This window comes from Paeniglutamicibacter sp. ORCA_105, assembly GCF_045798545.1.
GTDB lineage: Bacteria > Actinomycetota > Actinomycetes > Actinomycetales > Micrococcaceae > Paeniglutamicibacter > Paeniglutamicibacter sulfureus.
This window is the reverse complement of sequence record NZ_JBIXLM010000012.1, coordinates 55975-108843: the sequence shown is the minus strand read 5'-3', so window position 1 is coordinate 108843 and position 52869 is coordinate 55975. Positions and strand designations below refer to the sequence as shown.

48 protein-coding genes and 1 tRNA gene are annotated in these 52869 nt (G+C 64.8%); 35 read left to right on the top strand and 14 right to left on the bottom strand.

What is annotated here, in order from left to right:
• Positions 1-308 precede the first annotated feature (308 nt).
• From ACIPUB_RS08295 to ACIPUB_RS08270, 6 genes are all read left to right on the top strand, one after another.
• A complete protein-coding gene (locus tag ACIPUB_RS08295; RefSeq protein WP_407606957.1) occupies positions 309-2312 on the top strand; it encodes a M13 family metallopeptidase in 2004 nt (667 codons plus the stop codon).
• A 967-nt stretch (positions 2313-3279) separates the two neighbouring features.
• The gene (gene lysS, locus ACIPUB_RS08290) at positions 3280-4803 is read left to right on the top strand and encodes a lysine--tRNA ligase (RefSeq protein WP_372342931.1); all 1524 of its coding nucleotides are present in this window, start codon (positions 3280-3282) and stop codon (positions 4801-4803) included.
• A 1-nt stretch (position 4804) separates the two neighbouring features.
• Positions 4805-4981 (top strand): hypothetical protein, encoded by a 177-nt coding sequence (locus ACIPUB_RS08285; protein ID WP_407606956.1) that lies wholly within the window; start codon positions 4805-4807, stop codon positions 4979-4981.
• A gap of 120 nt (positions 4982-5101) precedes the next feature.
• Complete coding sequence (locus tag ACIPUB_RS08280; protein ID WP_264270584.1) at positions 5102-5422, top strand: Lsr2 family protein; 321 nt, start codon at positions 5102-5104, stop codon at positions 5420-5422.
• 227 nt (positions 5423-5649) lie between these two features.
• Positions 5650-8163, top strand: a complete 2514-nt coding sequence (locus ACIPUB_RS08275; protein ID WP_407606955.1) for an ATP-dependent Clp protease ATP-binding subunit — start codon at positions 5650-5652, stop codon at positions 8161-8163.
• Between the two features lie 127 nt (positions 8164-8290).
• A complete protein-coding gene (locus ACIPUB_RS08270) occupies positions 8291-8797 on the top strand; it encodes an amino-acid N-acetyltransferase (RefSeq protein ID WP_407606954.1) in 507 nt (168 codons plus the stop codon).
• Positions 8798-8825: 28 nt separating this feature from the next.
• Here the strand turns inward: ACIPUB_RS08270 and ACIPUB_RS08265 are convergent, their stop codons facing one another.
• A complete protein-coding gene (locus ACIPUB_RS08265) occupies positions 8826-9821 on the bottom strand; it encodes an A/G-specific adenine glycosylase (protein ID WP_407606953.1) in 996 nt (331 codons plus the stop codon).
• A 103-nt stretch (positions 9822-9924) separates the two neighbouring features.
• Here ACIPUB_RS08265 and ACIPUB_RS08260 point away from each other — a divergent pair, with 103 nt between their 5' ends.
• Positions 9925-10551, top strand: coding sequence for a hypothetical protein (locus ACIPUB_RS08260; protein ID WP_407606952.1), 627 nt, complete (start codon positions 9925-9927; stop codon positions 10549-10551).
• 32 nt (positions 10552-10583) lie between these two features.
• On the opposite strand, the gene disA is transcribed toward ACIPUB_RS08260, so the two are convergent.
• The 3 genes from disA to ACIPUB_RS08245 form a co-directional block, all read right to left on the bottom strand.
• Positions 10584-11660 carry a DNA integrity scanning diadenylate cyclase DisA gene (gene disA / locus ACIPUB_RS08255; RefSeq protein ID WP_407606951.1) on the bottom strand — a complete coding sequence of 359 codons (1077 nt, stop codon included), beginning with the start codon at positions 11658-11660 and terminating at the stop codon, positions 10584-10586.
• A gap of 121 nt (positions 11661-11781) precedes the next feature.
• The gene (gene radA, locus ACIPUB_RS08250; RefSeq protein ID WP_264270488.1) at positions 11782-13170 is read right to left on the bottom strand and encodes a DNA repair protein RadA; all 1389 of its coding nucleotides are present in this window, start codon (positions 13168-13170) and stop codon (positions 11782-11784) included.
• Positions 13171-13226: 56 nt separating this feature from the next.
• Positions 13227-14354 (bottom strand): FUSC family protein, encoded by a 1128-nt coding sequence (locus ACIPUB_RS08245; RefSeq protein ID WP_407606950.1) that lies wholly within the window; start codon positions 14352-14354, stop codon positions 13227-13229.
• A 225-nt stretch (positions 14355-14579) separates the two neighbouring features.
• Between ACIPUB_RS08245 and pstS the strand changes: the two genes are divergently transcribed.
• The 4 genes from pstS (at position 14580) to pstB (ending at position 18758) form a co-directional block, all read left to right on the top strand.
• Positions 14580-15692: a phosphate ABC transporter substrate-binding protein PstS gene (gene pstS / locus ACIPUB_RS08240; RefSeq protein WP_407606949.1), complete on the top strand. Its 1113-nt coding sequence runs from the start codon at positions 14580-14582 to the stop codon at positions 15690-15692.
• Positions 15693-15846: 154 nt separating this feature from the next.
• Positions 15847-16779, top strand: a complete 933-nt coding sequence (gene pstC / locus ACIPUB_RS08235) for a phosphate ABC transporter permease subunit PstC (RefSeq protein ID WP_407606948.1) — start codon at positions 15847-15849, stop codon at positions 16777-16779.
• Complete coding sequence (pstA, locus tag ACIPUB_RS08230) at positions 16779-17930, top strand: phosphate ABC transporter permease PstA (RefSeq protein WP_407606947.1); 1152 nt, start codon at positions 16779-16781, stop codon at positions 17928-17930. Before pstC ends, pstA begins: the two co-directional genes overlap by 1 nt.
• Before the next feature lie 48 nt (positions 17931-17978).
• Complete coding sequence (gene pstB, locus ACIPUB_RS08225; protein ID WP_264270493.1) at positions 17979-18758, top strand: phosphate ABC transporter ATP-binding protein PstB; 780 nt, start codon at positions 17979-17981, stop codon at positions 18756-18758.
• A 409-nt stretch (positions 18759-19167) separates the two neighbouring features.
• On the opposite strand, the gene ACIPUB_RS08220 is transcribed toward pstB, so the two are convergent.
• The 3 genes from ACIPUB_RS08220 to ACIPUB_RS08210 all read right to left on the bottom strand — a co-directional run bounded on the left by ACIPUB_RS08220 (position 19168) and on the right by ACIPUB_RS08210 (position 21760).
• On the bottom strand, positions 19168-20193 hold the full coding sequence (locus ACIPUB_RS08220; protein WP_407606946.1) for an inorganic phosphate transporter: 1026 nt from the start codon (positions 20191-20193) through the stop codon (positions 19168-19170).
• A gap of 7 nt (positions 20194-20200) precedes the next feature.
• On the bottom strand, positions 20201-20815 hold the full coding sequence (locus ACIPUB_RS08215; RefSeq protein WP_407606945.1) for a hypothetical protein: 615 nt from the start codon (positions 20813-20815) through the stop codon (positions 20201-20203).
• Between the two features lie 285 nt (positions 20816-21100).
• On the bottom strand, positions 21101-21760 hold the full coding sequence (locus tag ACIPUB_RS08210; protein ID WP_407606944.1) for a hypothetical protein: 660 nt from the start codon (positions 21758-21760) through the stop codon (positions 21101-21103).
• Between the two features lie 218 nt (positions 21761-21978).
• Here ACIPUB_RS08210 and ACIPUB_RS08205 point away from each other — a divergent pair.
• The 7 genes from ACIPUB_RS08205 to ACIPUB_RS08175 all read left to right on the top strand — a co-directional run bounded on the left by ACIPUB_RS08205 (position 21979) and on the right by ACIPUB_RS08175 (position 28246).
• A tRNA-Lys gene (locus ACIPUB_RS08205) sits at positions 21979-22051 on the top strand.
• 491 nt (positions 22052-22542) lie between these two features.
• Entirely contained in the window at positions 22543-22893 is a 351-nt protein-coding gene (locus tag ACIPUB_RS08200; protein WP_407606943.1) for a PadR family transcriptional regulator, read from the top strand.
• Positions 22894-22895: 2 nt separating this feature from the next.
• Positions 22896-23258, top strand: a complete 363-nt coding sequence (locus ACIPUB_RS08195; protein WP_407606942.1) for a DUF1048 domain-containing protein — start codon at positions 22896-22898, stop codon at positions 23256-23258.
• 26 nt (positions 23259-23284) lie between these two features.
• Positions 23285-24118, top strand: coding sequence for an ABC transporter ATP-binding protein (locus ACIPUB_RS08190; RefSeq protein ID WP_407606941.1), 834 nt, complete (start codon positions 23285-23287; stop codon positions 24116-24118).
• Positions 24115-24879 (top strand): ABC transporter permease, encoded by a 765-nt coding sequence (locus ACIPUB_RS08185; RefSeq protein ID WP_407606940.1) that lies wholly within the window; start codon positions 24115-24117, stop codon positions 24877-24879. Before ACIPUB_RS08190 ends, ACIPUB_RS08185 begins: the two co-directional genes overlap by 4 nt.
• Before the next feature lie 335 nt (positions 24880-25214).
• On the top strand, positions 25215-26876 hold the full coding sequence (locus ACIPUB_RS08180; RefSeq protein ID WP_407606939.1) for a thiamine pyrophosphate-binding protein: 1662 nt from the start codon (positions 25215-25217) through the stop codon (positions 26874-26876).
• A 104-nt stretch (positions 26877-26980) separates the two neighbouring features.
• The gene (locus ACIPUB_RS08175; protein ID WP_407606938.1) at positions 26981-28246 is read left to right on the top strand and encodes an endonuclease/exonuclease/phosphatase family protein; all 1266 of its coding nucleotides are present in this window, start codon (positions 26981-26983) and stop codon (positions 28244-28246) included.
• 102 nt (positions 28247-28348) lie between these two features.
• Here the strand turns inward: ACIPUB_RS08175 and ACIPUB_RS08170 are convergent, their stop codons facing one another.
• The 3 genes from ACIPUB_RS08170 to ACIPUB_RS08160 form a co-directional block, all read right to left on the bottom strand.
• A complete protein-coding gene (locus ACIPUB_RS08170; protein ID WP_407606937.1) occupies positions 28349-29788 on the bottom strand; it encodes an amino acid permease in 1440 nt (479 codons plus the stop codon).
• Positions 29781-30860 (bottom strand): histidinol-phosphate transaminase, encoded by a 1080-nt coding sequence (gene hisC, locus ACIPUB_RS08165; protein ID WP_407606936.1) that lies wholly within the window; start codon positions 30858-30860, stop codon positions 29781-29783. The genes ACIPUB_RS08170 and hisC overlap by 8 nt, the downstream gene beginning before the upstream one ends.
• Positions 30861-31002: 142 nt before the next feature.
• Positions 31003-31578, bottom strand: a complete 576-nt coding sequence (locus ACIPUB_RS08160) for an Lrp/AsnC family transcriptional regulator (protein ID WP_407606935.1) — start codon at positions 31576-31578, stop codon at positions 31003-31005.
• Between the two features lie 69 nt (positions 31579-31647).
• Here ACIPUB_RS08160 and ACIPUB_RS08155 point away from each other — a divergent pair, with 69 nt between their 5' ends.
• The 7 genes from ACIPUB_RS08155 (at position 31648) to ACIPUB_RS08125 (ending at position 39695) form a co-directional block, all read left to right on the top strand.
• Positions 31648-32286 carry an alpha/beta hydrolase gene (locus ACIPUB_RS08155; protein WP_407606934.1) on the top strand — a complete coding sequence of 213 codons (639 nt, stop codon included), beginning with the start codon at positions 31648-31650 and terminating at the stop codon, positions 32284-32286.
• A gap of 157 nt (positions 32287-32443) precedes the next feature.
• Positions 32444-32902 carry a DUF2871 family protein gene (locus ACIPUB_RS08150; RefSeq protein ID WP_407606933.1) on the top strand — a complete coding sequence of 153 codons (459 nt, stop codon included), beginning with the start codon at positions 32444-32446 and terminating at the stop codon, positions 32900-32902.
• 395 nt (positions 32903-33297) lie between these two features.
• Positions 33298-34860 carry an SLC13 family permease gene (locus ACIPUB_RS08145; protein ID WP_407606932.1) on the top strand — a complete coding sequence of 521 codons (1563 nt, stop codon included), beginning with the start codon at positions 33298-33300 and terminating at the stop codon, positions 34858-34860.
• 210 nt (positions 34861-35070) lie between these two features.
• On the top strand, positions 35071-35892 hold the full coding sequence (locus tag ACIPUB_RS08140) for a hypothetical protein (protein WP_407606931.1): 822 nt from the start codon (positions 35071-35073) through the stop codon (positions 35890-35892).
• Positions 35893-36737: 845 nt separating this feature from the next.
• On the top strand, positions 36738-37466 hold the full coding sequence (locus tag ACIPUB_RS08135; RefSeq protein WP_407606930.1) for an IclR family transcriptional regulator: 729 nt from the start codon (positions 36738-36740) through the stop codon (positions 37464-37466).
• Complete coding sequence (hutG, locus tag ACIPUB_RS08130; RefSeq protein WP_407606929.1) at positions 37463-38401, top strand: formimidoylglutamase; 939 nt, start codon at positions 37463-37465, stop codon at positions 38399-38401. Before ACIPUB_RS08135 ends, hutG begins: the two co-directional genes overlap by 4 nt.
• A gap of 7 nt (positions 38402-38408) precedes the next feature.
• Positions 38409-39695: a sodium/glutamate symporter gene (locus ACIPUB_RS08125; protein ID WP_407606928.1), complete on the top strand. Its 1287-nt coding sequence runs from the start codon at positions 38409-38411 to the stop codon at positions 39693-39695.
• A gap of 129 nt (positions 39696-39824) precedes the next feature.
• On the opposite strand, the gene ACIPUB_RS08120 is transcribed toward ACIPUB_RS08125, so the two are convergent.
• Complete coding sequence (locus ACIPUB_RS08120; protein WP_407606927.1) at positions 39825-41096, bottom strand: DUF445 domain-containing protein; 1272 nt, start codon at positions 41094-41096, stop codon at positions 39825-39827.
• A gap of 115 nt (positions 41097-41211) precedes the next feature.
• On the opposite strand from ACIPUB_RS08120, the gene ACIPUB_RS08115 reads away from it, so the two are divergent.
• From ACIPUB_RS08115 to ACIPUB_RS08100, 4 genes are all read left to right on the top strand, one after another.
• Positions 41212-42072, top strand: a complete 861-nt coding sequence (locus ACIPUB_RS08115; protein ID WP_407606926.1) for a glycerophosphodiester phosphodiesterase — start codon at positions 41212-41214, stop codon at positions 42070-42072.
• 53 nt (positions 42073-42125) lie between these two features.
• The gene (locus tag ACIPUB_RS08110) at positions 42126-42800 is read left to right on the top strand and encodes a hypothetical protein (protein WP_407606925.1); all 675 of its coding nucleotides are present in this window, start codon (positions 42126-42128) and stop codon (positions 42798-42800) included.
• Positions 42801-42872: 72 nt separating this feature from the next.
• The gene (locus tag ACIPUB_RS08105; protein WP_407606924.1) at positions 42873-43595 is read left to right on the top strand and encodes an AzlC family ABC transporter permease; all 723 of its coding nucleotides are present in this window, start codon (positions 42873-42875) and stop codon (positions 43593-43595) included.
• Positions 43592-43906 carry an AzlD domain-containing protein gene (locus tag ACIPUB_RS08100; protein ID WP_407606923.1) on the top strand — a complete coding sequence of 105 codons (315 nt, stop codon included), beginning with the start codon at positions 43592-43594 and terminating at the stop codon, positions 43904-43906. The genes ACIPUB_RS08105 and ACIPUB_RS08100 overlap by 4 nt, the downstream gene beginning before the upstream one ends.
• A gap of 21 nt (positions 43907-43927) precedes the next feature.
• Here ACIPUB_RS08100 and ACIPUB_RS08095 read toward each other — a convergent pair whose 3' ends face one another.
• Entirely contained in the window at positions 43928-44356 is a 429-nt protein-coding gene (locus ACIPUB_RS08095) for a hypothetical protein (RefSeq protein ID WP_407606922.1), read from the bottom strand.
• Positions 44357-44501: 145 nt separating this feature from the next.
• Here ACIPUB_RS08095 and ACIPUB_RS08090 point away from each other — a divergent pair, with 145 nt between their 5' ends.
• From ACIPUB_RS08090 to ACIPUB_RS08070, 5 genes are all read left to right on the top strand, one after another.
• Positions 44502-44807 carry an MTH1187 family thiamine-binding protein gene (locus tag ACIPUB_RS08090; protein ID WP_407606921.1) on the top strand — a complete coding sequence of 102 codons (306 nt, stop codon included), beginning with the start codon at positions 44502-44504 and terminating at the stop codon, positions 44805-44807.
• A 5-nt stretch (positions 44808-44812) separates the two neighbouring features.
• On the top strand, positions 44813-45502 hold the full coding sequence (locus ACIPUB_RS08085) for an O-methyltransferase (protein WP_407606920.1): 690 nt from the start codon (positions 44813-44815) through the stop codon (positions 45500-45502).
• 92 nt (positions 45503-45594) lie between these two features.
• Positions 45595-46116: a GNAT family N-acetyltransferase gene (locus ACIPUB_RS08080; protein WP_407606919.1), complete on the top strand. Its 522-nt coding sequence runs from the start codon at positions 45595-45597 to the stop codon at positions 46114-46116.
• Positions 46109-46987 (top strand): spermidine synthase, encoded by an 879-nt coding sequence (locus ACIPUB_RS08075; protein WP_407606918.1) that lies wholly within the window; start codon positions 46109-46111, stop codon positions 46985-46987. Before ACIPUB_RS08080 ends, ACIPUB_RS08075 begins: the two co-directional genes overlap by 8 nt.
• Positions 46988-47117: 130 nt before the next feature.
• Entirely contained in the window at positions 47118-48251 is a 1134-nt protein-coding gene (locus ACIPUB_RS08070) for a methyltransferase (RefSeq protein WP_407606917.1), read from the top strand.
• 89 nt (positions 48252-48340) lie between these two features.
• Here ACIPUB_RS08070 and ACIPUB_RS08065 read toward each other — a convergent pair whose 3' ends face one another.
• Positions 48341-49813 carry an NCS2 family permease gene (locus tag ACIPUB_RS08065; protein WP_407606916.1) on the bottom strand — a complete coding sequence of 491 codons (1473 nt, stop codon included), beginning with the start codon at positions 49811-49813 and terminating at the stop codon, positions 48341-48343.
• Between the two features lie 170 nt (positions 49814-49983).
• On the opposite strand from ACIPUB_RS08065, the gene ACIPUB_RS08060 reads away from it, so the two are divergent.
• Complete coding sequence (locus tag ACIPUB_RS08060) at positions 49984-50958, top strand: universal stress protein (RefSeq protein ID WP_264270523.1); 975 nt, start codon at positions 49984-49986, stop codon at positions 50956-50958.
• Between the two features lie 85 nt (positions 50959-51043).
• On the opposite strand, the gene ACIPUB_RS08055 is transcribed toward ACIPUB_RS08060, so the two are convergent.
• On the bottom strand, positions 51044-52687 hold the full coding sequence (locus tag ACIPUB_RS08055; RefSeq protein ID WP_407606915.1) for an NlpC/P60 family protein: 1644 nt from the start codon (positions 52685-52687) through the stop codon (positions 51044-51046).
• Positions 52688-52869: the final 182 nt, after the last annotated feature.

The following is a 52869-nucleotide window of genomic DNA, read 5'->3' as shown; positions in this document are numbered from 1 at the left end:
AGCCGGTCGTTATCCACAGCATCTGTGGAAAACATCGCCATCCTGGCTCGCCCCCAAGCACCAACGACCGCACACCGCCCTGATGCGGTCGTAGCGTCGACATGCCACCAGACCCAAGGCTGATGCGTTTCACCGCTGGAGTAACCGTGAAAAATAGTCTCAAATTCTCACTTCAGACGCGTACAGTGAATCGTTGAGACGTGGAACACGATGCGTATGCCCTGGCTGCTTCCCCGCGGTGCGGACGCGATTCTGCCCTACCGCTGAAAAGGCCACGGCGTACGCGCGGATGAATGGATAGGACAGATATGAGCACCGATTCGTCAGTTGCTACCAACGCAGCAAAGCCGATGGCAAACGCGAACCACCGTGACAACAACGTTCGGCCACAGGATGATCTGTATCGTCATGCCAATGGGGCGTGGCTATCTACTGCACAGATACCCGCGGATCAAGGTAGCTACGGCTCCTTCATGGCCCTGCGAGACGATTCCGAGGCCGCCGTGCGGGCAATCATTGAAAGCGCCCAAGACAACCGGATCGCCGCTGACGGGACCCCTGACGCACGCAAAGAGCGCATCGCGAACCTCTATGAAAGCTTCATGGACGAGGAGCGGATCGAAGCCAGTGGAGTCGAACCCATCCGGACCGATCTGTCATCCATTTATGCCACCACGTCGATTGCCGAACTTGTCACCCTCAGCGGATCGTTTTTCCGGCGAGGTGTGTCCGGTTTCATCCAGGCAGGTGCTAGTTCGGATGCCGGATCGCCGGAGCGAAATCTCCTCACCCTGATTCAGGGTGGACTTGGACTGCCGGATGAGTCATACTACCGCGAAGAGCAGTTCGCCGAACTCCTTGGCGAATATCGGGAGCACTTGGGCCGTTTGCTGGCACTTGGGGAAATCAATGACACCGAGGCCGCAGCGCAGGACGTCGTCGCGTTGGAAACCGCGTTGGCCTCCCATCACTGGGACAGGGTCAAGTGCCGCGACGCCCAGGCGCGTTACAACCTGATGGATGCCTCGACCCTCCTGGAGCACATTCCTTCTCTTTCCGGATGGCTTCGCGGCGCCGGCATCGAGGAAAAGTATTTCGCCGAGGTTGATGTCTGGCAGCCGAGCTATCTGAAGGGGCTCGAGCAGGTGCTGAACAGCGAATCGCTGGCTTCATGGCAACACTGGCTAGCAGTGCAGCTGATCCGGTCCAACGCACCTTACTTGTCCAGCGCATTCGTCAACGAGAATTTTTCCTTCTATTCGGCGAAGCTTTCCGGAGTTCAGGAGCTGCGTGAGCGCTGGAAGCGTGGTGTGGCGTTCACCGAAGGAGCCGTGGGCGAGGACATCGGCCAGCTGTATGTAGCCGAGCATTTTCCAGAGCGCAGCAAGGACAAAATGGAGGCTCTGGTTGCCAACCTCATTGATGCCTACCGCCAGTCCATCGGGGAGCTGGAATGGATGAGCCCTGACACCAAGGACAAGGCGTTGGAGAAGCTGTCCATGTTCCGGCCCAAGATCGGCTACCCGAACGAGTGGATCGACTATTCCACCATTTCCACCGTGGCCGACAATGTGATTTCCAATCTCGCAGCGGCAAACGAATTCGAGTTCCTGCGTGAACTTAAGAAGATCGACGACGGTGTGGACCGTGAGCTGTGGTTCATGTTCCCGCAGACCGTCAACGCCTACTACCACCCATTGTTGAATGAAATTGCGTTCCCGGCGGCAATCCTCCGCTCACCCTTCTTCGACGCCGACCGGGACGCGGCTTCGAACTATGGCGCCATAGGCGCGGTGATCGGGCACGAGATAGGACACGGCTTCGATGACCAAGGGTCCCAGTTTGACGGGACGGGCCAGTTGAAAAACTGGTGGACCGACGAGGACCGGGCAGCCTTTGAAAAGCTCACCGGCAAACTCGTCGACCAATACGAAGCGCTGGTACCGCCGGAAGCGCCGGAACACCACGTCAACGGAAAGCTCACCCTCGGTGAGAACATTGGGGACTTGGGCGGACTTGGCATTGCGTACACGGCCTACAAGCTGGATTTGGCTGCCCGCGGCGTGGCTGCTGACGAAGTTATAGATGGTTTGAACGGTGACCAGCGGTTCTTCTATTCGTGGGCCGAGTGCTGGCGTACGCTGACCCGCCCGGAGACCATGGTCACCCGCATCACCACTGACCCGCACTCACCCGGTGAGTTCCGTTGCAACCAGGTGCCCAAGAATATGGATGCGTTCCATAAAGCCTTCGACACCAAGCCCGGCGACGGCATGTGGATGGACCCCAAGGATCGCGTCAGGATCTGGTAGTCAGGAATGCTTCCGTTGCCCCTTTCCACGCGTGTGCAGGGCAACGGAAGCGGTTTCACCGCGATGCTGTAACGCGGCGACGTAGTCGCCGGTGTCATCTAGCAATACAGCGAAGGCCGCCCGAACGGAGCCGTGAATGCACTTGGCGTTCGAGGTATATGGATCCCGGAACGACCTCATGAATCTTGCGTGCCGTTGGTCGAAAATATGCTGCGCTCTTGGCACCTGCCATGAAATGCGTATTACGCGGAAGAACCGCAAAGCTGTCTGCGGACTGCGGCTCTGGGAGAGCTGCCCGCAGTTCTCCCACCCCGATGGGAAGCATGCTCCGGGCAAGCTCTCCGGCCTTGGTGCGCGAAGTCCCGGCCGGCAATGCCGCGAGGATCGGTTCGGGAACCCTTGTTCAGTTTGCGGGAAAACTTCATGCCACGATGCATGTGTGCCAGCGCGCGACTCGTCCTTCCCGCCTCGACGTCATCGAAAAATACCTTCAGCCACCCCGTCTCGATTGAGGAAACGCGGTTGATCGCCGGACCGTAGACGGCCAGGCACCGGGGACCGGACGTGCGCCATAAGGGCTCTCTGTGCCCCAGAGCGCCCCCGGTACGAGGGCCACGTCAGCGAACTCGGTGTCCATGGAATAGTCGGCAAGCTGAACGGTTGATTTGCCACGCCCACGACGGTCGTAGAGATCCACCGCCCAGGCCTCGTCCAGCTGAGCACTGAGGGCAGCGGCGAATGGCCGAGAGATGAGCGCAGAATGGAGAGCACCACCCATGACCAGGATTCGGTGGTGGCCGGGAGCATGCGGTTCCCCTAGAAATACAGGGCGAGTCAACCACCGTCGGGTGTTTGAAGAATGGTTTCTTCCCTGCTCTCTTCATTCTATTCGGGGTTCGAAGAAGGCCTTGAGGTGTTGCTCCCCACCTCTCAGCCCGCGCGCAGAATATTCGGACTAGAATTGGATATTGTGACTGCCGAAAAAACTGCCCCAGTAGCTAACCCCACCGAGACCAACGACCAGCGCCAGGTGCGCATGGACAAGCGTGCCGCTTTGTTGGCCCGTGGAGAAGAAGCCTATCCAGTGGGCGTTGCACGGACTCACTCGCTGCATGAGATCCGGGAGCAATTCCCGGACCTTGCCCCCGACACCGCCACGGGCTTCCAGGCCGGCATCGTCGGGCGCATTGTCTTCATGCGCAATACGGGCAAGCTTTGCTTCGCCACCTTGCAGGAGGGCGGCCCCGAAGGTACGGGTACCCGGCTCCAGGCCATGCTTTCTCTCGCCAACGTGGGCGAGGAAAGGCTTGCCGACTGGAAGGCCCTTGTGGACCTGGGTGACCACGTGCTGATCACCGGTGAGGTCATTGCCTCGCGCCGAGGCGAACTTTCGGTCATGGCAAGTGATTGGCAAATGGCTTCCAAGGCGCTGCGTCCACTGCCGGTGTTGCACGCGGACCTCAACGAGGAAACGCGCGTGCGCCAGCGCTATGCCGACCTGATCGTGCGCGATGAGGCGCGGGAGATGGTTTACAAGCGCGCGGCAATCACGCGCGCGGTGCGCGACACTCTGCATGCCCGCGACTACGTCGAGGTTGAAACCCCGATGCTGCAGCTGATCCACGGTGGTGCCTCTGCTCGTCCGTTTGAGACGCATTTGAATGCCTTTGACCAGCCAATGACGTTGCGTATTGCCACCGAATTGTTCCTCAAGCGTGCCGTCGTCGGCGGCATTGACCGCGTCTTTGAATTGGGGCGGATCTTCCGCAACGAAGGCGTGGATTCGACGCACTCCCCGGAGTTCACGACCCTTGAATCCTACGAAGCCTATGCGGATCAATTCGTGATGGCCGACCGCATCAAGGAAATCATCCTTAATGCCGCCGATGCCGTTGGCGCCGGCCGCCAAATCGAAACTTCCAAGGGCACCATCAACCTTGATGGCGAATGGGCATGGTTGGGCGTCTATCCCGGACTTTCCGAAGCCGTGGGCCAAGAAATCACCCCCGACACCGACGTTGAAACCCTGCGCGCAGTTGCCGAAAAGCATGGCGTGAAAGTCGACCCAAAGTGGGAATCTCAAAAGCTGGTCATTGAATTGTTTGGCGAAATCGTTGAACCGACCCTTATCGACCCGACCTTCGTCTACGACTATCCGCCGGCTGCGCAGCCGCTGGCCCGCCCGCACCGCAGCACGCCGGGAATTATCGAAGCTTGGGATCTGGTAATTGGAGGGATGGAACGGGGAACCGCGTTCTCCGAGCTGATTGACCCCGTGATCCAGCGAGAACGCCTGACCGCGCAGTCCCGTATGGCTGCCGACGGCGACGACGAAGCCATGCAGCTGGACGAGGACTTCCTCCGTGCGCTTGAATACGGAGCCCCGCCCATGGGTGGCATTGGGTTGGGGATTGACCGTTTGGTCATGCTCTTCGCAGACACTGGAATTCGGGAAACGATCCTCTTCCCACTGCTAAAGCCGGAGGCTTAATATGCCCTATATTGAGGAACTTCTTCCAACTATTGTTGTTGCGCTCGTGTTTTGGTTTGTCATTCGTGCCGTATCCAATGTGGATCGCAGTGAGCGTGCAGCAGAAGCCAAAGTGGACGAACAAATTAATATAACGGCGCATCAAGAGGACAACAAAAGCCCGAAAGCTGATAATTAGCCCAATATCTGAATTCCCACTTGCTGGATGATCCGTTGTTATGATTATGTTATGGGTACACACAAGGGCGCAAACCGTTAATGTGTTCATGTGAATTCCCACCACAGCAAGGAGAAGCTAATGGCACGTCAGGTCCAAATTGCATTGATTGATGATATTGATGGTTCCGAGGCAGTCGAATCTATCGTATTCGGTATCGGCGGTCAGCATTATGAAATCGACCTCAACGAGGAACATGCCGCGGCATTCCGCGAGGCTTTCAAGCCGTACATCAAGGTCGCACGCACCTCGAAGCAGTTCACTCCGAAGGAAGCCCCGGCCATCCGTGCTTGGGCCAAGGAGAACAACGTCAAGGTCAACGCCCGCGGACGCCTGCAGGCCGATGTCATCTCCGCCTACCATGCAGCCCAGGCGAAGAAATCGCGTTCCAAGTCCAAGTAGAACTTTCGACTTCTGATATTTCTGGGGAGCCTGCGGGCTCCCGCCGCTGTGGGGGTAGGCAATAAGCTCGGGGGATCGGATCCATTGAAATGGGTCAGATCCCCCGAGTTTGTTTAATGCGAAGAAGAACGCCGAGGGTGAACAATGTTATCCCTTGGGCGAACATCCAACACGAGCCCTAATTTGATGCGTAGCATCGAAATACGTGTTAGCTAGGAGTGTGCCGCATGTTTGAGAGATTTACCGACCGTGCCCGTCGCGTTGTCGTGCTTGCCCAAGAAGAGGCGCGCATGCTCAACCACAACTACATCGGAACCGAGCACGTATTGCTCGGCCTCATCCATGAAGGCGAGGGAGTAGCGGCCAAGGCCCTTGAGTCGCTGAACATATCCCTTGGTGCCGTGCGTGAGCAGGTCCAAGAGATTATCGGACAGGGCCAGCAGGCTCCTTCCGGCCACATCCCCTTCACGCCCCGCGCCAAGAAGGTTCTCGAGCTCTCGCTGCGCGAAGCGCTGCAGTTGGGGCACAACTACATTGGCACGGAGCATATCCTGCTCGGCCTGATTCGCGAGGGCGAGGGCGTTGCCGCCCAGGTCCTGGTGAAGCTCGGTGCTGACCTGTCTCGCGTGCGCCAGCAAGTCATCCAGCTGCTCTCCGGCTACCAGGGCGGCAAGGAAACCGCCGGTGCCGGTGTTAGCTCCGGTGGACAGAGCGAGGGCACTCCTGCCGGTTCGGCCGTGCTCGACCAGTTTGGCCGCAACCTGACGACCGCTGCCCGCGAGGGAAAGCTCGACCCGGTTATTGGCCGGGAGTTCGAGATGGAACGCGTCATGCAGGTTCTCTCGCGCCGCACCAAGAACAACCCGGTGCTCATCGGTGAACCCGGTGTCGGCAAGACCGCAGTCGTCGAGGGCCTGGCCCAGGCGATCGTGCGCGGAGATGTGCCGGAAACCATCAAGGACAAGCAGCTTTACACCCTTGACCTCGGGTCCCTGGTAGCCGGTTCGCGTTACCGCGGTGACTTCGAGGAACGCCTGAAGAAGGTCCTCAAGGAAATCCGCACCCGCGGCGACATCATCCTCTTTATCGACGAGATCCACACCCTTGTCGGTGCCGGTGCGGCCGAGGGCGCAATCGACGCAGCCTCGATCCTCAAGCCGATGCTTGCCCGTGGAGAACTCCAGACCATCGGTGCAACCACGCTTGACGAATACCGCAAGCACATCGAAAAGGACGCGGCCCTCGAACGCCGGTTCCAGCCGATCCAGGTCAAGGAACCTTCGGTGGAGCACACCACACAGATCCTGCGTGGATTGCGCGACCGTTACGAGGCCCATCACCGCGTTTCGATCACCGACGGCGCACTGGTCGCGGCCGCCGAGCTGGCACACCGCTACATCTCGGACCGCTTCCTTCCCGACAAGGCCATCGACCTGATCGATGAGGCCGGCGCGCGACTTCGCATCCGCCGCATGACCGCCCCTCCGGCGCTCAAGCTCATGGACGAGGAAATCGCCACGGTCCGCCTCGAGAAGGAAGCCGCCATCGACGCGCAGGACTTCGAGGGTGCCGCCTCGCTGCGCGACAAGGAAGGCAAGCTCCAGGAAGCCCGCGCGGAGAAGGAAAAGGCCTGGAAGAACGGCGAACTCGACGAGATCGCCGAGGTCGATGCCGACCTGATCGCCGAGGTCCTGGCCAACTCCACCGGCATCCCGGTGGTCAAGCTGACCGAGGAAGAATCCACGCGACTGCTGAACATGGAAGATGAGCTGCACAAGCGGGTCATCGGCCAGAACGAGGCAATCAAGGCCATTTCGCAGGCCATCCGCCGCACCCGTGCCGGGCTGAAGGACCCGAACCGCCCCGGTGGTTCGTTCATCTTCGCCGGGCCGACCGGCGTCGGCAAGACCGAGCTGGCCAAGGCACTGGCGGAATTCCTCTTTGGTGAGGAAGACGCGCTGATCACCCTGGACATGTCCGAATACTCGGAGAAGCACACGGTTTCGCGGCTCTTCGGTGCCCCTCCGGGCTACGTCGGCTACGAGGAGGGCGGCCAGCTCACCGAAAAGGTCCGCCGTCGCCCGTTCTCCGTGGTGCTCTTCGACGAAGTCGAGAAGGCCCACGCGGACCTGTTCAACTCGCTGCTCCAGATCCTGGAAGACGGCCGCTTGACCGACTCCCAGGGCCGCGTGGTGGACTTCAAGAACACCGTGATCATCATGACCACGAACCTTGGCACCCGCGACATCTCGAAGGGTGTGATGACCGGCTTCCAGTCGTCCTCCGACACCAAGACCGGCTACAACCGGATGCAGGCCAAGGTCCAGGAAGAGCTGCGCCAGCACTTCCGCCCCGAGTTCCTGAACCGTGTTGACGACGTTGTGGTCTTCCCGCAGCTGACCCAGGACGAGATCGTGGAGATCGTGGACCTGTTCCTCGGCCGCCTGAAGAAGCGCCTGGTCGACAGGAACATGACCATCGAGCTGTCGCAGGCCGCCCGCGTCCTGCTGGCGACCCGCGGTTACGACCCGGCCATGGGCGCCCGTCCGTTGCGCCGCACCATGCAGCGCGACATCGAGGACCAGCTTTCGGAGAAGATCCTCTTTGGCGAGTTGGTCCCCGGCCAGCACATCAAGGTCGACGTCGAGGGCGAGGGCGACGACGCGACGTTCACCTTCCACGGCGAAGGCGGGACCCCGCAAATCGAGGGCGAGTCCGCACCGATCGCCATCGAAGGCTAAGACCAAGCAAAAAACGCCTGGGGTCGGTATCCGCAAGGATGCCGACCCCAGGCGTTTTTGCGTCAACGGGCCTTGGGCCCGCTACACAATTCACGATGGGCGCCAACGCCGGGCATAGGATACAAGAATGAAATCCTTTACCGTCAGGCGTGCGAAGACCAGCGATGTGAAGAGCATCCGCAACCTCGTCAGACCGCTGGCTGAGGACCGCGTGCTGCTGGAAAAGGAAGCCGTCGCCTATTACGAAAACCTGCAGGAATTCTTCGTTGCCGAGGACGCAGAGGGCAATGTCATCGGCTGCGGGGGACTGCACGTCATGTGGGAGGACATCGCCGAGGTCCGCACCCTGGCCAGCGATGCGGCCTGGCGTGGCCACGGCGTGGGACACCGGCTGCTGGCGAAATTGCTCAACGAGGCGCGCGAGCTGGGCGTCTCACGGGTCTTCTGCCTGACTTTCGAGGTCGATTTCTTCCTGCGCAACGGGTTCACGGTGATGGCCGAGCAGAGCGCCGTCGACCCGGAGGTCTACTCCGAGCTCCTGCGTTCCACCGACGAGGGCGTGGCCGAGTTCCTGGATCTCGCGAGGGTCAAGCCCAATACGCTGGGCAACACCCGGATGATCACCCACCTCTAGCCGGATCGGCACCGGGATCCCGGTTCCCCTAGTGCGGCAGGCCTATGCCCGCGGGGGATTGCTGGGCCAGCCCGTCGGCCAAGAGGGAGGCCAGGGCGCGTTCTCGCTGTTCGGCCGGCGCGTCCAGCGCATGCAACCCGACCCAGGCCCGGTGCTCGTCGTCGGCCTCGCGGGCCGGATTCAGTGGCCGTGCTTCCGCGGCAGCTGCCGCCAGGTCGACGGTGCCAAGCAGGTCTCCGCGCTGGACCGGGACCGTGGAATGGCGGAGCACCGCCATCATGGCCCCGCGCACCTGTCTGTCGGTTCCGTGCCACGGTTGGCCTTTGGGCTTGTAATGCGGCTCGGGGCGCCCGGCGGCGATCCAGGCGCACTGGTTGACGACAGGGCAGTCCTCGCAACGCGGGGAGCGCGCCGTGCACACCAACGCACCGAGCTCCATGACCGCGATGTTCCAGTCGTTGGCCAGCGCAGTGCCGCCGTCGTTGCCCTCCCCGGCCTGAGGCAGCAGTCGGGCGGCCAGCGCGAGTTCCGCGGCATTCTGGCTTTGCTCGGGCAACGCCTTGCCACTGACCAGCCGGGCATGGACGCGGCGGATGTTGGTGTCCACCACCACCGTGGGGACCTTGAAGGCGAAACAGGCGATGGCTGCTGCCGTGTAGGTGCCGACGCCGGGCAGTGCCAGCAATTCGGCCTCGCTCCCCGGGACATTCCCGCCGTGTTCGTTGGTGATGACCACTGCGGCCGCATGCAGCCGCAGGGCGCGGCGCGGATAACCCAGGCGCCCCCAGGCCCGCACCGCTTCGGCGACCGGCTCGGCGGCCAGCGCCGCGGGTGTGGGCCACCGCTGCATCCAGGCTTCCCAGACCGGGCGCACGCGCACCACGGGGGTCTGTTGCAGCATGAATTCGGAGACCATCACGGCCCATGGGTCGGCCGTCGGGCCGCGCCACGGCAGTTCGCGTGCGTTGGCGGAATACCACGCGGTGATCTCGTGGTGGATCTTCTCCAGGTCGGGGTGGGGCACGGCGGGGGCGGTCCTTTGTGTTTCGGGGCAAATGCTGGCGATATCACTCTAGCTGGCGGCGTGGGAGTCGACCGCGGAAGCAATGGCTTCGTAGCCTTGAGGTATGGCACAAAAGCAGGTCCGTTCCTCCCGTCCCTCCGCACGGGTTTATAGGCGTCGCCGCCTCGCGGTGCTCATCACCACGCTCGTACTCGTCGGGCTTTTGGCGTGGGCAGGCGTCGGCATCGCCTCCCTGCTGAGACCTGCGGCCCCGGCCGAGAGCACGGCGGACCCCGCGGCGACCGCGCCAGGAGCGGCTTCCTCGCAGCCATCGGGTGCTCCCTCCCCGGAACCTTCCGAACCCAACGGCTGCCTCGAGGACGAGGTGGTCGTTTCCGCGTCAACCGTCCAGACCACGCACGGGCCCGCGGATGATCCGGTGCTGGTGATGACCATCAAGAACGCGGGGACGGCCGACTGCATGGTCAATGTGGGAACCAGCCAGCAGGAGTTTTCCGTCACGAGCGGGGCGGACCGAATTTTTTCCACCTCTGATTGCGTGGAGGATCCCACCGACACCGAGATCACCATCAAGCCGGGTGCCAGTGAAACCGCGCGCTTCACCTGGACCCGGGTGCGCAGCGCCCCGGGGTGCAAGTTCGTGGCGGCCAAGCCGCGACCGGGAACCTACGGCTTCACCGCGAAACTGGGGGACGTGAGCAGCGAGACCGCGAGGTTCGAGCTGCGCTAGCCGCCCTCGCCCTGCCCCGCTCAGGTGGTTTCCTAGAGGAAGCGGTCCAACAAGGATGACTCGGCGACGCGGGACAGGCCCTCGCGGACCGTGCGGGCACGCTGGTCCCCGATCCCGTCCACCGCCATCAGATCCTCGATATTGGCGGCCATCAGGCGCTGCAAACCGCCGAAGTTGTTGACCAGCCGGTCGGCCACCGCCCGGGGAACCGAGGTGATGCCTGCCAGCAGCCGGTGGCCCTTGGGCGTGACAACCGCGTCGAGCGAGTCGATGCCGGGACTGATTCCCAGGATCGCGGCGAACTTCCCCAGGTCGATCAGGTCCGTGGAGTCGAGGTTCTGCAGCTTCTTCAGCGCCGCCTCGATGTCGAGCTCCTCGCCGCCCAGGGTCGAGTAGTCCTTCAGCAGCAGGTCGGCACCGGGGCCGAGCCCGGCCGAGAGCTCGTCGAGCTGCAGCGCCAACAGGCGTCCGTCTGCGCCCAGCTCGAGCACGTACTGGGCGATCTCCTCGGAGATGCGCCTGACCATTTCCTGGCGCTGCAGCACCGCCGCGACATCGCGGACCGTGACGACTGCCTCGATCTCCGCAGCGGACAGCGCGCTGGTGACCTGGTCCAGCCGCGAGCGGTAGCGCTCCAGCGTGGCAAGGGCCTGGTTTCCGCGGGCGAGAACCGGCTCGGAGCCCTCGAGCAGGTAGCGGATGCCTTGGACGTACAGGGCGATGATGTGCATCGACTGCGAGACCGAGACGACCGGGAAACCGGTCTGGATGGCGACGCGCTCGGCGGTGCGGTGGCGGGTCCCCGACTCCTGGGTGGGGATGGAATGGTCCGGGACCAGCTGCACCCCTGCGCGCAGGATGTTCGAACCGTCCCTGTCGCAGACGATGGCCCCGTCCATCTTGGCAAGTTCGCGCAGTCGGGTGGGGGAGAAGGCGATGTTGATGTCGAAGCCACCGGAGCAGATCGAGTCCACGACCCTGTCGTGCCCCAGTACGATCAGTGCGCCGGTGCGGCCGCGCAGGATCCGTTCGAGGCCGTCGCGCAGCTCCGTTCCGGGTGCAACACGGGCCAGGGTGGCGCGCAGCGCATCTTCGGGGCTTTTCGACATGGGCCGGTTCCTTCCAAGGGGGTGACTACTACCTATGGTATGGCCAAGGCGGACCCCCCAAGCCCGGAAATGCACCCCGGGGAGCGACTTCGGCACCCTTTTGTTACCGAAAGAACATGGATTACCCGGTTTTGACGCGTTGCTCGAAGGCGATGTCCAGTGCCTCGTGCACCGAGGAAACGGTGAAGACACGGATCGAATCGGGGATGTTCTTGGGAGGCTGCGGGGAGGCTGGCACCATGGCGTAGCGGAAGCCGAGCCGCTCGGCCTCGATGATCCGGCGGCCGATCTCCGGAACGGGGCGCACCTCGCCGGCCAGGCCGACCTCTCCGAATGCCACGAACTGCGGCGGCAGCGGATGGTTGTGCATGGAAGAGGCAAGCGCCAGGGCCGTGGCGAGGTCGGTGGCCGGTTCGCTGAGCTTGACCCCGCCCACGGTGGCCACGTAGGAATCAAGCCCGCCCAATTCCATCCGGGCGCGGGACTGGAGCACGGCCAGGATCATCTGGGTGCGCGCCGCGTCCAGGCCGCTGGTGGCCCGGCGCGGGATGGCGCTGGTGGCCCTCGAGAGCAGGGTCTGTACCTCGGCGACCAGCGGGCGGCGTCCCTCCAGGGTGACGGTGATGCAGGTTCCGGGCACCGGATCCTTGGTCCGGGTGACAAAGAGCCCGGAGGGATCGGCCAGTCCCTCGATGCCGCCCTCGGTCAGGTCGAAGCAGCCGACCTCGTCGGTGGGGCCGTAGCGGTTCTTCAGCGCGCGCAGCAGGCGTAGGCGGGAGTGGCGCTCGCCGTCGAACTGGCACACTACGTCCACGAGGTGCTCGAGCAGCCGGGGCCCGGCGATCGAGCCGTCCTTGGTGACGTGTCCGACCAGGATGGTGGTCATGTTCCGGCGCTTGGCGGCGTTGATGAGGGAGGCCGCCACCTCGCGGACCTGCGAGATGCCGCCGGCGGTGCCGTCGACCTCGGAGGAGGCCAGGGTCTGCACGGAGTCGATGATCAGCAGCTCCGGGTCGATCTTTTCCACCTGGCCCAGCGCTATGCCCAGATCGGTCTCGGCGGTGAGGTAGAGCGTGGTGGCCATGGCGTCGATGCGTTCGGCCCTGACCTTGACCTGGGCGGCGGATTCCTCGCCGGTGATGTAGAGGACCTTGCGGTCCGAGCGGGCGGCGCGCGCCGCAACGTCGAGCAGCAGCGTGGACTTGCCCACTCCGGGTTCCCCGGCCAGCAAGATGACGGCTCCCGGGACCAGCCCGCCGCCGAGCACCCGGTCAAGTTCCTCCACACCGCTGGAGCGGTAGGAGGCGGCGGAGGCATCGACGTCGCCGATGGGCTGGGCCGGGACAGCGATGCTGGTGGCGGCGGTGGTCTTTGCCGAGACGGCGCCCATTTCCTCCACCGTGCCCCAGGCCTGGCATTCGCCGCAGCGCCCCACCCATTTCACGGTGCTCCACCCGCATTCCGCGCAGCGGTAACCGGGGGTGGATTTGGTGCGGGTGCTCTTGGCCATGCCTTTGATGCTAGCTTGCGGTGCCCACGCTTTGGGTGCGTGGCAGCCGGGTTACGCTACAGGCGCGGCAGCAACGCCACCGCTTCCTCGTGGCTGGTGCCGGTGGCCTCGAGCAGGTCAATCACCAGCGGGCGCAACAGCAGCACCATGCCTTCACCTTGCAGGCCGCTGACCTGGAGGGCCGCGGGATCCAGCCGGGCTGCGCATTCGGCAAGCTCGCGTCGGGCACGACCCACCGCCCTTCGGTATCCGGACTCCTTGGTCTCCAACACCGCGTAGCCAAGGGCGTTGACCGCCTCGGACAGTTCGGTCAACAAGCCCGCCACGGACTCGACCCCCTGGTCCGTCAGGGAGCCCTGGGTGATCACGGTGGTCAGCCTCCTGGCCAGGACCCGGGAGTTGCGCACGGCCAGATCGGTCTTTTCCGCCGCAACCTTCAACCGGTCAAGGTCGGAGCGGTGTCGGCGGTGTGCCGGGGCCAGGGTGGCCACCTCGCGGGCCATGTTCAGGGCCGCGGGCAGGGAATCCAAGAGCTGCTGGGTTCCGCGGGCGCGGACCAGCGCGTGGAATGCCAGGGTGGTGTCGGAGGCGCTGACGGCGCGCCCGCATTCGTGCAGGATGCCGGCGAGCTCGCCCAAAAGCTTGCCCAGCTCGGCAGTGGGGGTGCGGCGCGGGTCGCGGGGAAAAACCATCATGATCAACAGGCCGCACAGCGAACCGATGACCGCGTCAATTGAACGGCTGAACGGTCCCGCGGCACCGATGGGCAGAAGGACCACCAGCACCGATTGCAGTCCCAGCTGGGTGGAGAAAATGGGTCCGGAATCCAGGAACCTGGCGATCACCAGCGACAGGAAAAGGACCAGGGCCGCCTGCCACAGGCCGCTTCCCAGAAGCGTCAGCAACAAGTCTCCGACAGCCACGCCCAGGGTGCAGCCAATGGCGACCTCCAGCGAGCGGCGCACCGTGGTGGCGGTGCCGAATCCCAGCACCAGCAGCCCGCTGGTCGCGGCAAAGATCGGGTCCACGTGGCCCAGGAGTTGCTCGGCAATCCAGTAAGCCAGCACCGCGGAGACCGTCATCTGGATGATCTTGGGGAACGAGGTCCCCACGCGGCGCACACCCACGCGGTTGCGGCGCATGACGAACGTCCACGCGCCGCCGGCCGATGATCCGATACCCATGGACAACAGTCTGTCATGGCGCGCGAATACCACTGGCAAGTGTGAATCGTGACGCGAAACACTGGGCCACGCCGGTCTTGTTCACCTTGCGTTCACCTTCGTCGGAAGCGCTGGTTACTTCCGGGGCCTAGTTTCGTATTGAAGCGATGTGCCGGTGTGCGCATCCTTGGGAAAAACCAGGACGACTCGGTTCGTCAATGACAGGCATGTGAAAGAGGATAACTCGTGAAGCTTCATCGCATTGGCAGCGCGGCTGCAGTTCTTACCGTAGCAGCACTGGCCCTGACCGCTTGCGGTTCGGACAGCCCGACGGCCACCGCAGGAACCGATTCAAGCGGATCGTCCGCAGGGGCAGTCTCCGGCACGTTGACCGGTAGCGGCGCTTCCTCGCAGAAGGCCGCGATGGAGGCCTGGAAGGCAGGCTACGAGCAGGCCAACTCCGGCGCCATGGTCCAGTACTCCCCGGATGGCTCCGGCGCCGGACGCAAGGCCTTCCTGGCCGGCGGCGCGCAGTTCGCAGGCTCGGACGCCTACCTGAAGGACGAAGAGATCGAGTCCTCCAAGGAAATCTGTGGCCCCGAAGGAGCCTTCAACGTACCGGCCTACGTTTCCCCGATCGCGGTTGCCTTCAACCTGTCGGGCGTTGAGACCCTGAACCTCGATGCAGCCACCATCGCCAAGATCTTCAAGCTGGAAATCACCAAGTGGAACGATCCGGCCATCGCCGCGACCAACGAAGGCGTGGAGCTTCCCGACACCGCCATCACCGTGGTGCACCGCAATGATGAGTCGGGCACGACCGAGAACTTCGTCGAATACCTCGCGGCTGCCGCCAAGGATGTCTGGGATTATGACGTCTCCGGCGACTGGCCCAGCGATCTGGCCAGCGAGAACGCCAAGGGCACCTCCGGCGTCGTGGCAACCACCACCTCCACCGAGGGTGCAATCACCTACGCGGACTTCTCCGCCGTCGGCAACCTGGGCACCGTGAACGTGAAGGTCGGCGACGACTTCACCGAGATCTCCGCCGAGGCAGCAGCCAAGGGCGTCGAGGCAGCCACCCCGGTTGAAGGCCGCGGCGCGATGGACATGTCCCTGGACCTGAAGCGCGACACCACTGAATCGGGTTCCTACCCGATCATCCTCGTCTCGTACCACGTGTTCTGCTCCACCTACAAGGACCAGGCCACGGTTGACCTGGTCAAGAGCTTCGGCAAGTACGTGCTCTCCGAGGAAGGTCAGAAGGAGGCTGAAGGCTCCGCCGGCAACGCCCCGCTGTCCGCAAAGATGAGCGAGGCCGCCATCAAGGCCATCGACTCAATCAAGGTCGCGTCCTAACTTGCAACAAATGCCTTCCGGGGAATATCGATGACTTTCTTCGATATTCCCCGGAAGGCGCAGTAGCATCTGATTTGACCCCCTCCACCATCCCAGCGCGAATGGCAGTTCGATCCCCCATAGCCGTTCGCTCAAATTTCTAAGGCTCACCCATATGACTACCAACGCGCTACGGCGCAGCGGATCCAAGGGACAAGCCGGAGACAAGATCTTCTCCGGTGCCGCGCTCGGCGCGGGCATCCTGATCCTCGTGACACTCCTCGCGGTAGCGGTCTTCCTGCTCATCCAGGCCCTGCCGACCTTCACCGCCGATCCGACACTCGTCAGTGGCGGCGAAGGTTTCTTCAGCTACATCTACCCGATTGTCATCGGCACCGTGATCGCAGCGGCCATCGCCCTGCTCATCGCCACTCCGGTCGGCATCGCCGTTGCACTGTTCATCTCCCACTACGCCCCGCGCAAGCTGGCGGCGGGCCTTGGCTACGTCATCGACCTGCTGGCAGCCATCCCGTCGGTCATCTACGGAGCCTGGGGCTACCTGGTGCTGGCCCCGGCGCTGGTCCCCAGCTTCCAATGGCTGACCGAGAACCTCGGCTTCATCCCGATCTTTGAAGGCCCCGCCTCGCAGACCGGCAAGACCATCCTCACCGCCGGCATCGTGCTGGCAGTGATGGTGCTTCCCATCATCACCTCGCTGAGCCGCGAGATCTTCCTGCAGACCCCCAAGCTGCACGAGGAAGCCGCCTTGGCATTGGGCGCCACGCGCTGGGAAATGATCACCATGTCGGTGCTTCCCTTCGCCCGCCCCGGAATCATCTCGGCTGTCATGCTCGGCCTGGGCCGTGCACTGGGCGAGACAATGGCCGTGGCCCTGGTGCTCTCCACCGGCGGACTGATTCCGTCGCTGATCAAGTCCGGCAACCAGACGATTGCCGCCGAGATCGCCCTGAACTTCCCCGAGGCCTTCGGCCTGCGCCTCTCCGAGCTGATCGCGGCCGGCCTGGTGCTGTTCGTGATCACCCTGGTGGTCAACTTGATCGCCCGGGCAATCATCGCCCGCCACAAGGAATTCTCGGGAGCCAACTGATGAACACCGTTACCGCCAACAAGCTCCCCAACGATTCGCGCCAGCAGCCGGGCAAGCCTCCGGTTGCCCGCAAGCGAAACTCCCTGTCCAAGGGCCACCTGCCCCGCTGGGCCATCCCGGGCATTGCCGTCGGCGCGCTGATCCTCGGCGCTGCTGCTTCCACCCTCGGTGGATTCTCCGTGGCAAGCTTCGCCATTTACGCCGCAATCATCTTCGTGGTGGCCTCCAGCGTCATCACCACCCTGGTGGAGGGCGCGCGCCGCGGCCGGAACGCCCTGGCCACCTACCTGGTGTATGCAGCCTTCCTGGTCGCGCTCATCCCGCTGGCTTCCGTGCTGTTCACGGTGCTGCAGAAGGGGCTGCCGGGCATCAACTCCCACTTCCTGTTCCACTCCATGAACGGGATCACCGGCGCGGCGGACAACGCCAGCGTCGAAAACGGCACCCCGGTGCTGGGCGGCGCCTACCACGCGGTGATCGGCACGCTGCTGATCACGCTCTGGTCCAGCCTGATCTCGGTTCCGGTGGGCATGCTGACCGCGATCTACCTTGTCGAATACGGCAAGAACGGCCCGCTCGCCCGGGGCATCACCTTCTTCGTCGACGTGATGACCGGCATTCCATCGATCGTCGCCGGCCTCTTCGCCACCGCACTCTTCGCGGTGATCATGGGCCCCACCGCCCGCATGGGCATCGTTGCCGCCGTCGCATTGAGCGTGCTGATGATCCCCACGGTGGTCCGCTCCACGGAGGAAATGCTCAAGATCGTCCCGAACGAGCTGCGCGAGGCTGCCTACGCGTTGGGCGTGCGCAAATGGCGCACCATCGCCAAGGTCGTCGTCCCCACGGCAATTTCCGGCATCGCCTCCGGCGTGACCCTGGCCATCGCCCGCGTCATCGGCGAGACCGCACCGATCCTGGTCACCGCCGGCCTGGCGAACAACATCAACGTGAACGTCTTCGGCAACTGGATGGCCACGCTGCCGACGTTCATCTACTACCAGATCCTCACCCCGACCTCGCCGACCAACGTGGATCCCTCGATCCAGCGTGCCTGGGCCGCCGCCCTGTTGCTGATCATCATGGTCATGGTGCTCAACCTCGGCGCACGCCTCATTGCCGGCCTGTTCGCACCCAAGAAGGGCCGTTGAGCCTGAAGGCTCCGGACCCTCGACACCCGATTCTTAAGGAAAAACCACATGTCTAAGCGCATCGACGTCAAGGACCTCAACGTCTACTACTCCAGCTTCCTGGCCGTGGAAGACGTCAGCATCGAAATCGAAGCCAAGTCGGTGACCGCCTTCATCGGTCCCTCCGGCTGCGGCAAGTCCACCTTCCTGCGTACGCTGAACCGCATGCACGAGGTCATCCCCGGTGGCCGCGTCGAGGGCGAGGTGCTCCTGGACGGGGACAACCTCTACGAGACCGGTGTCGACCCGGTCACGGTCCGCAGCCAGATCGGCATGGTCTTCCAGCGGCCCAACCCGTTCCCGACCATGTCCATCAGGGACAACGTGCTCGCCGGGGTGAAGCTGAACAACAAGAAGATCTCCCGCTCGGATGCCGATGGCCTGGTCGAGAAGTCGCTGCGCGGCGCCAACCTCTGGAACGAGGTCAAGGACCGCCTGGACAAGCCAGGCTCCGGGCTTTCCGGCGGCCAACAGCAGCGCCTGTGCATCGCCCGCACCATCGCGGTGAAGCCCGAGGTGATCCTCATGGACGAGCCGTGCTCGGCCCTGGACCCGATCTCGACCCTCGCGATCGAGGACCTGATCAACGAGCTGAAGAACGACTACACCGTGGTGATCGTGACCCACAATATGCAGCAGGCCGCGCGCGTGAGCGACAAGACCGCGTTCTTCAACATCGCCGGCACCGGCAAGCCCGGCAAGCTGATTGAGTACGCCGAGACCACCACGATCTTCTCCAACCCCGGGGTCAAGGCCACCGAAGACTACGTCTCGGGCCGCTTCGGATAATTCCTGACTGCACTCGCCGCAGAAAAATTCGCCCGGGACCGAACAGGTCCGGGGCGGTACCGGAAGGGGGATCTTCCGGGGATCCCTGGAGGGGGATCGCAACGGCGGAACCACGCGCATGAGTCTTGCGCGGGGTTCCGCCGTTGCCTTGTTTAACGCCCGAGGAGCCATCGCTGACCGGGGGCCCGCAATGATGCACGTGGAGCCCGACAGTGCGACCCGGGGAACGGGACCGCCCGGCCGCACCGGAGGCCTCGGAGATGCCGCTGAAGCCTTGCGGCGGGGGCAGTGGCGCTTGCCGACGTCAATGGCTCGGAGTCGCTCGAAGGCGCCCCCCGGGCCCGGTGCAGGTGGCCAGGCGCCGAGGCTGGATCCGGTCAGGACTAAACGGGCACGACGTGCCTAACGGTCAGCTGACCAGCGGGTGAATGGCCAGGCTTAGGATGCCGCCGAGCAGCGAGCAGACCACGGGGGTGGCCACCCAGTGCCGCAGCACGCGCGTTACCTGCCGCCAGGTAACGGACTCGAACCGCTGGTTGGTGCCCGCCCCGACGATCGAGCTGGTCACCGCCTGGGTGGTGGAAATCGGCAGGTGGATCAGCATGGCACCCAGGAAGAGCATTGCGGCGGAGACCGATTGGGCCACCATGCCGCGCAGCGGGTCCAGGTTGACCAGGCGGTAGGCAAGGGTATGGGCGATGCGCCAGCCGCCAAAGAGCACCCCTGCCGCCAGGGCGGAGGCGCCCAGCAGCTGGGGGCCGAGCATGATGGTGCCGGGCTGCGCGGCGCCCGCCGTCACCAGGGCCAAGGTCAACATGGCGCCGGTGCGCTGGCCGTCCTGCAAACCGTTGCCCAGAGCCACCGCACACGCCGAGATGGACTGCCCTGCGCGGGATGCCCCGCTGACGTCGGAGGCGGTGGAATGGCGCACCAGCCAGGTGGCGGGGATGACCAGGACGTATGACACGACGAAGGCAAAGACGGGAGTGAAGAGCAGTGGCAGCAGAACTCCGCCGGCAAGCATTCGCCAGGCGTCGTGCACCCCGTCGTCGCCCAGCAGGGCAGCCGCGCCGCCCGCGCCGGCAAGGGCGGAAACCAGGGAATGCGTCGAAGACACCGGAAGTCCGCGCCACCAGCAATACAACGCCCAGGCACCTCCCGCAAGCAACGCGGACAGCAGCAGCGCCAGCCCGGGAACCCCGCTCGGGACGTTCAGCTCGACGGCCGAAATCAGGTAGACGCCGAAAGAGGTGGAGAGCATGGTGCCCAGAAACGTGAAGAACGCAGCCACCACCACCGCGTAGGAGGGGGTCAAGGCGCGGTTGCGCACGGCGACGGCGATTGAGTTCGAGGCATCGCGGAATCCGTTGAGGAACGCGAAGGCGCAGGTGAACAAGAGCACCACGAACATCATGAAGGATTGGCCGGTAACCACGCCCGACTCAGGATTCCTTGACCAGGACGCGTCCCAAGTGGTCGGCCACGGCTCGCAGGGATTGGGAACAGGAGTGGAGCTGGTCCGCGACCGAGCGGTGGCGAATGATGGTGCCTGCCTTGTTCAGTTCCCCGATCTCGCCCAGCCAGGTTTGGTGCGTTCGGTGCGCGCGCTTGGAAATGCGCACCAAATCAAGCCAAACGTCTTCCAGGTCGTCCAGTCGCTGGAGCTTGCCCAATGCCTCGGTGGTGAGCTCCGTCTGGCGGCCAATCAGTTCCAGCTGCTCGGCCGCACGATGTGAGAGGTGTCGCTTGCCCAGGTGCGCAATGAGGATGCCGGCTCCGCTGAGTTGCTCGACGGCCTCGTGGAGCAGCCGGGAAAAAGTGTAAACGTCTTCGCGCGGCAACGGGTTGACGTAGCTGGTGCGCAAATGCGTCAGCACCGCGTAGTGCAGGTCGGTGGCCCTGGCCTCGGATGCGTCCAGCGCATCAAGCTGCACTGCGCGGTCTTCGCTGGAGCCCAGCATTTCGGAAAGAACCCCAACGCATAGGTTGACTTCGGAGGCCAGGTCGCGAAGGAGCCCAAGGCCGCGCATGTCCGAAGGGAACAATCTAAATTTCACGAGGAAACCACCGGATGGAAAGGAAAAAGCGGGACGCTGCCCAGTTTACGCATCCAAGGTGAACAAGCCCGCCCGGGGCGGTGTGAAGTGCGTCCCCGTGCCAAGACGGGGGAGTGAAGTTGGCGGTGCCGAACCGGGAGCGCCTCTCGGCGGAAGGCCGCTCGTAGCGGCTGAAAGTTGGAGCCCGGGGCTGCCGCGGTCCGGCACCGTGATTCCAGTTTTCTAGGAAACCGGTCCTCCTGTCAACACGTCGGCGCAGTATTCGCGCTCGGCGTGAAGGAACTCTCAGTCCAGTTCCCCGCGCCTCCAGGATGCGGCGGCGGCTTCCAAGTCCTCGGCGGTCTTCAACAGGGCATGGGCGCGACCGGTCATCAAGGCGGCGCGCTCCGGGTGCGAAAAATCGGCCGCATCCGCCTGTTCGGCTTGCCCCAGGGCTATGACCCGGCAGTACGCCGCGGTGCGTTCCAGGGCCACATCGAACTCGCCGTCAAAGGCGCCGGTGAGGATGGAGCTGGTCATGTTGCACAGTTCCTCGGCCCCCGGCGGTTCCGCGGCCCCTGCAACCACGCGAGAGACCTGGGCCTGGCGGGCGCCGGCGGCGAAGAACGAGGCCATGGCCTCGGGATTGTTGACGGTTGCGGCGCGGATTGCGTACAGCCGCCACAGGGCGCCGGGAAGCGAGCGCGCGGGGGCCTTGGACCAAAGTTCGGCAATGACCTCCAAGCCTTCGTCCTCGGCGAGCCGCACCAGGCGCTCCCGGATCTCCGGATCGTCATTGAGTTTCCCTGCCTGCACCAAGGCGTGGGCGGAGAGATGCGCCGCCTCCGACACGCGCGCCGGATCGGCGCCGCCCTCGAAGGGATCGAAATCCATGGGAGCGAACGGTTTGGGTTTGTGGTGCCGGAAAGTGGTTGCCGGGGGAGTCAATGCTTGGTGGCCCTTCATGGGCTAGAGGATACTCTGCCCGGCTGAATACTTGCTCATCGCCGGGCAAGGGGGAGTGTGCGGGGAGGGAACAAGCCTGACGGCAGGCCTGCTAGGGGAACGACCGTGGCCTCGAGCGCCGCAGCGAACCTTGGGCAATCGAGAACGTGTTGAAATGGGCGGGGCTGTCCAAGAGGGGCAGGATTATCCGCTAATATGGTGTTGGCTATGTGCCATGCGCGCCTTTAGCTCAGCTGGTAGAGCACTGGACTTTTAATCCATTGGTCGCGGGTTCGACCCCCGCAGGGCGCACAGATCGATCCCCGTTCTCCTCGTGAGAGCGGGGATCTTCTGGTTCCCGGATGATTCGACAACCCCGGGCCAATCCCTGGATTTCCCTAGCTGCCCAGGCTTTGTGGCCCAGGAGTAAGCGAAACCCCCTTGCCGCTCGGCCGTTGGCAATCGGGCTCCTCCCGGACACACATTCCGTCCTATAAGTCCGTTGCGCGAGGTGGAAGCCAGGCGTTGGAATCCGCCCAGATGCGTCCCGGGCCAACGGACGCAAGTGCCGGCTCGGACGCCATGGTGAGGGTTGCACGCCGAGGGCTTCGCCTTCCCTCACCGAGCACGGCACCGCCGGAGATTAGCCCGCGAGAGTCCCGATCGGGATTGCCTGCCAATGGAACTTCTGGCCCGGATCGAGGACGGGATAAACGTGCATCAATCCGCCCCTTGCGCGATCGCTATTCAGTGCTACTATCTAGTGGTAGTCAGTATTGCAGAGTAGCGTAAGGGTGAATGCCATGGGCAAGCAAATGACCGAGATGCTCAAGGGCACGCTCGAGGGAATCGTCCTCGCGATTCTGGCCGTGCAGCCGGCCTACGGCTATGAGATCACGGCCCGGCTGCGCGACCAGGGCTTCTCCGACATCGTCGAGGGCACGGTCTACGCCCTGCTGATCAGGATCGAGAAGCGCGGCCTCGTGGACGTCGAAAAGGTACCGTCGGAAAAGGGGCCGCCCCGCAAGGTCTACTCGCTGAACGCATTGGGCGGCGAGTACCTCGAAGAGTTCTGGGGGACATGGAGCTTCCTCGCGGAACGGATCGAAAAGCTCCAGAACCACATCGAAAACGAGCAGGAAAAAGGAGACTAGCCATGGCAGCAAAATGGATCGAACAGGTCACGGGATCGTTCGAAGACAAGAAGCGCTGGCGCCAATACAAGGCCCGCAAGGAACAGCTCCCCACGAGCTACCGAACCGCGATCGACGGAATCGAGCGCTACTTCATGTATGCCGGGTCGATCGTCAAGGGCGATGTCTTCATGCAGATGCTCGAGGACCTCGCCGACCTGATCGAGCGTGCCGCAGTCGACGGCACCCCGATCCGCGACATCGTCGGGGAGGACCCGGTGGAGTTCGCAGACACCTTCATCCAGAACTACTCGGACGGTCAGTGGATCAACAAGGAGCGCAAGCGCCTGAACGATGCCATCGACCAGTCCGTCGACGAGACTTAAACGCGCCCGGAAACGGAGAACCTGACATGACCACCAGCCAAACCCTCGAACCCGCGATCCGGGTGCAGGGCATCGAGAAGTCGTTCAAGGACCTGCGCGTTCTTCGGGGCGTGGAGTTCGACGTGAGGGCCGGCAGCATCTTCGCTCTGCTCGGCTCGAACGGAGCGGGAAAGACCACGCTGGTGCGGATCCTGTCGACGCTGCTGAAGGCCGATGCGGGCACCTCAATCGTCAACGGCTTCGACGTTGCCGCGGAGCCCGGCAAGGTGCGCGAGTCGATCAGCCTGACCGGCCAGTTCGCCGCTGTCGATGAAGTGCTCACCGGCAGGGAGAACCTCGTGTTGATTGCCAGGCTGCGTCACCTGAAGGGGCCGGGTGCGATCGCCGACGACCTGCTCGCCCGTTTCTCGCTCACCGAGGCCGGGAACCGCAAGGCGTCCACCTATTCAGGCGGCATGCGACGCCGGTTGGACATCTCGATGAGCCTGATCGGCAATCCGCCGATCATCTTCCTCGATGAGCCGACAACCGGCCTCGACCCGCAGGCTCGCCTCGAGGTGTGGCAGACGGTCAGGGATCTCGCCGCCGGCGGCACGACGGTGCTGCTCACGACGCAATACCTCGACGAGGCCGAGCAGCTCGCGGACCGCATCGCGATCCTGCACCAGGGTGTGATCATCCAGAATGGCACCCTCGCCGAACTCAAGGCACTCCTTCCGCCCGCCAAGGTCGAGTACGTCGAGAAGCAGCCCTCCCTCGAGGATGTCTTCCTGGCCCTCGTGGGCGACACCGGCCAGAGGGACACCGCAACAGGTGGCCGTGCCGACGGCCCAGTCACCGCAGAAAAGGAAACCCGATGACCACCCACGTCCTGGGCGACACCGGCGTCCTCACTGGACGCTCGCTGCGCCACATCCTCCGCAGCCCCGACACCATCATCACCACCGCGGTCACCCCGATTGCGCTGATGCTCTTGTTCGTTTACGTGTTTGGCGGTGCGATCAACACCGGATCCGGGCAGTCCTACGTCAACTACATGCTTCCCGGCATCCTGCTCATCACGATTGCCTCCGGTGTCGCGTACACCGCGTACCGTTTGTTCCTCGACATGCAGGGCGGCATCTTCGAACGCTTCGCGTCCATGCCGATTGCGCGCTCGAGCGTGCTCTGGGCCCACGTGTTCACGTCCCTGGCCGCGAACGTGGTTTCCGTCGCGGTCGTCATCGGCGTCGCGCTGCCCATGGGTTTCCGCACCGGCGCTTCGGTTGCCGCCTGGCTCGCTGTCGCCGGCATCCTGGTCCTCTTCACCTTGGCTCTGACCTGGGTTGCGGTGATCGCCGGACTCTCTGCGAAGACAGTCGACGGCGCCAGCGCGTTCAGCTACCCGCTGATCTTCCTCCCGTTCATCAGCTCCGCATTTGTGCCCACCAGCTCGATGCCCGGTCCCGTCGCATGGTTTGCCGAGAACCAGCCCGTGACCTCCATCGTGAACACCGTAAGGGCCTTGTTCGCCCAGGAGCCCGTTGGCGCCGACATCTGGATCGCCCTGGCTTGGCTTGGCGGCATCCTGGTCATCGCCTACGGGTTCGCGATCGCCAAGTACCGCCGCATGATCCGCTGAGGCGGGGCGCTGCCCACCCACCGTTCACCGTGCGCACGGCAACGGCGCCTGCTCTCCCTTGGCGCGCAGATAGGCGGTTCTGGTTTGCGGAAATGCACACCAGGGCCGCCTATCCGCTTTTATCAACGGTCCCAGGGAAGCGAACCCGCCGCCGGGAATGCCCTCAACCTGAGGGCAATGTTGCGCAGAACACAGTGGCGCGGTTATCGTTGCATCGTCAGGCGGAACGTTTCTGAAGTTCCTGCCGTCGCTCTAAAAATGGGCGAAATCCGGGTTCGCTGCCCGAAGACGAATATGGCCTTAGTTCTTTTTGCTGCATTCGAAAGTCACAAAAAATGTCTACAGTTTCCGCTGCCGTTTCCCGCGCCCTCCTAACCTGCACGTCCGAGATCTTCGGAGTCATGGGGAACGGAAATGCCCACTTCCTTGACGCCGCGCTCCGCACCGGGTTCCGCTTCACCGCGGTGCGCCACGAGTCGGCCGCCGTCACCGCCGCCGACGCCTACTTCCGCATCACCGGGAAGCCGGCCATCGCCACCACCACCTACGGTGCAGGGTTCAGCAACGCCGTCACCCCGCTGGCAGAGGCCGCCAAGGCCAGGATCCCGATGGTGCTGGTCACCGGGGACCAGCCCTCCACCGGCGCCCGCCCCTGGGACATTGACCAGGGCGCCATCAGCGACGCAGTGGGCGCCACGACCTTCGTGGTTGATGCGCGGCGCCCGATGGCCATAGCGTTCGAGGCGGTCGCCCACGCCCTGCGCGAGCGCACCGCGGTGGTGCTGTCGATTCCCTATGACATCGTTGCCGACGAAGCTGCCGAAGAGGGCCCGCTGTCGCTGGGCGACTTCGCGTTGGATCCCGGTTACCCGGCCGCCGCACCGCAACTGCTCGCCCAGGCGGCCGCCGCCCTGAACGAGGCCAGGCGTCCATTGGTTCTCTATGGCCGCGGGGCACGGCTGTCCGGTGCGGCGAAAGCAATTACCGCGCTCGCCGATTCCCTGGGGGCACTGAGCTCAAGCACGGTGCTCGCGCCAAACCTCCTGGCCGACCGCCACGGGGACCTGGGGATCGCCGGCGGATTTTCTTCCGGGGAAACCGCCGCCCTCATCCACGAAGCCGACGTGGTGCTGGTGCTCGGGTCCGGGCTGAACCAGTTCACCACCCGCTTCGGGGAGCTTTTCAACGCAGGCGCCCAGGTGATCCAGGTCGATGTCGCCACCGCCGCAACCAGTCCGCGGGTTGACGTGTTCCTCCAGGCCGACGTGGCAGCGGTCGCCGATTCCCTGCTGCCGCTGGTGCATCGGCGCGACGGCGGCCAGCGCTGGGTGGATGAGGTGGGCGACCGGTTGGAGCGGGTCAACGACCATGCGCCCGGCGACGAGGCGGCACCGGACGGATTGCTCGATCCGCGGTCGGTGGCGCGTGCCCTGAACACGATCATGCCCGCGGACCGCGTGGTGGTGCAGGACGGCGGGCACTTCATCGGCTGGGGCCCCATGTACTGGGATGTCCCCGGGCCGCATGCCCTGAACCTGGTGGGCACCGCCTACCAGAGCATTGGGCTGGGCCTGGCCTCCGCAGTGGGTGCCGGGGCCGCGGCACCGGAATCCACGATCGTGCTGGCCAGTGGCGACGGCGGCTTCCTCATGGGCCTGGCGGACCTCGAATCCGTCATTCGCACCGTGCGCAGCGGCATCGTCGTCATCTACAACGACGCCGCCTACGGGGCGGAGATCCACCAATACGGATCCATCGGGCTGCATGAGGGGCCCATGCTGATTCCCGAGGTCGACTTTGCCGCCGTGGCGCGCGGGCTCGGTGCCTCGGCCACGAAGGTGCGCAGCCTGGAAGACCTCGCCGGGTTGCGCGACTGGGTCGCAGCGGGGGCCGACGGGATCCATCTGGTGGACTGCCGCATTTCCCCGGATGTTCGTGCGCCGTACATGGAGGAAGTCCTGGAGGCCAACCGCAAGGCCGCCGGCGTTCGCGGTTGAGCCTTCCGGCCGCACCGGGCGGACCGGGGGTTTCGCCGACAGAAAAACCCCCGACTGGATAAAGTACCGACCTACCGGAAAGTAGGTTCCACCCCTAATGTGGGATGGTGCGACATTCGATCCGGACGGCCCTGGCCGCCGCAACACTCATCGCCTTGGGGGCGGCAGGTGCCCTCCCTGCGCAGGCGCACCCAACGGCCGAAGCACGGTCGATCTCCGTGCAGCCGCGCTCGGCAGCCCCCATTCCCTATGCCGAAGGGCGTGATGTCATGGCACCCTCCCTGCGTGTGGCGACGTTCAACGCCTCGCTGAATCGGCCGCAGCCCGGCCAACTTGCGCTGGACCTCTCCACCCCGCTGGACGGCCAGGCGCAGGCGGTGGCGGAGATCGTGCAGCGTAACGCACCCGACGTGCTGCTGCTCAACGAATTCGACTACGACCCGGAGGGTGCCGCCGCGGAAGGCTTCAAGCGCAACTACCTGGAGCGCAGCCAGGGCGGCCAGGATCCCATCGACTACCCCTACAAGTACCTGGCCCCTTCCAACACGGGGATCCCCAGCGGTGCGGACCTCGACGGGGACGGCATTGTCGGCGGCCCCGCCGACGCCCTGGGCTACGGGGAGTTCGAGGGCCAATACGGCATGGTGCTCTTCTCCAAGCACCCCATAGATGCCGCGAAGATCCGTACTTTCCAGAAGTTCCTGTGGAAGGACATGCCGGACTCGCAAATGCCGAACCGCCACTACGGCGACCTGGTCCGCGGCGTGCTGCCCCTGCCCAGCAAGTCCATGTGGGATGTGCCGATCACGGTGGGGGACAGGACCATCCACGTGATTGCCGCCCACCCCGCCCCGCCGGTCTTCGATGGCCCGGAAAAACGCAACAGGGCGCGCAACCACGACGAGATCCGGCTCATCAACGACTACCTGGGCGGGGAGGGCCGCGGCGAGTACATCTATGACGATTCGGGCAAGCGCGGAGCGCTGGAGCCCGGCAGCGACTTCGTGGTGCTGGGGGACTTGAACTCCGACGCCGTCTCTGGGGAATCCGATCCGTCGGCCATCACGAAGCTCCTCGGCAACCCGCTGCTGGTTGATCCGCTGCCGGCCGCTGCCGAGCGCACATCGGACCGCGAAGCCAGGGGTATTGCAGGCATTACCGGCAGCGCCCTGGGCACGGCCGACTTCGGGCGAGGAGCTGCGGGGGTGCTGCGCGTGGACTACGTGTTGCCCTCGGCGACGCTGCCGGCGCGGGGCTCGGGTGTCTACTGGCCGGGAGCCGGGCAAGACGGTGCCGGGCTTGTCTCCGGCTGGCCGCCGGCCAGCAGCGACCACCGGTTGGTCTGGGTCGATGTCACCGTGACCGGCTGATCCCCCGGCAACCAAGCGGCGACGGCCGGGCCCCCGGTGAAAATCGGGGCCCGGCCGTCGCGTTGCATGAACCGCTGCCGCGTGTGTTGGTTGTCCTGCCTGTCAGGAAACCTTGTGGTCGCCGGGCGACTCGACTGCGGAGGTCGGCGATTCCTCCGGGGTGCCAAGGCCTCCGGCCATGCGACGCCTGGAACGGCGCTGGGCCACGGCGTTGAGCACCCCGATCGCCACGGTGAGCCCGAGGGTGGCAAGCAACTGGGTGCGGGACGCCGGATCGAAGAGCGCCAGCACCACGATCCCGGCCAGCATCGCCAGCGCCAGGATCGAAAGGTACGGGAAGAGCGGCATCCGCACCGGCAGGTGGATGCTCGGATCCCTGTCCGCGCGCACGCGCAGGATGAGCTGCGAAAGCGCAATGAATCCCCAGGTGACCAGCAGCGTGGAACCCACGGCGTTGAGCAGCATCGGCATGACCAGGTCCGGGGCCACGTAGTTCATGACCACCGCGATCGTGCACAGGATCACCGAGGCGGTCACCGCAACGTATGGCGTTTTGTTCCGGTTGCGGACCTGGATGACCCTCGGGGCGATCCCGCGCTCGGAGAGCGAAAGCAACATGCGCGAGGCGGCATAGATGTTCGCGTTCATGGCCGAGAGCAGGGCGATGACCACCACCAGCGCCATGACGGAGTCGATCCACGGGATGTGCGCGAAGGTGAGCACCGCGACGAACGGGGAAGCGGCAAGCTCCGGCGAATACCAGGGCAGCACCGAGACCATGACCAGGGCGGAGCCCACGTAGAAGACCAGCACGCGGAACAGCACCCCGCGCACGGCCTTGCGGATGGAGGTGCGCGGGTCATCGCTTTCGGCCGCGGCAATGGCCACGATCTCGATGCCGCCAAAGGCGAAGATGACCATCAGCAGGCCGGCGCACAGGCCGACCACGCCATTGGGCAGGAAGCCGTCGTGGGCCACCAGGTTGGAAAGACCGGTGGCTTCGACGCCCGGCACCAGCCCGAGGATGATGGCCACGCCGATGCCCAGGAAGGCCACGATCGCGGCGACCTTGAGGAAGGAGAACCAGTACTCGAATTGGCCGAAGCGTGCCACGTTGGCCAGGTTGACGGCGGTCAGCAGGGCCACGAAGAGAAGTGACCAAGTGCCCTGCGAGACCCCGGGGAACCATCCGCCGACAATGGCCGCGGCACCGGTGGCTTCGGCGGCGATGACGATGACGCCCTGGATCCAGTAAAGCCATCCGATGATGGCCCCGGCGTTGGGGCCCATGGCCTTGGTGGCATATACGGAGAAGGATCCGGACGAGGGGTTCGCCGCAGCCATTTCGCCGAGCATGTTCATGATCAGGATGACCAGGAAGCCGGCCAGGGCGAAGGCCAGGACGATGCCCGGCCCGGCCACTGCAACGGCCTGTCCGGAACCAATGAACAGGCCGGCGCCAATGGCGCCGCCCAGGCCCATCATGGTGATCTGCCGGGTGCTCAGGCTCGCGGGCTTCGGGGCGGTTTGGGTGTTAGACATGGGCGGGGGCCTGACTGAGGGCGGAGATGACGGCGGTGGCGATGGCCGCGTTGGCTTCGGGGGACCCGATGGAGATCCGGATGCCGTCCCCGGCAAAGGCGCGTGCCCAGATGCCGGCGGCCCGTAGTTCCGCATCGACGGCCTCGGTGTCATCGCCGGTGGACAGCCAGATGAAGTTGGCCTGGGATTCGGTGACGGTGATTCCGGCTTCCCGGAGCGTGGCCAGCAGGGATTCGCGGGCGGTCACCAGATCGTCAATGCGTACTTGGAGTTCGTCTTCATGTTCCAGGGACAGCACCGCGGCGCGCTGGGCCAGCGCGGTGACCCCGAACGGGACGGCGGTCTTGCGCAGGTTTGCAGCGACCGCGGGAGGCGCCACGGCATAGCCGATGCGCAGCCCGGCCAACCCGTAGGCCTTGGAGAAGGTGTGCAGTACCGCGACGTTGGGGTAGCGGCGGAAGAAGTCCAGCCCGATGGCCGAATCGCCCGCGGTGTTGAAGTGGACGTAGGCCTCGTCGATGACCACCAGCACGTGTGCTGGGACCTTGGCCATGAAGGCGTCCACGGCCGCGGCGTCAACCACTGTGCCGGTCGGGTTATTGGGGTTGCAGATGAAGACCAGCGCGGTGCGCTCGTTGATGGCCTCCGCCATGGCGGCCAGGTCGTGGGCCCCGTCGGCATCCAGCGGAACCATCACCGGGGTGGCCCCGGCGACATGGGCGAGGATGGGGTAGGCCTCGAATGAGCGCCAGGCGAAGACGACCTCGTCGCCGGGATTGGCGATCGCGTGGATCAGCTGGCCGGCAACCTCCACCGACCCGGCTCCCAGGGCAATGGTCTCCGGTTCCACGCCGAGGCGGGCGGCCAGCGCGCCGACAAGTTCGGGGGCAGCGGCATTTGGGTATTGGTTGATGGTGCCCAGCTCGGAGGAAAGGCCGGCGATGACGGAGTCCAGCGGCGGATACGGGTTTTCGTTGGAGGAGAGCTTGAAGGCCTTCTGGGCCGCACCCGGTGTGGCACCCTGCCTGTAGGCGGGGATCGAGTTAAGGGAAGTGCGCTGGGCAAGGGTCATGGGTGGGTGCCTTTCGAAAAACAAGCTGCTCGCACGTCGCCGGTGACGCGCCTCACAAAAGCTACGAAAATGAGCTCCGGCCGGTCAAACGCCCGGCAAAAGACCGCACAAGTTGTACAGAAAGATCAGTGCGCGTGGTGGATCACTGGACATTGTGCCCAATATTTTTTCTAGCCGCATTCAGGGTACCGCCATTGCGCAGCGAGCTGCTTCGCAGGCGGTTGCCCGGCTCTGCGGGGGACTCGGGATTGTGCAGCGCTGCATCCCGCGCCAACGGGATGACCCGGTTCTCGAAGTGCGTTGCCAGCACGATGGAGGAGGCGGAGCGGCCCATGCCCTCGGTGGCGGAGATCGCATCGATGACCCGCTGCAGATCGGCGGTGGAGCGGGCCACGATCTTCACCAAAAAGTCGCTGGATCCCGAGACGGTGTGCAGCTCGAGGATCTCCGGGATCTGAGCGAGCTTCTCGGCCATCCCGTCGTGGCCCAGGTTCTGCTGGATCTGCAGCGAGCAGAACGCGGCGACCGGATAGCCCATTGCGGCTGCATCGATTTGCGGAGCGATGCGCGTGATCACCCCGGATTCATGGAGCCGGTTCAGCCGGTTTTGCACCGTGCCGCGGGCAACTCCCGGGCGCTTGGAACACTCCATGACCCCGATGCCGGGAAAGTCGGTGAACAGCTCGATCAGCGACACGTCCAACGAATCGATTCTCATGCGCCCCAGTATGCGGCTCCTGCCGCCTTGCGCGCGAATCGGCCGGAGGGCACAGGTTACGGTGGATGAATGGATGAGGGAATCTATTCCCGGCCGGCGGGCCGGCGGGCTGGCACCGACCTGGTCATGATGCTGCATGGCTACGGGTCAAACCCGGAACGGATGACGGGCTGGTTCGACGAGCTTCCGCCGGATGCCACCGGGGTGGCGTTGCGCGGGCCGATGGAGGTCGGAGGGGACCGGGGCTGGTTCCTGCTGGACTACTTCCTCGCCAATGACTTTGCCCGGGTGGTCTCCGCCGCACAGCAGGTGTTCGATTGGCAGGACAGGTATGCCCGCGGCTATCGCTCGATCAGCCTGCTGGGGCATTCGCAGGGAATGGCCATGGCCACCACGCTGCACCGGCTGCGGCCGGGAAGTTATGCCACGATCACGGGACTCAGTGGCTTTGTGCTCTCCAACGAGCTGCTTTCCCTCACCGACATCGTTCCGGAGCCCGGGGAAGCGGTTCCTTTTTTCTGGGGCAGGGACCCCTTCGACCTGGTGATCAACCCCGATGCCGTTGCCTATGCGGGACAATGGCTCGCCGAACACACGGCCCTGACTTCCCGCACCTACCCGGAGATGGGGCACGGCTTCGGTGCCGACGAGCGCCGCGACGTGCGCAACTTCTACCGGCACTACCTCGCAGCCAAGCCAACGGCGTGATTCCCGCCCGCTGCACGCACCATCAACCGGATGGTTGATCCGGCCGGGGGCGCATCCGGGCAAAGTGGATGGTGAGATGCGGCAAGGCCTCGTGCCCGAGGGCCCTGCCAGCACAACCGCCGTTTGCCCGGGCACCAGCGAAAGGAACCACAACGTCATGATGCGCCTGATGTACACCGCCTTTGTCTTTGGAATCACCGGGGTGCTCTCGGGCCTCTACTACCGCGCGCTGACCAAGGCCAGCGACTTCGCTGACCGCTCGGCCTCCCAGTTGCCGCTGGTGCACACCCACCTGTTGGTGCTCGGCTTCGTGTTCCTGCTCATCGTGTTGGCGTTGGAGCGGCTCTTTGCCATTTCCGCCGCCGCTCCGCGGGCCTTCACCTGGTTCTACTGGCTCTGGACTGTCGGCGTCGCGGTGACAGGCGGCATGATGCTCGTGAAGGGGACGCTCGTGGTGTTGGGCAAGGACGCGAGCTCGGCGGCCTTCGCCGGAATTGCCGGTTTGGGACACATCTCGTTGAGCGTTGCGGTCATCCTCCTGTTTGTTGCCTTGCGGGCGGCCCTCAAGGCCGCTGAAACCTCCGGGGCGGCCGCGCCGGCAAGCGCCGGCCGCTAGCCGAAAAAAGACTGGCTCCGGCACCCTGGGCGCGGAACCCTCCTGGCCAAGAGTGTTCCGTGCCGCAAGCGCATCAGCTTGAGGCTTGGCGCAGGCGACTGGATAGGGGGTGCGTTCGCTGGCTGCAACAGCTTGGTGTCCAGGGGAACTGAAGGACCCCTGGCGAAAAGGGCGGGGACGCCTCCGAAGGGTCGCGGCGACGGGGTTGGTGCCGGCCATCATGGAGCGCCTCCCCGCGACTTCGTCGGCTTTCTCGGTGACCCCGAAGCAAAACCACGGGCGGACTACAATCCATATGCGAATCGTCCCAATGGGGCCGCAATGGGTATTTCTGTTTACTGGATCACGGCACCTAGTGTGGAGGGTCACCGTTTGCAACACCCAGGAGCCCCCATATGTCAGCAGAAGCCCCCGTCCGTTCCGACCCGGGAGAGCCCGCGGGATCGATACGCGAAACGGCCGAAACGGCCGACTCGTTCGACACCGGTCCCCGCCGCAACCTGTGGGCATTGCTCGGCGGCCCGCTCGCCGGATTGGTCTTGGCCCTTGTCCTGCCTTCTAGCCTGGCCTTCGAGGGGCGGGCCGTTGCCGGATGCGCCCTGTGGATGGCCATCTGGTGGATGACCGAGGCAGCGCCGATCCCGGTGACCTCGATGCTTCCATTGGTTCTTTTCCCGCTGTTTGGGATGGACACCATGGAGAATGTCGCTGCCCCGTATGCCTCGTCCGTGGTGTTCTTGGTGCTGGGTGGGGTGATTCTCGGCCTGGCGACGGAGAAGAGCCAGTTGCATCTGCGCATTGCGCTTCTGACCATCAGGGCGATGGGAACGAAGCCAAGCCAAATCGTCTTCGGCATGATGCTTGCCTCCGCCTTCATCTCGGCATGGGTTTCCAATACCGCGACGGCCGTCATCATGGTGCCGATTGGCGTGTCCATCCTTCAGCTGGTGCGCAGCATTGACAAGGATGCCGTAGACACGAAGTTCGCCGCCTCAATGATGCTCGGCATTGCCTATGGTGTCACTGTCGGCTCGATGGCGACTCTGATTGGGCAGCCGCCGATGGCCCTGATGAAGGCCTATATGGCATCGGAGCTTGGATACGACATGGGATTCGGCCAATGGATGCTGGTGGGCGTCCCGTTTGCCGCCGTCATGCTGGTGTTGGCGTGGCTGGTCCTGACAAAATTGGTGTTCCGCAGCTCCATGACCGAAATTCCCGGCGGCGCCGATCTGATCCGCGACGAACTGGCCAAGCTGGGCAGGATGACGACCCCGGAACGCCGCGTTTCGGCCATTTTCGCGGCCGCGATCTTCTGCTGGGTGGCTGTTCCGTTCATTGCAGCCATTCCCGCGGTCGAGGCCGCGCTGCCGTTCTTGGGCAAGATCTCGGACACCCAGGTGGCGATGGCCGCAGCCATCGCATGCTTCCTGGTCCCGGCGCAGAAGCGTTCGGAGGCCAAGGGGTCTGCCCCGTTGCTGGGCTGGGGCTCGGCGCGCGATATCCCGTGGGGCCTGCTCCTGCTCTTCGGCGGCGGGCTCAGCCTGTCGGCCATGTTCACGCAGACCGGCCTCTCCCAGTGGATCGGCACTCAAGTTGGTGCCCTGCAGGGTATGCCGCCTGTAGTCATCCTGCTTATTGCGGCCATTGTTGGTCTGGGCTTGACGGAGCTGACCAGCAATACCGCCACAGCCGCTGCATTCTTCCCGATCATGGGCGCTGTGGCCGTGGGCATTGGCATGGACCCGGTGCTGATGACGATCGTGATGACGCTCGCGGTCTGCTCGGCGTTCATGCTTCCGGTGGCAACGCCATCCAACGCCGTGGCCTTTGGAACGGGAGAAGTCTCCATCAAGCAGATGGTCCGTGCCGGCGTCTGGCTGAACCTTGTGGCGATCGTGCTGATCGTCGTCACCCTGTACACGTTGTTGCCGCTCGCGTTCGGTATCTCGATCTGACACCCTGCTGATTTTTTGCGGGCCCGACAGGATTTGCTTCCTGTCGGGCCCTCGGCATTCCAGCATGGTGCTCCGCGGCCGACGGTGGCCGTTCCGGCCCTCGCGTTGGCGCCGGATCGATCGGCCACGGGGCACGGTCGGTTCGCGCCGCTTATGCCGAGCGAAAATTCCTTACGTCGATCCGCAATGTACCCATAGAGTGGGAACAGGATGAAAAAGAACCCCATTACCTCCAGTGTCATCGGCCCGGACGGCAAGCCCAAGCCCGGGGTGCAGAGCGCCGTCATGAAGGCCGTCAGTGTGCAGCGCCCGTTGGTCCTGGCCTATTTGCGCCGCCTGCGCCGCAAATACCCTGCCCACACCGCGGCGGAGCTGGCCAAGCTCGTCGAACGCGACTACCTGCTTGCCATCACCGGATCCGGTGCGGCGGTTGGTGCTACGGCAGCCATCCCCGGTGTCGGAACCGTCGCCGCCTTGGGCTTCTCCGCGGCTGCGACCGTCGGCTTCCTTGAGGCGAGCGCACTCTATGCGCAGTCGCTCGCCGAACTGCACGGCATCACCACCGAGGACCCGGACAAGGCCCGGCTGCTGGTCATGGCGATACTCATGGGCGATGAGGGAAGTTCGATGATTTCTGCCCTGACGCACCAGGTTGCGGGACGTGGCGCCGGACCCGTCCAGGGATGGGCAGCAATGTTCGGGGCCAACAAGCCCTCCAGCTTGTGGGTGACCATGCAGAAAACCATGCAACGAACGTTCCTGAAGAAGATGCTTGCCACCCAGGGGGCTTCGATGCTGGGGCGGGCGGTTCCCTTTGGCATCGGTGCGGCGGTTGGCGGATTCGGCAACCGGTTCCTGGGCAAGAAGGTCATCGAGGCGGCGTCCCTTGCCTTTGGCACCCTGCCCACGACCATCCCCGGCCAGTTGGTCAGCGAGGGCGAGCGTCTCGAGGCGCACGCCGAGGTCGAAGCCGGCATCGATGCTGAGCGTCGGCGTCGCACGGAGGGTATCGAAACCCCCCGGGAGTCCTAGCGAAAGCATTCGAAAAGAGACCCGATGGGGACATGAATCTCCTAGTCAAGTTTTTTTGGTGAGCTGCCGGGGATAGTGCCCTCCAGCGTCCATGGAGCTCGGCTCAAGGGTTTCGAAAGAGTGAGTCCGCAGTTGCGTTTTTGGGTTCTCGGCGAGCGGCTGCCGGGTGCATGCATGGTCCTTGGCGCCACCATGGTGCGGCACGAAAGTTTCGTCGACGCCTGCCGGCTCGTCCGATGTTGCGCAAGTGGTCGGTGCGCGACCGGCATGGGACGTGGTGCGGATCGATCGTCGCGCCACCTGCTGCATTGCATGCCTGAGGGCGGAGGTTCCCTGATCCTGGGAACCGGGTCGTAGTTATCCCTGTTCCGGCAGCGCCGCCTTCAACTTCTTTCGCGGTCGTCGTCCCTCGCCTTGGCCTTCCGTGCCTGGTGCCCTCGGGGCCGGAGCAGCGAGCGGATCGCAAATCCGAATGAAAGCCACGAATCTTGCCCTGCCTGACTCCCCGGGGTTCTGCCCACAGCGCTTCGGGGGTGAAGTGCGTCACGCTCGATGCCGCGCCTGGGGGGTTTGCCGGCGCGACGCCGATGGTGCCCTGGAGCACAATCCGATCGCTGACAAGTAGGGCTAGATACGTCGATCCGATGTGGCGTGTGTCATGGGACTAGTTTCGTCCAGCGGGAAGGTCTTTGCCTCAATTCTCATTATGCGAGAATTTTCCCTTGTATGAGCCGGGTTGACCCTTTTGAATGGAGCACTGGACCGCCAAGGGCGCCTTGGGTCCCCGGCGCGGTCTTTGGCCGCGGGGTTGGTCGAGCGGCATGAATGATAGGTGCTTTGTGGAAATGGACAAGGATGCAGATACGCAGGCCTCGCGGGCCTTGCGGATCCTGGGAGCGCTGGCAAAGGTGCCCCAGGCCAGTGTGAAGGAGCTGTCCGAGTCCACCCAGATTCCAGTCAGCACGGTGTACCGGATGCTGAGCTCGTTGGTTTCTTCCGGCTTTGCACAAAAGACCTCCACCCGGCACTACGGTGCCGGGCCTATCGCGGTGCAGCTTGCCGAGCGGTACCGGGATACTACCTTGACCACCGGTTCGGTGACTCCCTACCTTCGCCAACTGGCCGAGGATTCGGGGGAATTCGTGGCCTTCATGGTCGCTCACGGTGCGGAGGCAGTGTGCGTGGAGGCGGTGGAATCGCGTCACATGCTGCGCTGCTGCTACACCGTGGGCGCTTCGCAACCCCTGCTGCGCGGGGCCACAGCCACGGCGCTCCTGTCGCGGATGCCGCGGGACTCGCGCCACAGGGTCTTTGATCATTACCTGATATCGGACGACCAGAGGGCAGGCATCGAGCATGCCTGTGCGCAGGCGCTTGCCGACCGGTACGCGGTCAGCTCCGGCGAGCTCGATGCCGGGATCTGGGGCGTGAGCGCCCCGGTCTTGGACGGTGCCGGGGCGCTGGGCGGGGTGGTCACCCTGATGGCTCCGGCCGAACGCAGTGCCTACCGCACTGCGCAACTGATTAGACTTGTCCGCCGCACGGCGGACTCCTTAAGTGGAGGAATACGATGACTCGGAAAAATCCCGGGCAGTGGAGTGGCCGTCACGACGGCCCCGGTGCGGAAAACGCCCGCTGGCACAACACCATCACCGATTGGACGGCCGGCAGTGCAGCGGGATGCGCACTGTTGGGATTTGCCAGCGACGAAGGTGTGCGCCGCAACAAGGGCCGCGTTGGGGCGCAGGCCGGGCCGGATGCGCTGCGCGCGGCGCTGTCCTCACTTGCCCTGCACCGGCCGGTCGCGCTCTATGACGCCGGTGACGTGGTGGTCGAGGGACAGGAGCTGGAAGCGGGACAGGAACAGTTCGCCGCGGCGTTGGCATCCCTGCTCATCGACGGGCACTTCACCGTGGGGCTGGGCGGCGGACATGAGATCACCTTCGCCAGCTACGCCGGCGTGGCACGTGCCCTGGGCGCCGAAGGCCCGTGGAGCTTGGGCATCCTGAACATCGATGCGCACTTCGACCTGCGCGATGAGGACCGGGCGACTTCGGGCACCGGCTTCGCCCAGATCGCCCGGGCCGAAGCTGCCGCCGGACGCACCTTCCACTATGCGGCGGTGGGCATCAGCGAGGCGTCTAACACCAAGGCGCTCTTCGACCGCGCCCATGAACTGGGGGTCAAGACTCTGCTGGACACCGAATGCCATGTGGGAAATATCGACCGAGTGCGCCAATTCGTCGCAGAATTCGCGCAGTCGGTGGACCACCTGTACCTGACCGTCGACCTCGACGCGCTGCCGGCGAGCGTGGCCCCGGGCGTTAGCGCGCCGGCCGGGTTCGGCATCGGGCTGGAAGTCGTGCGGGAGGTCGTGCTGGCCGCCGCAGGCAGTGGAAAGCTCGTGCACGCCGACATTGCCGAACTCAATCCCGACTTCGACTTCGACCAGCGAACCGCCCGTACGGCGGCGCGGTTGATCAACGACCTGATCCTGAACCGAGGCTGAATATCCCATGGAAATCCAACTTAATCTTGTCCAATCGGCGGCGCTCGCGCTGCTTCTGCTCTCCCTGGGGGAGTGGGCCCGCCGCCGGGTCGGCTTCCTGCAGAAGTACTGCATCCCGGCCCCCGTCATCGGCGGCTTCTTGTTCGCGCTGCTTGTCCTGCTGCTACGCCAGACCGGCACCGCACAGATCGGGCTGGACACCTCGCTGCAATCCCCGGCCATGATCGCCTTCTTCACGACCATTGGCCTGGCCGGATCGTTGGCCTCCATTAAGAAGGGCGGCCGGTTGCTGCTGGTCTACCTGGTGGTCTGCTGGAGCTTGGCCATCATGCAGAACCTGATTGGCATCGGCATGGCCAACGTGGTGGGCGTTTCTCCGATGTTGGGCATCATGGCCGGCGCGGTGAGCCTTGAGGGCGGTCATGGAGCGGCTGCCGCATTCGGTCCGACTGCCGAGGCGATGGGCGTCGAGGGAGCCACCGCGGTGGCGATTGCCTCGGCCACCTTCGGCCTGGTCGCTGGCAGCCTGATGGGCGGGATGACCGCAAGCTTCCTGGTGGCGCGGCACAACGTGGAGATCCCTGAAAAGGCTGGTCTGCGCGGCAAGTTGGCCTTCGCCGGTGCCGTGGCCAAGAACATGACGGCAGGCGGCAGCTCGGACAGTGCCGACACCGCCGCCACTGCTGTGGCCGCACCGGGCGAAGAGGCCCCAGGCAAGAACGGGATCAACTACGCGAATCTGTTGACGGCCGCGTTGGTCATTGGCATCGTCATGGTGATCGGGATGACCTTGGGCGGTTGGTTGTCGGAACTGACCGGATTCTCGCTGCCGGCCTACGTCGGGGCGATGATCATCGCCTTGATCTTCCGCAACCTGAACGACAAGGTTGGCTGGGTCAAGATCGACGACGACGCGGTGGACCTGATCTCGAAGTTCAGCCTCGGCTTCTTCCTGACCATGGCCATGATGAGCCTGAAGATCTGGGAGCTGGCCTCGTTGGCCGGACCGTTGGTGCTCATCCTGCTGGTGCAGCTGCTGTTCATCCTGGCCTTCGCCGTCTTCGTGGTCTTCCGGGTATTGGGAAAGAACTACGATGCGGCCACCATGGTCGCGGGCTTCATCGGCCACGGCATGGGCGCGACGCCCAACGCACTGGCCAACATGGATGCGTTCAATTCCCGCTTTGGTGTCCGGTCGGAACGGGCATTCCTCATCGTGCCCTTGGCCGGTGCAGTGCTCATCGACATGGTCGCCCTGCCCTGGATTGTTTGGTGCATGAATTGGGTCGCCTAGCCCGGCGCTCCGGGTTCCCGGGATGAAGGGTGCGGGACACTCCAGTCCCGCACCCTTGGCCCGGTTGGCGGCCGGCATCGAAGCCGAACGCCGGCGACGCGGAACCATTCTCGAGGCCGGCGAGGAAGGCTAGCGCAGCAGGGCGTTGGCCAGGGTGAAGATGGCCAGACCGGCCAGGGAGCCAACCACGGTGCCGTTGATGCGGATGAATTGCAGGTCCCGTCCGACCTGAAGCTCGATTTTTTCGCTGGTCTCCCTGCCGTCCCAGCGGGCGACGGTGTCCGTGATCAAAGACGTGATCTGTCCGCTGTAGTTTTCCACGACATAGACCACGGCGTTCGCCACCCACCCGTTGACCTTGGCTGCCAGCCGGGCATCGTCACGCAGCCTCGCGCCGAGGTCGCGGATTGCCGCAATCATGGACCTGCGCAGCTCGGAACCGGGGTTTTCCATCGCGTCGACGAGTGCGGCCTTGATGGATGACCAGCTGGTGGCGGCCAATTCGCGCAATTGCGCATCGCCAAGGAGGGAGTGCTTCATGGCCTCGACCTTGGCAATCATTTCCGCATCGGACTGCATGTCCGCGGCAAACCTCTCCAGCCACCGATCGATGCTCGAGCGCATGGAATGGTGTGGGTCGCTCCGCACCGACTGTACGTACTTCTGCAATTCGCGGTGGAGCTTTTCACCCAGCAGCGTGTCAACCATCGCCGGGACCCATGAGGGCGAGCGCTCGGCGACCAGGGAAACGACCATCTCGCGGTTGTCGGCCACCCATTGCCCTGCCCGTTCGGCCAAAAGATCCACTGCCGGCTTGTGGTGGCCGTCGGCAACCACCCGCTCCATGATCCGGCCCAGGGTCGATGACCATTCGGGGGCAAGCATGTGCTTCTTGGCCAGGGATTCCAGCAGCGCCAGGACATCACGGTCATCCAGGACCTCGAGTGCAGCCCCGATCACTGTGGAGGCCTCTTGGGCCACCCGGGTGGCCGAGTCCTCCTTGGCCAGCCAGCCGCCGACAGTGCGCGAAACGTCGAATTGCTCCAACTTTGCGCCGACGACATCCCGGGAAAGGAAGTTCTCCTGGACGAACTGACCCAGGCTCTCGCCGATCTGGTCCTTCTTACGAGGGATGATCGCCGTGTGCGGGATCTTCAGCCCCATGGGGTGCTTGAACAGTGCCGTGACGGCAAACCAGTCGGCCAGCGCACCGACCATTCCCCCCTCGGCTGCTGCCCGCACATAATCGAGCCACGGATAGCGGTGCTGCAGGGCGAAGGCCACGGCAAAGATCACCGCCATGATGACCAGCAACCCCGTGGCGAGTCGTTTCATCTTGCGCAGTGCGACCGCCTTGGCGGCGTCGTTCACGGGGGCAAGGCTGAATCCGGTTGACGACATTGACTGCGGCTCCCTTGGCCTGGACATGCGGATGGAACAGGTTTCCACGATAGTTCACCCGGCAACGGGCGCGGCAAGCGGCGCGGGCTTCGGGCACGGCGGTAGCGTAAAAGGCATGCGAACCCTTGTCTACGCCCACCGAGGTTCATCGAAGGCCTATGCCGAAAACACGCGTGCCGCATACGTGCAGGCTCTGGCGGACGGGGCGGACGGCATCGAATGCGACATCCACCTGAGCTCCGATGGATTTGTGGTGTGCCATCACGATCCAACGGTGGACAGGACCTCGGACTCCAACGGAAGAGTCGGGGACAAGACCCTGGCCGAGTTGAAGTCACTTGATTTCTCCTCATGGAAGAACCCGCGGATTCCCGCTTCCCATGGGAAGCTCCATGAGCAATTGGTGACGCTGCGCGAATTGGTGGAGCTGCTGCAGGATGCCGGCCGCCCCGTCGGTCTCGCAGTGGAGATCAAGCATCCAAGCCCCTACGGGCGGCAATTGGAAGAAGCGATGATCGCCGAGCTGTCGGACATGGGGTGGCAACCTGAAAAATCCACGGTGGACGACATCTACATTTCGTTCATGAGCTTCGACCCCGGATCGGTGCGCTACCTGATGGAACGGATCCCGCAGGTGCATGTCTGCCAATTGGTCACCGAGGTCGACGAGGACTGGATCGACGAGCTGGTCAAGGCAGGGGAGAGCGACCGTGCAGGGGTGGCGGCCGTGTTGGCCAAGGCCATGACCGAGGGGGTGGAATTGCTTAATGCCGGGGTTCCGCAATTGGCGGGACCCGGCATCGCCTACATGCGCAAGCATCCCACGGTCACCAGTCGATGGCTGGCCCGCGGCGCAACATTCCGGGTGTGGACGGTGGATGATCCCGAGGACGCCAGTTATCTCGTTGGCCGGGGCGTCGCCCAGCTGACCAGCAACGTTCCGGCCCTCATCAAGGCACACCTCGGCCTGGCCTAGGGCAAGGGCGGGGTGGAACCGAGCACGGGGACGCGCAGGCGTAGACTCGCGGCGTGGAACAACAAGTGAACGCGTATTTTTTCGATACCTACCTGTTTGAGGCATCAGCCGCCGTCATTGCCACCGGGCGTGATGATGAGGGCGAGCCCTGGATTGCTGTCAGTCCGAACATCTTTCACCCGCGTGGAGGCGGGCAGATGGAAGACTCCGGAACGGTGGAGGGCCGCGAGGTCGCGGTGGCGCGCAGCGCGGACGGGATGGTGATCCTCACCGGTGCCGGGCAATGCAACGTGGGAGCCGTCGTGCGCACAGCGGTGGATCCGGAAACGCGGCTTCTGCACGCCGCATTGCATACTGCCGGGCACCTGGTGGGACTCCTGGGCGAGGAGCGGGGCTGGCGGCACAGCGGCCACAGCCATTTCCCGGGTCAGGCGCGGCTGGATTTCCATCCCGAATCCGTCCCCGAGGATCTCTCCTCCGCGTCCTCTCGCGAGCCGGTCATCGCCGAGATCCAGGAACGGTTGGAGGCGCTGGTCGCCACCGGGGCTCCCGTCACAAGCAGCATCGACGAGGCCGGCATTCGCTCCGTGGTGATCTCCGGGGTCAACGCGGAACCGTGCGGCGGCACGCACGTCCGCGATCTGGCCGCGTTGCGGGGCACCCGGATACTGGAGGCCAAGATCAAGCGAGGAACGCTCAAGGTTCGCTACGAGGCGACCCACGGCTGAGCCGGGCCCGGACGGCGCAACTGCGGGGGCACGGATCGTGTGGAGGCTGCGCCCGCGACTAGGCTTGATACCGTGACACTGCAACTGACTCCCGCCACCAAGACGGCCCTCTCGATCTCCGTTGCGACGGGTCTCTATGGGATTTCCTTTGGTGCCTTGGCCATTGCCGCCGGCTTGAACCTCTGGCAGACCGTGGCCCTGAGCCTGCTGATGTTTACCGGCGGCTCGCAATTTGCCTTCATCGGCGTGATTGCCGGTGGCGGCGGCCCCGGGCCGGCCTTCGGTGCGGCCACCCTGCTGGGCGTGAGAAATGCCGTCTACGGCATGCAGGTCAAGGCCATGCTCAGGCCGCGTGGACTGAAAAAGCTGGCTGCGGCACAAGTGACCATTGACGAATCCACGGCCACCGCCGCCGGCCAGACGGAACCCGACGAGCAGCGGCGCGGGTTCTGGGTGGCAGGAATTGGCGTATACGTCTTGTGGAATATCTTCACGGTGGTGGGCGCACTGCTGGGCGACGCCTTGGGCGACCCGAAGGCCTGGGGTCTTGACGGCGCCGCCGTTGCCGCATTCCTGGGCCTGCTGTGGCCTCGCCTGAAATCAGCGGAGCCCGTGGCCATCGCAGCAGTCTGTTCGCTGGCCACTGTCCTGGCGATCCCGCTGGTGCCGCCGGGCGTGCCGATCCTGGTGGCCGCCGTCGTTGCCGGGGTCTGGGGCTACTTTGGCCGCGGACCGGCCACCGAAGGACTCGAACCGGATGTCGAGCCGCACAACAGCACGAAGGGCAAGCGATGAACGAATTGTGGTGGTGGGTCCTTGCCGGCTGCGCCGCGGCCTACGCGATCAAGCTCATGGGGTACCTGGTCCCGGAGAAAATCCTCGAAAACGAGAAGGTGACCCGCGCCGCGGGCACCTTGACCATTGGGTTGCTGGCCTCATTGACCATCGTCAACACCGTCGCCAGCGGGACCAGCGTGGAATTCGATGCAAGGCTTGCCGCCTTGGCCGCCGCCGGCGTTGCGCTGCTGTTGCGGGCGCCGTTCCTCGTCGTGGTCATTGCCGGCGCGGGCGCGGCGGCCTTGGCGCGCTACCTGGGTTGGGGCTGAGCGAATCCCCGGGTCCCTGCCCTACTGTGGCGGGTCAGCGGCATAGACGAGCGTCGAGTAGGTGTTGCCCGGATCGAGCACGATTGACACCTTGCTGGGACGTGCTCCGGAGGTGACGGGGATGTCGACAGTGGCAATGTTTTTGTCACAGGGGACCGCCACTGCGCCCCCATGGTCCAGGGAGAGCTGCAACTCGCCCTCGCCCTGGCAAACTGCCACCACGGTCAGCCGGGTCGCATGGTAGTCACCGAGCTCCGCGATGGCCATGACCTCCGCATGGTCGGCCGAACCCATCCCCATGAGCACCCTGGCCTCGCCCGGAACCACCGCCAACAAGTCATCCAGTGCGGGAGCACCCAGGGCCACCGACTGTGGTGCGGGCAACGCAGAACATCCGCACACGACGCCCAGCATGCACAATGCCGCACCGATCCCTACGATTTTTCCCAAGATCCGGTCCCCCAAGCTTTGTCACGTGGATCGAGCCTTGCAGAGCCCTTGGTCCTTGGCAAGGAAAATGCCTACCGATTGCACTGAAAGTCTTTTTGGGGTGCAGGCAAGTGACATGTCGGGGCCACGGTGGCAAAGTGGAACCATGATTGTTGCCTTTTCCGTAGCTCCCAGCACCGACAACACCGACGGGTCGGTCCACGATGCGGTGGCAGCCGCCGTCAAGGTGGTCCGGGAATCGGGCCTGCCCAACTCCACCTCGTCGATGTTCACCGAGCTGGAAGGCGAGTGGGACGAGGTCATGGATGTGGTCAAGCGCGCCACGGAAGCCGTGGCCGCCTACGGCTCGCGCGTCTCCTTGGTGCTCAAGGCCGATATCCGCCCGGGCTACAGCGGGGAGATCACCGGAAAGATCGAGCGTCTGGAAAAGGCCATAAGCGAGCAGGAGTAGCAAGCATGGACACCTCCGCGACCTCCGCCAGCCCTGTCGACGTCGACAAGTTCCTGGTGGAAAAGCTGCTGGCACCGGAGCCGGAAATGGCGGCGGCACGTCGGCGTGCCCACGACGCCGGGCTGCCCCACATTGAAGTCAGCGAGGTGCAGGGGAAGTTCCTGATGTTGCTGACCCAGATCGCCGGTGCCAAGCGCGTGCTGGAAATCGGCACGCTAGGCGGCTACTCCACCACCTGGCTGGCGCGCGGAGTCGGCCCCGAGGGGCACGTGACCACCTGCGAATACGAGCCGCTGCATGCTCGGGTGGCCGCTGACAACCTGGCAGCCAGCGGGGTCGAGGACAGGGTGGAGATCCGCATCGGCGCAGCCCTCGACACCCTCGACTCCCTGCTGGCCGAGGACGGGGAGCCCTTTGACCTGTTCTTCATCGATGCCGACAAGGAAAACAACGCGCACTACATCGACCTGGCGATCATGTTGGGCCGTCCCGGCAGCGTCATCGTGGTGGACAACGTGGTGCGCGAAGGCGCCGTGCTGGAAGAAGGGGATCCCCTCACCGATGCCGGTCGCCTGGTCAACGGCGTGCGGCGGGGGATTGACGTGCTGGGTTCCAATCCGCGCGTGGATGCCACGGCCCTGCAGACCGTGGGCGTCAAGGGCTGGGACGGGTTTGCCGTGGGGATCATCCGCTAGCAGGTCCCGGTGCGCCGTCATCCCCGATGGCGCCCCTTGATGTGCATCACGGCTTTCGTCCCCCGGCCCCCGAAGCACATAGGCTTGCCCCTGTGACTACAGAGCCCTACGCCATTCGCCTTGCCGTACCCGAAGACATCCCCGCCGCCCTTCAGATGAAGCTGCAGGCGTGGGAAGAGACCTATGGCAGCCAACGTCCGGAATCCTTCTTTGCCAACGCCCGCGCTTCCCTCGAGCAGCAGGGCGACTGGTGGATCCGCGGACTGGCCCAGGGCGCCGAGCTGTGGATCGCCACGAACCCCGCCGGGGACATCGTTGGAATTGCCGGAGGCGGGCCGGCTGCCGAGGACGATGCCGACACCGGGATCGACATCGAGCTGCAGCTCCTCTACGTCCTGGCGGCCGAACACGGGACCGGGCTGGGCCGGCGGCTGCTTGACACCGTGCTGGGGGAGCGCGCCGCCGTGCTCTGGGTCCTCGAGCACAACCCGCGCGCCCAGGCCTTCTATGCCAAGCACGGATTCGATGCCGACGGCCGGATGGAACCGCTGGCCGACGACTGGAGCGGACTGAACGAAATCCGCATGGTCCGCCGTGGCGCACACCGTGGCTAAGGGCAGGAACAAGCGCGGCGGCAACCTCGCCACCGCAACAGCCAACACGCCCGCTGCACCGGAAGACGGCCCCGTCGAGGGGATCTACCCCATCGACACCGGCACCGCGGAACTGGAACGCGACCATTATTCGCCCACCGGCTGGCTGCTGAGGATCAACGACGTGCCGTCATCGCACGTGGATCTTGCCGCCCCCGGGCACCTCGACTTCGAGTACATGCGCTGGATCGCCGCACTCATCCGCTCCCGCTTCAACCCGGGGCAGATCGAGGCCCACGGGCACAAGCTCCGCGCCCTGCACCTGGGCGGCGGCGCCTGCTCCATGGCGCGCTGGGCGTCGGTGACCTACCCCAACGCGCGCCAGGTCGTGGTGGAGCTGGACGGCAAGCTCGCCGCGCTGGTGCGCGCCTGGTTCGACCTGCCGCGCGCGCCGCTGCTGCGCATCCGTGTCGGGGAGGCCGGAGCCGTGCTGGCAACGCTCACCGACGCCACGCGCGACCTGGTGATCCGCGACGTCTTCGCCGGGGACCAGACCCCCAGGGACCTGACCACCCTGGCCTTCACCGCGCATGCGGCCCGGGTGCTGGATGAGAATGGCCTGTACATCGTCAATTGCGGGGACACCCCGGCATTGGAGAACGCCCGGCGCGAGGCGGCCACTATCGGCGCGGTCTTCAAGCACGTGGCCATCGTGGCCGACCCGACCATGCTCAAGGGCAGGCGACACGGCAATGTCATCATCGCCGGTTCCAACGCGCCGATCCCCGCGGGTCCGGAGTTCATCCGGGAACTGCTTGGCGGCGGAGTCCCTGCCCAGCACTGGGACGATGCCACGGTGCGCGCCTTCGCGCGCCACGCCACCGCGGTGTAGCGCGGCCGCAGCCCCCCTGGTGCGGCAACGGGTGCCCGCCGGCCGCTATAGGCTTGGGGTTCGCGGGGCCTTTCCCGTACCGCGGCACCCACCCCCCCCACCCACGTTGAGCAGGAGCGCCAGCACCGCCATGAACACCCCCGCAACAGTTTCCTGGACACACGACGGCCTGGAAAAGGCGGCGCTGTGGTCCTCGGCCAATGACGCCCCGCCGCCCAAGGCCATCGTTGAGGTCGACGACTCACTGGGAGCCGACGACGCCTACCGGATGGCGACCAACGGCACCGGCATGCTCTTCACCGGGGACTACCATAACGCCCGCCAGCTGCTCAGCGCCATCGCCCGCCGCATTCCCGCCGGCGGCAAGGCCAAGCGCACCGCCGCGGCACCCACGACCGCCGAGCGCTTCTACAAGTACCGCCAGGCACGCACGCACCGGGCGCGGATCCTGTCGATGCTGCTGGTCCCGGTGGGCCCCGGCCCGGCCGTTGCATTGCGCCGCGCCCCGGATGTCACCGAGGCCTGGACCAATGCCTTTGGGCAGGTGGCCGAACCAGTGGTGGTTTCCCTGCAGGAACTCCTCGGTGCGATCGGCGCCCAGCAATGGCGCACCACCGGGCTGCACGTCGCCGCGCTGGATGCGAAGATCCACCCGCACTACGGTACCTTCGCCCCGGTGCGCGGGGAATACCTGGACCTGGTGGCGCGGGCAGAGCTCCCCGGTCTCGGCCGGGCGTTCGACATCGGAACCGGCACCGGCGTGCTCGCCGCCATCCTGGCCAAGCGCGGCGTCACCGAGGTCATCGGCACCGACTCGCAGGAGCGCGCTGTCGCCTGCGCGCAGGCGACCTTCGCCTCGCTCGGGCTGGGGGAGCGGGCACGCGCAGTGAAGCAGGAGATGTTCCCCGAAGGAAGGGCCGATGTGGTGGTGTGTAATCCGCCATGGCTGCCGGGAACCCCGCAGACACTGCTTGACTACGCGGTCTACGACCCCAAGTCGGCGATGCTGCGGGCCTTCCTCGCGGGGTTGCCCGACCATTTGGCGGAGGACGGGCAGGGGTGGCTGGTCATCTCGGATTTGGCGGAGCGGCTGGGGCTGCGCACACGCGCGGAACTGCTGAGCTGGATCGAGGGTGCCGGCCTGGCGGTGCTGGGACGCGAGGACACCGTCCCCGCCCATGGGCGCGCGGCCGATGCCTCAGACCCGTTTCACGTGGAACGCTCGGGCGAGGTCACCTCGCTGTGGAGACTCGGCGTCAAGTAGCCATTTCCCGCGAACGGGGGGACAGCGAAGCGGGCAGGGGACTTGCGTCCCCTGCCCGCTTCATTGGTTTTTGTGCGTGGTCGGCGTGCCTAGATGCCGATGGCCTGCTCGATGACGCCGATGCCGAAGAACAGCACGAAGGCCCCCGCGACGACCCACATCAGCGGGTGCACCTCGCGGGCCCTGCCCTGGATCGAGCGGATGAAGACGAAGGCCACAAAGCCCGCGCCGATGCCGTTGGCGATCGAGTAGGTGAAGGGCATCAACACGAACGTCAGGAACGCCGGGATGGCAACGCCCCAGTCGTTCCAGTCGATCTTGGAAACGTGCGAGATCATCATGAAGCCGACGACCACCAGGGCCGGGGCGACTGCCTCGAACGGCACCAGGTGGATCAGCGGGGTCAGGAACATCGCGGCCAGGAACAGCACGCCGGTGACGATGGAGGCCAGGCCCGTGCGGGCGCCCTCGCCGATGCCCGCGCCGGATTCGACGTAGATCTGGCTGGAGGAGCCCGAGGCCCCGCCGCCGACCACTGCGCCCATGGCGTCAACCAGCAGCACCTTGTCCACGTCCGGGATGTTCCCGTCCTTGTCCACCGTCCCGGCCTCGTTGGCCAGGCCGACCATGGTGCCCATGGCGTCGAAGAAGATCGACAGCAGGATCACGAAAGCCAGCAGCAGCGCGGAGGTGGCACCCAGGGTGCTGAACGCACCGAAGACGTTGGCCTGGCCCACCAGGGACAGGTCAGGAAGCGCCCAGGTGGGCATCGAGGGGGCCACCAGCGACCAGCCCTGCGGGTTGGCCGTCCCGGTGGCGGCATCGAAGGACGGGCCGATGTCGAACACGGCCTCGAGGACGTTGGCCAGGATCGCGGAGACCACGATGCCAATGAGGATTGCACCCTTGGTCTGGCGCACCACCAGGGCGATGGTGAGCAGCAGGCCCACGAGGAACACCAGGATCGGCCAGCCGGTCAGCGAGCCGTCAAACCCAAGGCCCACCGGGACCGTGGTCCCGGCGGCATCCGGGACGCGGCGCACAAAACCGGCATTGACCAGGCCGATGAGGGCGATGAACATGCCGATGCCGACCACGATGGCCGACTTGAGGCTGGTTGGCACGGCGTTGAACACTGCGGTCCGGAATCCGGTGAGCACCAGCACCAGCATGGTCACACCGGAAATGATGACAAGTCCCATGACGTCGGGCCAGGTGAGTCCCGGGTTGGCGGCAACCGTCACGGCGATGAAGGCGTTGACGCCCAGGCCCGCGGCCATGGCGAACGGGTGCTTGGCCCACGCGCCCATGAGGATGGTCATGATGCCGGCGACCAGGGCGGTGACCGCGGCGACGCGGGCCGAGCCCAGCGAGTCTCCGTTGGAGTCGGCGCCGGAAAGAATGAGGGGGTTCAGCACTACGATGTAGCTCATCGCGAAGAAGGTGGCGAAGCCGCCACGGATCTCCCGCGAGTAGTTCGAGCCGCGTTCGGTGATCTTGAAATACCGGTCCAGACGTGACACGTCGGTCCTTGGGGGGAGGGTCTTTTCCTGAGGGGACATGTGGGAATTATAGTTCGGCTTTACGCCCCTAGGCGAAAAATCAGGGGAGAAATGCGCCACGCTCAACGGCAGATAGACCCACGTCACACTGTGGTAGACAATGGGAGTACGGGACCTCGTACGGGGGAAGCCCGCGAGGACTCAGACCGTGACACGTAGGAGTGAAGACGATGAGCGAAAACAACAAGGCCCAGGGTGACGCCGAGGTCATCGAAGGAATCGTTGTCGGTGTCGACGGTTCGGACCAGGGCCTCTGTGCCCTGAAGTGGGCGGCGCAGGAAGCCAAGAGGCGCGGAAGCGTCCTGAATATCGTGACCGCCTATACGATCCCGGTCTTCGCCGCCTCCTCCATGGACGCCGGCTACGCCACGCTGGATGACCAGTTGATCCGCAACGGCGCGGAGGAAGTCGTCCGCCAGGCGCGGGCCACCATCACCGACGAAAACATCACTGTGCGCACCTACATCGAGTCAGGCGACCCGGCGGGGGTGCTGCTGGACCTGAGCCGCCAGGCCGAGCTCGTCGTGGTCGGCACCCGTGGCCGCGGCGGCTTCGTGGGGAGGCTGCTCGGCTCGGTATCCAGCGCGCTGCCGGCGCACTCCAAGTGCCCTACCGTCGTGGTGCCACTGTGCGTATCCAAGCGCGACGAGCACGACACCCAGGTCCAGGACCGGGTTGTCGTCGGTGTCGACGGATCCGACCGGGCGCGCCTGGCCGTCCTGGTGGCCGCCGAGCTGGCTGCCACCCGCGGCCTGACGCTGCGCGTGGTGTGTGCCCTGGCACCGATCAGCGGCGCGCTGGCCTGGATGCCGGCAACAGTTGACCAGGAAGCGGTCACCGCCGACGTGCGCCACCAGATGGGCATCGGCAAGGCCTGGTTGCAGAGCCTGTTCCCGGGCCTTGAGATTGAAACCGATGTCATCGACGGCGCTCCGGTGGAGATCCTGATCCGCGAATCCGAGACCGCACTGCTGCTGGTGACCGGCTCCCGCGGTCGCGGCGGTTTTGCCGGGATGCTGCTGGGCTCCACCAGCCAGGGCGTGCTGCACCACTCCAAGGGTCCGGTCATGGTGGTCCCCGACGGGGATGACCCGCGTTTGGCCTCCCGCCAGGAGTTCGAGGACAGGGCCAACGGGGGGCTCTAGGCAGCTTCGACCACCAAATGGGTGAGGGCCCGTCAACCAATGGTTGACGGGCCCTCACCCATTTGATCTTGGTGCGGAGAATCCGTTAGTAGCGTCCCGCATAGGGGTGCAGGTTGTTGATGTAACCCAGCGAGGTGACGGAGATGCCGCTAACGGGGTTGCGTGCATGCAGGACCTGTCCGCCGCCCAGGTAGATGGCGACGTGGTAGAACGAGCTGCCTCCGTTGGAGGAGGAGAAGACCAGGTCGCCCGCGCGCAGTTGGCTCAGCGGGACCTTGGTCGGCGCGGCCGCATATTGCTGCGACGAGGTCCGCGGCAGGTAGATGCCGGACTTGGCATATGCCGCCTGGGTGAAGGACGAGCAGTCGTAGAAGTCCGGGCCGTTGGCGCCGTACCTGTATCGCTTGGATTCGTCGTTGGCGATCATGTGTCCCCAAGAGAAGGCCGCGTTGTAGCTGCGTGACGACTGGGGCGCCTCGGGCTCCTTGGTGGGCTCGGGCTCCGGCTTGGGCTTGATTGACTGCTTCGGGGCCTGCGGAGCGATCGTCGGCTTCGGTGTTGGCGTCGGCTTGGGCTTGACCGTTTCCTTCGGCTTCTCGGTCTCGGGAGCCGGCTTGGGCCTGGGCTTGGCGGTTTCCTTCGGCTTCTCGGTCTCGGGAGCCGGCTTGGCGGTTTCCGTTGGCTTTTGGGGCTCGGGAGCAGGCTTCGGAGCGGACTTGGATGGCTCCGGATCTTCCTTCTGGGGAATCGCCACGGTGAGCTGTGGGGGCTTGGGCGCGGAGGGCTTGGGAACCAGCGAGTTGCCCTGCGGGCGTTCAGTGGGGACCTTCGGCGGGGCCGCCAGCGGCTTGATCTCGGGTGCCTTGCTCAGCTCGACCTCTGGGGGTGCGGACTGGGGCTCATTCTCGATCAGTTCCTGGAGCTTTTTGGCTTCCGCAGCAGCTTCCTTGGCGGCAATGCGCTCGGATTCCTCGCTGGCGTCGACCTCGTGCAGGTACGCCAATTGGCCGATGAGCTCTTCGCGGATTTTTTCCTGGGGAGCAATGGAGTCTTGGAAGCTCGAAAGCGTCGTTGAGGCCTCTGCCGCGGCGGTTTGCTGGGCGCTGGTTGCTTCGTCGGCGGCCTTGGCCGCTGCGGCGGCATAGTCCTGCCACGCAGTCCAAAGAGCTGAGGCGTCCTCGGCGTTGCTGACGGTCATGGTGCGGTTGGCGCTCAGTGCGTCCATGGTGGAAGCCTTGTAGAGGACGTCGTTGTCCTCGGAGTCTTCCAGCAAGGTCATAACGCCGGGATTGATGCCGCCATTGCGGTAAAGGTTGGATGCCAGTTCCCCGACATCCTTCTTGCTCGAGAGCAGGTATTCGGTGGCCTTGTCCGCTTCCGCGGCGGCTTCGGCAGCGGCCTCGGTGCGTTCGGCGAGCAATTCGTCAGCGGCCAGCAGGTTGTCCTGGGCATGCAATGCGGCTGCCTCGGCGGAGATGATTCCTTGGCGGCCGGATTCGATCTGGGCTTCGAGTCGCTCGACCAGGGAGTTGAGCGCCGCCGGGTCAGATTTAGCCGCCTCCAACTGCGCTCGAGTAGGGAGCGCGATGCTGGAGGTGCCGGGCTCCGCCACGATGGTGAGGGCGCTCGGAGCGATTGGTGCCGCTGCTGCCGGCAGTGCGCCCGTGAAGCATGTGGCGGCCAATGCAAATGAGCAGGCGGCGACGCCGAGTGTTTCCCTGATTGCCATGCCTTGATGTTCCTTACCTCGGCGATCGGTTAGCAAGTCTCGCAACACGCGCGGGAAATACGGCCGAACCGGTGCGGCCAGATCGCTGCTTCCTATAGCACCCTATGGGAAAACCATTCACACTGGCAACACCAGTCACTTCAATAACGGCAATTACAACGGTGTAATTATTCGTCAATTTG

Bases quoted from the DNA above. Each gene is read 5' to 3' on its own strand.
- ACIPUB_RS08295 (WP_407606957.1), top strand. From the start codon at position 309: ATGAGCACCGATTCGTCAGTTGCTACCAACGCAGCAAAGCCGATGGCA.
- ACIPUB_RS08285 (WP_407606956.1), top strand. From the start codon at position 4,805: ATGCCCTATATTGAGGAACTTCTTCCAACTATTGTTGTTGCGCTCGTG.
- ACIPUB_RS08280 (WP_264270584.1), top strand. From the start codon at position 5,102: ATGGCACGTCAGGTCCAAATTGCATTGATTGATGATATTGATGGTTCC.
- ACIPUB_RS08275 (WP_407606955.1), top strand. From the start codon at position 5,650: ATGTTTGAGAGATTTACCGACCGTGCCCGTCGCGTTGTCGTGCTTGCC.
- ACIPUB_RS08270 (WP_407606954.1), top strand. From the start codon at position 8,291: ATGAAATCCTTTACCGTCAGGCGTGCGAAGACCAGCGATGTGAAGAGC.
- ACIPUB_RS08260 (WP_407606952.1), top strand. From the start codon at position 9,925: ATGGCACAAAAGCAGGTCCGTTCCTCCCGTCCCTCCGCACGGGTTTAT.
- disA (WP_407606951.1), bottom strand. From the start codon at position 11,660: ATGTCGAAAAGCCCCGAAGATGCGCTGCGCGCCACCCTGGCCCGTGTT.
- radA (WP_264270488.1), bottom strand. From the start codon at position 13,170: ATGGCCAAGAGCACCCGCACCAAATCCACCCCCGGTTACCGCTGCGCG.
- ACIPUB_RS08245 (WP_407606950.1), bottom strand. From the start codon at position 14,354: ATGGGTATCGGATCATCGGCCGGCGGCGCGTGGACGTTCGTCATGCGC.
- pstC (WP_407606948.1), top strand. From the start codon at position 15,847: ATGACTACCAACGCGCTACGGCGCAGCGGATCCAAGGGACAAGCCGGA.
- pstA (WP_407606947.1), top strand. From the start codon at position 16,779: ATGAACACCGTTACCGCCAACAAGCTCCCCAACGATTCGCGCCAGCAG.
- pstB (WP_264270493.1), top strand. From the start codon at position 17,979: ATGTCTAAGCGCATCGACGTCAAGGACCTCAACGTCTACTACTCCAGC.
- ACIPUB_RS08210 (WP_407606944.1), bottom strand. From the start codon at position 21,760: ATGAAGGGCCACCAAGCATTGACTCCCCCGGCAACCACTTTCCGGCAC.
- ACIPUB_RS08200 (WP_407606943.1), top strand. From the start codon at position 22,543: ATGGGCAAGCAAATGACCGAGATGCTCAAGGGCACGCTCGAGGGAATC.
- ACIPUB_RS08195 (WP_407606942.1), top strand. From the start codon at position 22,896: ATGGCAGCAAAATGGATCGAACAGGTCACGGGATCGTTCGAAGACAAG.
- ACIPUB_RS08190 (WP_407606941.1), top strand. From the start codon at position 23,285: ATGACCACCAGCCAAACCCTCGAACCCGCGATCCGGGTGCAGGGCATC.
- ACIPUB_RS08185 (WP_407606940.1), top strand. From the start codon at position 24,115: ATGACCACCCACGTCCTGGGCGACACCGGCGTCCTCACTGGACGCTCG.
- ACIPUB_RS08180 (WP_407606939.1), top strand. From the start codon at position 25,215: ATGTCTACAGTTTCCGCTGCCGTTTCCCGCGCCCTCCTAACCTGCACG.
- ACIPUB_RS08175 (WP_407606938.1), top strand. From the start codon at position 26,981: ATGGTGCGACATTCGATCCGGACGGCCCTGGCCGCCGCAACACTCATC.
- ACIPUB_RS08170 (WP_407606937.1), bottom strand. From the start codon at position 29,788: ATGTCTAACACCCAAACCGCCCCGAAGCCCGCGAGCCTGAGCACCCGG.
- hisC (WP_407606936.1), bottom strand. From the start codon at position 30,860: ATGACCCTTGCCCAGCGCACTTCCCTTAACTCGATCCCCGCCTACAGG.
- ACIPUB_RS08160 (WP_407606935.1), bottom strand. From the start codon at position 31,578: ATGAGAATCGATTCGTTGGACGTGTCGCTGATCGAGCTGTTCACCGAC.
- ACIPUB_RS08155 (WP_407606934.1), top strand. From the start codon at position 31,648: ATGGATGAGGGAATCTATTCCCGGCCGGCGGGCCGGCGGGCTGGCACC.
- ACIPUB_RS08150 (WP_407606933.1), top strand. From the start codon at position 32,444: ATGATGCGCCTGATGTACACCGCCTTTGTCTTTGGAATCACCGGGGTG.
- ACIPUB_RS08145 (WP_407606932.1), top strand. From the start codon at position 33,298: ATGTCAGCAGAAGCCCCCGTCCGTTCCGACCCGGGAGAGCCCGCGGGA.
- ACIPUB_RS08140 (WP_407606931.1), top strand. From the start codon at position 35,071: ATGAAAAAGAACCCCATTACCTCCAGTGTCATCGGCCCGGACGGCAAG.
- ACIPUB_RS08135 (WP_407606930.1), top strand. From the start codon at position 36,738: ATGGACAAGGATGCAGATACGCAGGCCTCGCGGGCCTTGCGGATCCTG.
- hutG (WP_407606929.1), top strand. From the start codon at position 37,463: ATGACTCGGAAAAATCCCGGGCAGTGGAGTGGCCGTCACGACGGCCCC.
- ACIPUB_RS08125 (WP_407606928.1), top strand. From the start codon at position 38,409: ATGGAAATCCAACTTAATCTTGTCCAATCGGCGGCGCTCGCGCTGCTT.
- ACIPUB_RS08120 (WP_407606927.1), bottom strand. From the start codon at position 41,096: ATGTCGTCAACCGGATTCAGCCTTGCCCCCGTGAACGACGCCGCCAAG.
- ACIPUB_RS08115 (WP_407606926.1), top strand. From the start codon at position 41,212: ATGCGAACCCTTGTCTACGCCCACCGAGGTTCATCGAAGGCCTATGCC.
- ACIPUB_RS08100 (WP_407606923.1), top strand. From the start codon at position 43,592: ATGAACGAATTGTGGTGGTGGGTCCTTGCCGGCTGCGCCGCGGCCTAC.
- ACIPUB_RS08090 (WP_407606921.1), top strand. From the start codon at position 44,502: ATGATTGTTGCCTTTTCCGTAGCTCCCAGCACCGACAACACCGACGGG.
- ACIPUB_RS08085 (WP_407606920.1), top strand. From the start codon at position 44,813: ATGGACACCTCCGCGACCTCCGCCAGCCCTGTCGACGTCGACAAGTTC.
- ACIPUB_RS08070 (WP_407606917.1), top strand. From the start codon at position 47,118: ATGAACACCCCCGCAACAGTTTCCTGGACACACGACGGCCTGGAAAAG.
- ACIPUB_RS08065 (WP_407606916.1), bottom strand. From the start codon at position 49,813: ATGTCCCCTCAGGAAAAGACCCTCCCCCCAAGGACCGACGTGTCACGT.
- ACIPUB_RS08060 (WP_264270523.1), top strand. From the start codon at position 49,984: ATGAGCGAAAACAACAAGGCCCAGGGTGACGCCGAGGTCATCGAAGGA.
- ACIPUB_RS08055 (WP_407606915.1), bottom strand. From the start codon at position 52,687: ATGGCAATCAGGGAAACACTCGGCGTCGCCGCCTGCTCATTTGCATTG.